Origin of the sequence: Hydrogenophaga pseudoflava NBRC 102511 (assembly GCF_001592285.1) — a bacterium.
GTDB classification, from domain to species: domain Bacteria; phylum Pseudomonadota; class Gammaproteobacteria; order Burkholderiales; family Burkholderiaceae_C; genus Hydrogenophaga; species Hydrogenophaga pseudoflava.
Window position 1 is genome coordinate 55,807 of record NZ_BCWQ01000005.1, and the last position, 54,020, is coordinate 109,826.

52 protein-coding genes and 1 other RNA gene (2 of these 53 only partly in view) are annotated in these 54,020 nt (G+C 68.9%); 28 read left to right on the plus strand and 25 right to left on the minus strand.

From position 1 onward, the window contains the following. The 3 genes in view from HPS01S_RS07860 to HPS01S_RS07870 are tightly spaced (at most 52 nt apart) and all read left to right on the plus strand, a layout consistent with a single transcriptional unit that may run on beyond the window. Window positions 1-12: the 3' portion of a GntR family transcriptional regulator gene (locus tag HPS01S_RS07860; RefSeq protein ID WP_066153577.1), read on the plus strand. The gene continues 690 nt to the left of window position 1, outside the view; only the last 12 of its 702 coding nucleotides appear in the window; the start codon falls outside the window, past its left edge; it ends in the stop codon at window positions 10-12. After that, entirely contained in the window at window positions 9-746 is a 738-nt protein-coding gene (locus HPS01S_RS07865) for an aspartate/glutamate racemase family protein (protein WP_066153580.1), read from the plus strand. Before HPS01S_RS07860 ends, HPS01S_RS07865 begins: the two co-directional genes overlap by 4 nt. A 52-nt stretch (window positions 747-798) precedes the next feature. Next, on the plus strand, window positions 799-2,499 hold the full coding sequence (locus HPS01S_RS07870; RefSeq protein WP_066153583.1) for an MBL fold metallo-hydrolase: 1,701 nt from the start codon (window positions 799-801) through the stop codon (window positions 2,497-2,499). Window positions 2,500-2,504: 5 nt separating this feature from the next. Here HPS01S_RS07870 and rnpB read toward each other — a convergent pair. Together rnpB and HPS01S_RS07880 are read right to left on the minus strand one after the other, a co-directional pair. Continuing rightward, window positions 2,505-2,860: RNase P RNA component class A (gene rnpB, locus HPS01S_RS07875), an RNA gene on the minus strand. A gap of 32 nt (window positions 2,861-2,892) precedes the next feature. Further along, window positions 2,893-4,269: an MATE family efflux transporter gene (locus tag HPS01S_RS07880; protein ID WP_066153586.1), complete on the minus strand. Its 1,377-nt coding sequence runs from the start codon at window positions 4,267-4,269 to the stop codon at window positions 2,893-2,895. A 120-nt stretch (window positions 4,270-4,389) separates the two neighbouring features. On the opposite strand from HPS01S_RS07880, the gene HPS01S_RS07885 reads away from it, so the two are divergent. Both HPS01S_RS07885 and HPS01S_RS07890 read left to right on the plus strand, forming a co-directional pair. Next, on the plus strand, window positions 4,390-6,213 hold the full coding sequence (locus HPS01S_RS07885; protein ID WP_066153589.1) for an NAD(P)/FAD-dependent oxidoreductase: 1,824 nt from the start codon (window positions 4,390-4,392) through the stop codon (window positions 6,211-6,213). A 101-nt stretch (window positions 6,214-6,314) separates the two neighbouring features. Further along, entirely contained in the window at window positions 6,315-6,950 is a 636-nt protein-coding gene (locus tag HPS01S_RS07890) for a glycine zipper 2TM domain-containing protein (RefSeq protein ID WP_066153592.1), read from the plus strand. A 63-nt stretch (window positions 6,951-7,013) separates the two neighbouring features. Here HPS01S_RS07890 and htpX read toward each other — a convergent pair whose 3' ends face one another. The 5 genes from htpX to HPS01S_RS07915 all read right to left on the minus strand — a co-directional run bounded on the left by htpX (window position 7,014) and on the right by HPS01S_RS07915 (window position 12,119). Next, window positions 7,014-7,883 (minus strand): protease HtpX, encoded by an 870-nt coding sequence (gene htpX / locus HPS01S_RS07895; protein WP_066153595.1) that lies wholly within the window; start codon window positions 7,881-7,883, stop codon window positions 7,014-7,016. 65 nt (window positions 7,884-7,948) lie between these two features. Further along, window positions 7,949-9,334, minus strand: coding sequence for a glutamine synthetase family protein (locus HPS01S_RS07900; protein ID WP_218016591.1), 1,386 nt, complete (start codon window positions 9,332-9,334; stop codon window positions 7,949-7,951). Then, the gene (locus tag HPS01S_RS07905; protein ID WP_066153599.1) at window positions 9,331-10,119 is read right to left on the minus strand and encodes a DUF3025 domain-containing protein; all 789 of its coding nucleotides are present in this window, start codon (window positions 10,117-10,119) and stop codon (window positions 9,331-9,333) included. The genes HPS01S_RS07900 and HPS01S_RS07905 overlap by 4 nt, the downstream gene beginning before the upstream one ends. Window positions 10,120-10,125: 6 nt before the next feature. Next, window positions 10,126-11,169, minus strand: a complete 1,044-nt coding sequence (pyrC, locus tag HPS01S_RS07910) for a dihydroorotase (RefSeq protein ID WP_066153602.1) — start codon at window positions 11,167-11,169, stop codon at window positions 10,126-10,128. A 26-nt stretch (window positions 11,170-11,195) separates the two neighbouring features. Then, window positions 11,196-12,119: a LysR substrate-binding domain-containing protein gene (locus tag HPS01S_RS07915; RefSeq protein ID WP_066153604.1), complete on the minus strand. Its 924-nt coding sequence runs from the start codon at window positions 12,117-12,119 to the stop codon at window positions 11,196-11,198. Window positions 12,120-12,238: 119 nt separating this feature from the next. On the opposite strand from HPS01S_RS07915, the gene scpC reads away from it, so the two are divergent. Next, window positions 12,239-13,786: a succinyl-CoA:acetate CoA-transferase ScpC gene (gene scpC, locus HPS01S_RS07920; RefSeq protein WP_066153607.1), complete on the plus strand. Its 1,548-nt coding sequence runs from the start codon at window positions 12,239-12,241 to the stop codon at window positions 13,784-13,786. Here scpC and HPS01S_RS07925 read toward each other — a convergent pair. Continuing rightward, window positions 13,783-15,636, minus strand: coding sequence for an ABCB family ABC transporter ATP-binding protein/permease (locus tag HPS01S_RS07925; protein WP_066153609.1), 1,854 nt, complete (start codon window positions 15,634-15,636; stop codon window positions 13,783-13,785). The genes scpC and HPS01S_RS07925 overlap by 4 nt on opposite strands. A 37-nt stretch (window positions 15,637-15,673) precedes the next feature. Between HPS01S_RS07925 and HPS01S_RS07930 the strand changes: the two genes are divergently transcribed. Then, the gene (locus tag HPS01S_RS07930) at window positions 15,674-16,108 is read left to right on the plus strand and encodes an acyl-CoA thioesterase (protein ID WP_066153612.1); all 435 of its coding nucleotides are present in this window, start codon (window positions 15,674-15,676) and stop codon (window positions 16,106-16,108) included. Between the two features lie 9 nt (window positions 16,109-16,117). On the opposite strand, the gene HPS01S_RS07935 is transcribed toward HPS01S_RS07930, so the two are convergent. Genes HPS01S_RS07935 through HPS01S_RS07950 form a run of 4 tightly spaced genes read right to left on the minus strand, consistent with a single transcriptional unit; the run spans window position 16,118 to window position 19,479 of the window. Beyond that, a complete protein-coding gene (locus HPS01S_RS07935; RefSeq protein WP_066154025.1) occupies window positions 16,118-16,855 on the minus strand; it encodes a type 1 glutamine amidotransferase in 738 nt (245 codons plus the stop codon). A 52-nt stretch (window positions 16,856-16,907) separates the two neighbouring features. Then, window positions 16,908-17,702, minus strand: a complete 795-nt coding sequence (locus HPS01S_RS07940) for a crotonase/enoyl-CoA hydratase family protein (RefSeq protein ID WP_066153615.1) — start codon at window positions 17,700-17,702, stop codon at window positions 16,908-16,910. Continuing rightward, window positions 17,699-18,082, minus strand: a complete 384-nt coding sequence (locus tag HPS01S_RS07945) for an AtuA-related protein (RefSeq protein WP_066153618.1) — start codon at window positions 18,080-18,082, stop codon at window positions 17,699-17,701. The genes HPS01S_RS07940 and HPS01S_RS07945 overlap by 4 nt, the downstream gene beginning before the upstream one ends. Continuing rightward, on the minus strand, window positions 18,079-19,479 hold the full coding sequence (locus HPS01S_RS07950) for an acyclic terpene utilization AtuA family protein (RefSeq protein ID WP_066153621.1): 1,401 nt from the start codon (window positions 19,477-19,479) through the stop codon (window positions 18,079-18,081). Before HPS01S_RS07950 ends, HPS01S_RS07945 begins: the two co-directional genes overlap by 4 nt. Before the next feature lie 207 nt (window positions 19,480-19,686). Here HPS01S_RS07950 and HPS01S_RS07955 point away from each other — a divergent pair, with 207 nt between their 5' ends. The 17 genes from HPS01S_RS07955 (at window position 19,687) to HPS01S_RS08035 (ending at window position 35,354) form a co-directional block, all read left to right on the plus strand. After that, the gene (locus tag HPS01S_RS07955) at window positions 19,687-20,562 is read left to right on the plus strand and encodes a branched-chain amino acid ABC transporter permease (RefSeq protein ID WP_066153624.1); all 876 of its coding nucleotides are present in this window, start codon (window positions 19,687-19,689) and stop codon (window positions 20,560-20,562) included. Between the two features lie 4 nt (window positions 20,563-20,566). Further along, on the plus strand, window positions 20,567-21,643 hold the full coding sequence (locus HPS01S_RS07960) for a branched-chain amino acid ABC transporter permease (RefSeq protein ID WP_066153627.1): 1,077 nt from the start codon (window positions 20,567-20,569) through the stop codon (window positions 21,641-21,643). Window positions 21,644-21,648: 5 nt separating this feature from the next. Next, window positions 21,649-22,479 carry an ABC transporter ATP-binding protein gene (locus HPS01S_RS07965; RefSeq protein ID WP_066153630.1) on the plus strand — a complete coding sequence of 277 codons (831 nt, stop codon included), beginning with the start codon at window positions 21,649-21,651 and terminating at the stop codon, window positions 22,477-22,479. Continuing rightward, window positions 22,476-23,264 carry an ABC transporter ATP-binding protein gene (locus HPS01S_RS07970; RefSeq protein ID WP_066153633.1) on the plus strand — a complete coding sequence of 263 codons (789 nt, stop codon included), beginning with the start codon at window positions 22,476-22,478 and terminating at the stop codon, window positions 23,262-23,264. The genes HPS01S_RS07965 and HPS01S_RS07970 overlap by 4 nt, the downstream gene beginning before the upstream one ends. A 4-nt stretch (window positions 23,265-23,268) precedes the next feature. Next, window positions 23,269-25,125 carry an AMP-dependent synthetase/ligase gene (locus tag HPS01S_RS07975; RefSeq protein WP_066153636.1) on the plus strand — a complete coding sequence of 619 codons (1,857 nt, stop codon included), beginning with the start codon at window positions 23,269-23,271 and terminating at the stop codon, window positions 25,123-25,125. 40 nt (window positions 25,126-25,165) lie between these two features. Next, window positions 25,166-26,329, plus strand: coding sequence for an ABC transporter substrate-binding protein (locus tag HPS01S_RS07980; RefSeq protein WP_066153639.1), 1,164 nt, complete (start codon window positions 25,166-25,168; stop codon window positions 26,327-26,329). 196 nt (window positions 26,330-26,525) lie between these two features. Continuing rightward, the gene (locus tag HPS01S_RS07985; protein WP_066153642.1) at window positions 26,526-26,744 is read left to right on the plus strand and encodes a hypothetical protein; all 219 of its coding nucleotides are present in this window, start codon (window positions 26,526-26,528) and stop codon (window positions 26,742-26,744) included. Between the two features lie 116 nt (window positions 26,745-26,860). Then, window positions 26,861-29,782 (plus strand): monovalent cation/H+ antiporter subunit A, encoded by a 2,922-nt coding sequence (locus HPS01S_RS07990; protein ID WP_066153645.1) that lies wholly within the window; start codon window positions 26,861-26,863, stop codon window positions 29,780-29,782. Continuing rightward, window positions 29,770-30,114 carry a Na+/H+ antiporter subunit C gene (locus HPS01S_RS07995; protein WP_066153648.1) on the plus strand — a complete coding sequence of 115 codons (345 nt, stop codon included), beginning with the start codon at window positions 29,770-29,772 and terminating at the stop codon, window positions 30,112-30,114. The genes HPS01S_RS07990 and HPS01S_RS07995 overlap by 13 nt, the downstream gene beginning before the upstream one ends. Window positions 30,115-30,176: 62 nt before the next feature. Further along, window positions 30,177-31,754 carry a monovalent cation/H+ antiporter subunit D gene (locus HPS01S_RS08000; protein ID WP_255284186.1) on the plus strand — a complete coding sequence of 526 codons (1,578 nt, stop codon included), beginning with the start codon at window positions 30,177-30,179 and terminating at the stop codon, window positions 31,752-31,754. Continuing rightward, the gene (locus HPS01S_RS08005) at window positions 31,751-32,239 is read left to right on the plus strand and encodes a Na+/H+ antiporter subunit E (protein ID WP_066153650.1); all 489 of its coding nucleotides are present in this window, start codon (window positions 31,751-31,753) and stop codon (window positions 32,237-32,239) included. Before HPS01S_RS08000 ends, HPS01S_RS08005 begins: the two co-directional genes overlap by 4 nt. Continuing rightward, a complete protein-coding gene (locus tag HPS01S_RS08010) occupies window positions 32,236-32,511 on the plus strand; it encodes a K+/H+ antiporter subunit F (protein ID WP_066153653.1) in 276 nt (91 codons plus the stop codon). Before HPS01S_RS08005 ends, HPS01S_RS08010 begins: the two co-directional genes overlap by 4 nt. A 2-nt stretch (window positions 32,512-32,513) precedes the next feature. Beyond that, window positions 32,514-32,849 (plus strand): monovalent cation/H(+) antiporter subunit G, encoded by a 336-nt coding sequence (mnhG, locus tag HPS01S_RS08015; protein WP_066153657.1) that lies wholly within the window; start codon window positions 32,514-32,516, stop codon window positions 32,847-32,849. 44 nt (window positions 32,850-32,893) lie between these two features. After that, entirely contained in the window at window positions 32,894-33,514 is a 621-nt protein-coding gene (locus HPS01S_RS08020; RefSeq protein ID WP_066153660.1) for a YdeI/OmpD-associated family protein, read from the plus strand. 41 nt (window positions 33,515-33,555) lie between these two features. Next, window positions 33,556-33,951 (plus strand): DUF2784 domain-containing protein, encoded by a 396-nt coding sequence (locus HPS01S_RS08025; protein ID WP_066153663.1) that lies wholly within the window; start codon window positions 33,556-33,558, stop codon window positions 33,949-33,951. Window positions 33,952-34,205: 254 nt separating this feature from the next. Further along, complete coding sequence (locus tag HPS01S_RS08030; RefSeq protein ID WP_255284182.1) at window positions 34,206-34,526, plus strand: hypothetical protein; 321 nt, start codon at window positions 34,206-34,208, stop codon at window positions 34,524-34,526. A gap of 180 nt (window positions 34,527-34,706) precedes the next feature. Beyond that, entirely contained in the window at window positions 34,707-35,354 is a 648-nt protein-coding gene (locus HPS01S_RS08035; protein WP_066153667.1) for a nitroreductase family protein, read from the plus strand. Window positions 35,355-35,443: 89 nt separating this feature from the next. Here the strand turns inward: HPS01S_RS08035 and HPS01S_RS08040 are convergent, their stop codons facing one another. Genes HPS01S_RS08040 through HPS01S_RS08080 form a run of 9 tightly spaced genes read right to left on the minus strand, consistent with a single transcriptional unit; the run spans window position 35,444 to window position 44,613 of the window. Continuing rightward, window positions 35,444-35,854: a hypothetical protein gene (locus HPS01S_RS08040; protein WP_066153670.1), complete on the minus strand. Its 411-nt coding sequence runs from the start codon at window positions 35,852-35,854 to the stop codon at window positions 35,444-35,446. Window positions 35,855-35,858: 4 nt separating this feature from the next. Beyond that, window positions 35,859-36,344: a thioesterase family protein gene (locus tag HPS01S_RS08045; RefSeq protein WP_066153673.1), complete on the minus strand. Its 486-nt coding sequence runs from the start codon at window positions 36,342-36,344 to the stop codon at window positions 35,859-35,861. After that, on the minus strand, window positions 36,341-37,507 hold the full coding sequence (locus tag HPS01S_RS08050) for an acyl-CoA dehydrogenase family protein (RefSeq protein ID WP_066153676.1): 1,167 nt from the start codon (window positions 37,505-37,507) through the stop codon (window positions 36,341-36,343). The genes HPS01S_RS08045 and HPS01S_RS08050 overlap by 4 nt, the downstream gene beginning before the upstream one ends. Further along, window positions 37,504-39,426: an ATP-binding protein gene (locus HPS01S_RS08055; RefSeq protein ID WP_066153679.1), complete on the minus strand. Its 1,923-nt coding sequence runs from the start codon at window positions 39,424-39,426 to the stop codon at window positions 37,504-37,506. The genes HPS01S_RS08050 and HPS01S_RS08055 overlap by 4 nt, the downstream gene beginning before the upstream one ends. Beyond that, window positions 39,423-40,220, minus strand: a complete 798-nt coding sequence (locus HPS01S_RS08060) for an enoyl-CoA hydratase/isomerase family protein (protein ID WP_066153682.1) — start codon at window positions 40,218-40,220, stop codon at window positions 39,423-39,425. The genes HPS01S_RS08055 and HPS01S_RS08060 overlap by 4 nt, the downstream gene beginning before the upstream one ends. Window positions 40,221-40,231: 11 nt before the next feature. Beyond that, complete coding sequence (locus tag HPS01S_RS08065; protein ID WP_066153687.1) at window positions 40,232-41,404, minus strand: acyl-CoA dehydrogenase family protein; 1,173 nt, start codon at window positions 41,402-41,404, stop codon at window positions 40,232-40,234. 34 nt (window positions 41,405-41,438) lie between these two features. After that, a complete protein-coding gene (locus HPS01S_RS08070) occupies window positions 41,439-43,058 on the minus strand; it encodes an acyl-CoA carboxylase subunit beta (RefSeq protein ID WP_066153690.1) in 1,620 nt (539 codons plus the stop codon). After that, window positions 43,055-43,945: an SDR family oxidoreductase gene (locus tag HPS01S_RS08075; protein WP_066153693.1), complete on the minus strand. Its 891-nt coding sequence runs from the start codon at window positions 43,943-43,945 to the stop codon at window positions 43,055-43,057. The genes HPS01S_RS08070 and HPS01S_RS08075 overlap by 4 nt, the downstream gene beginning before the upstream one ends. Continuing rightward, window positions 43,942-44,613 carry a TetR/AcrR family transcriptional regulator gene (locus tag HPS01S_RS08080; protein ID WP_066153695.1) on the minus strand — a complete coding sequence of 224 codons (672 nt, stop codon included), beginning with the start codon at window positions 44,611-44,613 and terminating at the stop codon, window positions 43,942-43,944. Before HPS01S_RS08080 ends, HPS01S_RS08075 begins: the two co-directional genes overlap by 4 nt. Before the next feature lie 187 nt (window positions 44,614-44,800). Here HPS01S_RS08080 and HPS01S_RS08085 point away from each other — a divergent pair, with 187 nt between their 5' ends. Beyond that, on the plus strand, window positions 44,801-46,387 hold the full coding sequence (locus HPS01S_RS08085) for a Na/Pi cotransporter family protein (RefSeq protein ID WP_066153699.1): 1,587 nt from the start codon (window positions 44,801-44,803) through the stop codon (window positions 46,385-46,387). Between the two features lie 115 nt (window positions 46,388-46,502). Next, on the plus strand, window positions 46,503-47,402 hold the full coding sequence (locus HPS01S_RS08090) for a Tim44 domain-containing protein (RefSeq protein WP_084397165.1): 900 nt from the start codon (window positions 46,503-46,505) through the stop codon (window positions 47,400-47,402). A gap of 66 nt (window positions 47,403-47,468) precedes the next feature. Here the strand turns inward: HPS01S_RS08090 and HPS01S_RS08095 are convergent, their stop codons facing one another. Beyond that, on the minus strand, window positions 47,469-49,010 hold the full coding sequence (locus HPS01S_RS08095) for a sigma 54-interacting transcriptional regulator (RefSeq protein WP_066153702.1): 1,542 nt from the start codon (window positions 49,008-49,010) through the stop codon (window positions 47,469-47,471). Between the two features lie 211 nt (window positions 49,011-49,221). Here HPS01S_RS08095 and HPS01S_RS08100 point away from each other — a divergent pair, with 211 nt between their 5' ends. Then, window positions 49,222-50,475, plus strand: a complete 1,254-nt coding sequence (locus tag HPS01S_RS08100; RefSeq protein ID WP_066154037.1) for a D-amino acid dehydrogenase — start codon at window positions 49,222-49,224, stop codon at window positions 50,473-50,475. 9 nt (window positions 50,476-50,484) lie between these two features. Here the strand turns inward: HPS01S_RS08100 and HPS01S_RS08105 are convergent, their stop codons facing one another. From HPS01S_RS08105 to HPS01S_RS08115, 3 genes are all read right to left on the minus strand, one after another. Beyond that, window positions 50,485-51,078: an HD domain-containing protein gene (locus tag HPS01S_RS08105; RefSeq protein WP_066153706.1), complete on the minus strand. Its 594-nt coding sequence runs from the start codon at window positions 51,076-51,078 to the stop codon at window positions 50,485-50,487. A 138-nt stretch (window positions 51,079-51,216) separates the two neighbouring features. Next, on the minus strand, window positions 51,217-52,494 hold the full coding sequence (locus HPS01S_RS08110; protein ID WP_066154040.1) for a glycerophosphodiester phosphodiesterase family protein: 1,278 nt from the start codon (window positions 52,492-52,494) through the stop codon (window positions 51,217-51,219). Between the two features lie 141 nt (window positions 52,495-52,635). Then, the gene (locus HPS01S_RS08115; protein WP_127804709.1) at window positions 52,636-53,565 is read right to left on the minus strand and encodes an alpha/beta hydrolase family protein; all 930 of its coding nucleotides are present in this window, start codon (window positions 53,563-53,565) and stop codon (window positions 52,636-52,638) included. Between the two features lie 177 nt (window positions 53,566-53,742). Between HPS01S_RS08115 and HPS01S_RS08120 the strand changes: the two genes are divergently transcribed. After that, window positions 53,743-54,020, plus strand: the 5' portion of a protein-coding gene (locus HPS01S_RS08120; protein WP_066153716.1) for a DUF6152 family protein. It continues 115 nt past the right edge of the window; only the first 278 of its 393 coding nucleotides appear in the window; the start codon lies at window positions 53,743-53,745; its stop codon lies off the right edge, out of view.

Here is a 54,020-nt window from a genome sequence, read left to right on the forward strand (position 1 = left end):
TTCGGCTCATGAAACGGCTGCTGGTCATCAATCCCAACACCTCGGAGCGCGTCAGCGCGCTGCTGCAGACCCACGTGCAGGCCGCCGCCGGTTCACACGTGGTGGTGCAGACGGTCACCGCCCGCTTCGGTGCGCCCTACATCGCCGACGAGGCCAGCTACGCCGTGGCCGCGCACGCGGCGCTCGACGCCTGGGCGGCGGCACTCGACCGCGAGCCGACCCAACCCGACGCCGTGCTGATCGGCTGCTTCGGCGACCCGGGCCTGATGGCGTTGCGCGAGTCCAGCCCGGCCCCGGTGACCGGCCTGGCCGAAGCGGCCTTCATCGAGGCCGCGCGCCACGGGCGCTACGCCATCGTCACCGGCGGCGAACGCTGGGCGCCGATGCTGCAACGGCTCGCGCAGGCATTGGGCCAGGCCCAGCAACTGGCCGGCATCCACACCGTGGCGCCCACCGGCGCGCAGCTCGCCGCCGACCCGGCCGGCGCCCACCGCCTGCTGGCCCAGGCCTGCCGGGACGCCGCTCACCAGCTGGGCGTCCAGGCCGTCATCCTGGGCGGCGCGGGCCTGGCCGGCATGGCCGCCGCGGTGCAGGCCCAGGTGCCCGTGCCGGTGATCGACAGCGTCATCGCCGGCACCCACTGGGCGCTGCGCACGCCGCCGCTGCCCCCCCTGCGTGCGACGCCCGGTTTCGACAACGCCTGGCAGGGACTTTCACCGGAGATGCACGCCCTGGGGCTGGCGTAAACCCCAAGCCCGCGCGACAGCGCCGGGCGGGCGGTCCACGCACAATGGATGCATGGTCCGCCCCACCCAACTGCTCCACCCCCAGCGCGCACCCGCCCCGGTGCGCCCCGCCGCCACCGTCCTGCTGTTGCGCGATGCGCCTCAGGGCATCGAAGTGCTGATGACACGCCGCTCGATGACCGCGAGCTTCGCGCCCGGCGCCTACGTCTTCCCCGGCGGCGGCATCGACGCCGCCGATGCCCAGGCACACGGCCATTCCACGCGCCGCGCCACGCAAAGCGACGGGCACCTGACGCAGGCCATCGCCGCCATCCGCGAGAGCTTCGAAGAGCTGGGCATCCTGCTCGCGCGACACGCCGATGGCTCGCACCTGGACACGGCACAGATCGCCGCGCTGGACCGAAAGGCCCCGTTCGCCGCACAGTGCGCCGCGCAGGGCCTGACGCTTTCGGGAGGCGAGGTCTTCGTGCTGGCGCACTGGGTCACCGACCGCGACCTGCCGCGCCGCTTCGATGTGCCCTTCCTCGTGGCGCGCATGCCCGAGGGGCAGGAACCGGTGGCCGACGAGTCCGAGCAGTTCGAACCGCTCTGGGTGCGCCCGGCCGACGCGCTGGCGCGCCATGCCGCGGGCCAGTTCTTCATCATCTTCCCGACCATCCGCACGCTGGAGCGCCTGCAGACCTATGCCTCGGTGGACGATGTGCTCAAGGCCTGCGCGGTCAACGACGAGCCGCTGTTCACCAGCTGTCCGCGCGCCGGCCTGATGAACGGCCACGAGTCGCGGCACATGGAGCACGAGATGCCCTATGGCGAGCTGGCGCTGGTCTGCCCGGACGGGCAGATCGTGCACGAGCTGGCCTGGCAGACCGAGCGTCCGGTGCCGCTGCTCAGGAACGTGCAGCGGCTCACCGCGCCCAACCCGGGTTTCATGACCGGGCCGGGCACCAACAGCTACATCGTCGGCGACCCGACCACCGGCCACATCGTGATCGACCCGGGCCCGGACGAACCGGCGCACATCGAACGGCTGTGGCGCGCGGCGGGCGGCGACATCCGGGCCATCGTCTGCACCCACTCGCACCCCGACCACTCGCCTGGCGCGCCCCGGCTGCAGGTGCTGTGCGCCAACGCCGGCCGGGCCAGGCCGCCCATCCTCGGCCTGCCCAGCGCGCCCACGTCGCGCGAAAACAGCCGCTTCACCCCCGAGCGCACCCTGGCCGACGGCGAGCGCCTGGTGCTGAGCGCCCCCGACGGCACAGCACACACCCTGCAGGTGGTGCACACCCCCGGCCATGCGGCCAACCACCTGTGCCTGCTGCTGGAGGAAGACGGCCTGCTGTTCAGCGGCGACCACATCCTCAACGGCAGCACCACCGTCATCGATCCGCCCGACGGCAACATGGGCACCTACCTCGATTCGCTGGACAAACTCGACCAGCTGTGCGAGCAGCACGGTGTCCACTTCATCCTGCCGGCGCACGGGTATGTGCTGGGCGACCACCCGCGCAGCGGTGACAACCCCGGCGCGCCTGAACACGGCGGCGCGCGCGCCGCCATCGCCCATCTGAAGGCGCACCGGCTGGCGCGCGAAGCCAAGGTGGCCCGCGCCATGCAGGCCATTCCCGACGGCAGCATCGACGACTGGGTGAAGATCGCCTACGACGACGTGCCCGAACGGCTGTGGCCGGTGGCCAAGCGCTCCATGCTGGCGCACGTCGAACACATCCAGAGCATGGGTGGGTTCAACGTCTGAATTAAGTGTGAAGCGCGCCGATAAGCCGGATTCTGTGCACCCGGGTTGCCCCGGATGTGACCGCCATTCCTCTGGGCCGGGGGTCGCCCACCCGGCTCGGTGCTACCTACCCGCCAGCTCCGCGGAACCACATCAACGCTGGCCTATTTGGTATTGCTGCGCGTAGAGATTGCCCGTTTCACCCCGGCTGGTCTGCCTTGCGGCACTCCCACCGGACTCGTCTCTGTTGCTCTGATCCTCACCTTAGGGTCTTGCGACTTGTCGGTGGAGAGGTGTTACCTCCTACGCTGTCCTGTGCAGTCCGGACGTTCCTCCAGCACACCCTTTCGGGTCTCGTGCCAGCGGCGGTCTGGCGCGCTCCACGGGCGGCATTATCCCGTAGTCCCCGCCCGGTCAGACCAGCTTGCGGATCTTGCGGTGCCGCCACACGCCCTGGTAGTACGCGCTCTGCAGCACCAGCATGGTCACATAGGCCACGGGGAACGCGATCCAGATGCCTTCCAGACCAAGGCGCGCGTCCAGCAGATAGGCCACCGGCAGCTGCACGCCCAGGATGCAGAACACCGAGATCGCCATCGGCACCAGCACATCGCCGCTGGCGCGCATCACGCCACCGATCACCGCCTGGAAGCCGAACACCAGGATGCTCCAGAGCATCAGGTGCAGCAAGTGCTGGGCCTGCGCATGCACGCTGTCCTGCGTGAGGAACAGGCCCAGCGCCCAGCCGGAGACGGCGTAACCCAGCAGCACCAGCCCGCCGGTGAGCGCGGCGTTCAGGCCCAGACCGGTCTTGAGGATCGGCGTCAGGCGCTCGATGCGCCCCGCGCCGATGGTCTGCGCCGCCAGGATGGACGCGGTGATGGCGATGGAGAGCGCCGGAAACTGCACGTAGTTCACGATCTGCGTCACCGCGCCGTAGGCGGCCGTGGCCTGCGAGCCGTGGCCGTTGACCAGCGCCAGGATCACCAGCTCCGACAGCGAGATCACCACCATCTGCAGGCCCGTGGGCAGGCCGATGCGCATGACCTTGCCCAGGATGGCCCGGTCCAGCTTCAGCGCGTGCAGCAGCTCGCGGTCGGGTGCCAGCACGTGGCCCTGGCGGTGCAGCCGCAGCCCCAGGAAGGCCAGCGCGGCCGCGGTCGAGACAAAGCCGGCCAGCGCCGCGCTGCGGATGCCCAGCGGCGGCAGGCCGATCCAGCCCTTGATCAGCAGCGGCGTGAGCGCCAGCCCGATGGTGGTGGACATCAGCAGCGCCAGCAGCGGCGAAACGGTGTCGCTGACACCGCGCAGCAGCTGGGTGAGCAGGATGAACACCAGCAGCAGCGGCATGAACAGCATCATCATGCGGGCGTAGGACACCGCGTCGTCCAGCACGTCGGCCGGTGTGCCCAGCGCCACCATGGCCTCGCGCGCGAACACCGTGCCCGCCACCGCGGCCATCAGGCCGATCACCGCGCCCAGGGTGATCGCGGTACCGGCGATGGCCTTTACCTTGTGCGGCTCACGCGCGCCCCAGGCCTGGCCGATCAGCACCGACGCACCGGCGCCCAGGCCGATGATCAGCGAGATGAAGAAGAACACGATCGGGAACATGCCCGAGACGGCCGCCAGCGCGTGGGTGCCCAGCATCTGGCCGATGTATATGCCGTTGAGCGTGCCCGAGAGGCCCTGCAGGATGTTCGACAGCACCATGGGCACGAGGAACAGCAGGTAGATGCGCCACAGGGGTTTGGTGCGCGGCGGATGGGAGGGGTCGAAAGTCTGGGACATGGTTTATTTTATCCGGGTAAATCATTTTATCCGGGTAAATTTGGTGACAGCGGTTCTTTTTTGGGCGCCCAGCGACAATAGCGATCTTCGCTGCTTGATGAACACAAGCCCCACGAGACCATGATCCGCATCGCCGAACTCAAACTGCCCCTGGCCGAAGTGCCCGCCGAGCACCGCCGCGCCGCCGACGCCCCCACCGAAACCGACGAAGACCGCGTACCGCCGCCGCACCCGGTGGCCGCCCTCACCCGCCTGGCCGCCCAGGCGCTGCAGGTGGCGCCCGAGGCCATTGCCACGCTGTCGGTGTTCAAGCGCAGCTTCGACGCGCGCAAGGCCGACCTGCTGGCGGTCTACATCGTGGACGTGGCGCTGGCCGACCCGTCGCTGGAACCGCAGCTGCTGGCCCGGCACGAGAAGAACCCGCACATCCTGCCCACGCCCGACATGACCTGGCACCCGCCCGGCCATGCGCCGGCCGGCTGGCCCGCCGACGAGGCCGACCGCCCGGTGGTGATCGGCCTGGGCCCCTGCGGCCTGTTCACCGCGCTGGCGCTGGCGCAGATGGGTTTCAAACCCATCGTGCTGGAGCGCGGCAAGCCGGTGCGCGAGCGCACCAAAGACACCTGGGGCCTGTGGCGCAAGAAGGTGCTGAACCCGCAGAGCAACGTGCAGTATGGCGAAGGCGGTGCCGGCCTGTTCTCCGACGGCAAGCTCTACAGCCAGATCAAGGACCCGCGCTTCCTGGGCCGCAAGGTGATGCAGGAGTTCGTCGACGCCGGCGCGCCGACCGAGATTCTCTACCAGGCGCACCCGCACATCGGCACCTTCAAGCTGGTCAAGGTGGTCGAGGCCATGCGCGAGAAGATCGTGGCGCTGGGCGGCGAAATCCGCTTCCAGCACCAGGTCACGGGCGTGGCGCTGGCGCCGGCCGGCGACGGCCAGCAGCGGCTCACCGCCCTGCGCGTGCAGCGGCTCGACACCGGCGACGCCATCGAAATGCCCGCACGCCACGCCGTCTTCGCGCTCGGCCACAGTTCGCGCGACACCTTTGCCATGCTGCACGACGCGGGCGTCTACCTTGAAGCCAAGCCCTTCTCGGTGGGCTTCCGCATCGAACACCCGCAGAGCGTGATCGACCGCGCGCGCTGGGGCCGCCACGCCGGCCACCCGCTGCTGGGTGCGGCCGACTACAAGCTGGTGCACCACGCCAAGAACGGCCGGGCGGTCTACAGCTTCTGCATGTGCCCGGGTGGCACCGTGGTGGCGGCCACGTCCGAACCCGGCCGCGTCGTCACCAACGGCATGAGCCAGTACTCGCGCAACGAGCGCAACGCCAACGCCGGCATGGTGGTGGGCATCGACCTGGCCGACTACCCGACCCGCTTCCCGCAGGACGCGCCGCTGTGGACCGCCGCCTTCGGCGAGACCGACGGCCCGCGCTATGCGAAAGAGGCCGAGGCGCTCGCCGCCAAAGGCCAGACCCACCCGCTGGCCGGCATCGTGCTGCAGCGCCAGCTGGAGGCCCGGGCCTACGATCTGGGCGGCCAGAGCTACGAGGCGCCGGGCCAGAAGGTCGGCGACTTCCTGGCCGGAACACCGTCCACCGCTTTTGGCGAGGTGCTGCCGTCGTACAAGCCGGGCGTGAAGCTGGGCGACCTGGCGCCCGCCCTGCCCGGCTTTGCGATTGAGGCCATGCGCGAGGCGCTGCCGGTGTTCGGTCGCAAGATCAAGGGCTACGACATGCCCGACGCCATGCTCACCGGCGTCGAGACCCGCACCAGCTCGCCGCTGCGCATCACCCGCGGCGAGGACCTCCAGAGCCTGAACACACGCGGCCTCTACCCGGCCGGCGAGGGCGCGGGTTACGCGGGCGGCATCCTGTCGGCCGGGGTGGACGGTATCAAGGTAGCCGAGGCGGTGAGCAAGGCCGTTCTCGGCCTCTGAACACCGCTGGTTACAACTGGCTCGCCAGCTTTACACCGGGTGCGGGGCGGCTTGACACAGGCCCCGCACAGTGGAGGCTCCTTCAACACACGGAGACCTCCATGAACTCCTCCCCCCGTTCCCTCCTGATCCCCGTCCTGACCGGCGTGATGGCCCTCGCCGGCGCCAGCGCCGCACAGGCGCAGGACGAACGAGGCCGCGTGCTCAGCAGCACCCCGGTGATCCAGCAGGTCGCCGTGCCGCAGCAGGTCTGCCAGAACGTGACCGTGCGCGAACCGGCCCGCACCTCCGGTGCCGGCGCCATCATGGGTGCCATCGCCGGCGGTGCGATGGGCAATGCGATCGGTGACGGCAACGGCCGCGCCGCCGCCACCGCCATCGGCCTGTTCGGTGGTGCCATCCTGGGCAACAAGATCGAAGGCAAGGGCCAGTCGCACACCCGCACGGTGCAGGAATGCAGCACGCAGAACGTGATGGAAAACCAGGTCGTGGCCTACAACGTGGTCTACGAGTACGCGGGCCGCCGCTACACCACCCAGATGCCACAGGACCCGGGCCGCTGGGTGCCGGTCAGCGTGATGCCGGTCGGTGCCGCGCCGGCCTACGGCCCGAGCTACCGCCCGCAGGCGTCGAACGCGCCGGAGGTGGTGCGCATCGGGGGCCAGCGCCCCTATCGCCACGACAACCGCCACTGGCGCGACCGCGAAGACGAACAGTGGGACCGTTACTACCGCTGAACAACCCCGCCAGAAACAAAAAACGCGACCCTCGGGTCGCGTTTTTTGTTGGTCGGAGAAAGCTCAGAGCTTCTGCAGGGCTGCGATGCGCTCTTCCATCGGCGGGTGGGTCGAGAACAGCTTGCCCAGGTTGCCGGTGATGCCCATGGCCTGCATGGTCTTGGGCAGCTCGCCCGGCGTCAGGCCGCCCAGTCGGGCCAGGGCGTTGATCATGGGCTGCTTGCGGCCCATCAGCTGGGCGGCGCCGGCGTCGGCGCGGAACTCGCGCTGGCGCGAGAACCAGGCCACGATGATGGCGGCGACGAAGCCCAGCACGATGTCCAGCACGATGGTGGTGACCATGTAGCCGATGCCCGGGCCGCTGTCGCGGTCGTCGCCGCGGCGCAGGAAGCTGTCCACCGCGTAACCGATCACGCGGCTGAGGAACACGACGAAGGTGTTCATCACGCCCTGGATCAGGGTCATGGTGACCATGTCGCCATTGGCGACGTGGGCCACCTCGTGGCCGATCACGGCCTCGACCTCTTCACGCGTCATGCTCTGCAGCAGGCCGGTGGACACCGCCACCAGGGCCGAGTTCTTGAAGGCGCCGGTGGCGAAGGCGTTGGGGGCACCGTCGTAGATGGCGACCTCGGGCATGCCGATGCCCGCCTTCTCGGCGAATTTCTGCACGGTCTGCACGATCCAGGCCTCGTCCGCCGTCTGCGGCTGGTTGATCACGCGCGCGCCAGTGCTCATCTTGGCCATGGTCTTGCTCATGAGCAGCGAGATGGTCGCGCCGCCGAAACCCATGATCAGCGAGAAGCCCGCCAGTGCGGTCATGTTCAGGCCGTTGGCCGTGAGGTAGCGGTCCACGCCCAGGATGCGCGAGGTGACCATCAGCACCGCCATCACGGCGAAGTTGGTCAGAACGAACAGGAAGATGCGTTTCATGAAGGCTCCGTGGCAAAGAGGGACGGATGATAGTGGGGGTGGGTCGACCCCGTTTCAAGATGTGTTCAGACCTGGGGCAGCAGGTAGCGCCGTTCCCATGCGCTGATCTCTCGCAGGTAGTGGTCGTGCTCCAGCGTCTTGACCGCCAGGTAGCCGCGCACGAAACGCTCGCCCATCAGCCGGCTGGCGGTCTGGCTCCGCGACATCTGATCCAGCGCGCCGTCAAAGGTTCGCGGAAGGCTGCGCGCCTGGTCGTAGCCGTTGCCGCTCACCGGTTCGGCCGGTGCGATCCGCCCTTCGATTCCGGCCAGACCGGCTGCCAGCGTCGCCGCAATCGCCAGATACGGGTTGGCGTCGGCGCCGGCCAGGCGGTTCTCCACCCGGCGCGCGGCCGGGCCGCTGACCGGCACGCGCAGGCCGGCGGTGCGGTTGTCGTGGCCCCACTGCACATTGGTCGGCGCCTGGCTGCCGGCCACGTAGCGGCGGTAGCTGTTGACGGTGGGCGCGTAGACCAGCATCAGGTCGGGCGTATAGGCCTGCAGGCCGCCGATGAAATGCAAGAACGCCTCGCTGGCCGAGCCGTCGGCCTGGCTGAACACATTGCGGCCCTGCGCGTCCACCACGCTCTGGTGCAGGTGCATGGAACTGCCGGCCTGGCCGGCGATGGGCTTGGCCATGAACACCGCGTTCAGCCCGTGCTGAAGCGCGATCTCGCGCGCCGCGGTCTTGAACAAAAAGGCCTGGTCGGCCACCGCCACCGGGTCGCCGTGCAGCAGGTTGATCTCGTACTGGTTCTCGCCCACCTCGTGCAGCCAGGTGTCGGCGCGGATGCCCAGGCCGTCGATGGCGGCGTGGAAGGCGTCCCAGAACGGCGCCAGCTCGTTGAGCGCGTTCAGGCTGAAGGCCGACTGGCCGACCTCGGGCCGGCCACCCTTGCCGGTGGGTGAGGCCAGCGGCTGGGCCGGGTCGGTCATGGCGGCGGTCAGGTAGAACTCGATCTCGGGCGCCACCACCGGGGTCAGGCCGGCGGCGGCGTAGCGGGCCACCACGTTCTTCAGCACCGAGCGCGGCGCGAACTCGCACAGCGAGCCATCCAGCTCCAGGCAATCGTGCACCGCCAGGTAGCGCGGCGCGCTGGCCCAGGGCGAACGCTTGAGCGTGGCCAGGTCCGGCACCAGGCGCACGTCCGGGTCGCTATCGGGGAACACGGGGTCGTAGCTGTACTCGCCCGTGACGCACTGCATCGGGATGGCCTGGCAGATGCGCAGCTCGGTGCCGCCGGCAAAGCTCGCGGCGGGCATGAGCTTGCCACGCGGGTAGCCGGTGACATCGGCAAACAGGCACTCGACGTCGCGCACGCCGGTCTCGCGGAAGTGCGCGGCCAGGGTGGCGCGGTCGGCGCCCTGCGCGAGGTTCAGGTGGGACCAGGAGGGCGAGGCGGAAGAAGTCATGTCGTCGGGGCGAAAGCGGTTCGGGGCGGCCGGAACACGGAGGCGTCGTCGTAGAACGCCGGGTCCTGGTTCGCCGGCCACCAGCCCGGCACCCCCAGCACGGGCAGCGGGGTGAAGGGTTTGGTCGCCAGCTCGGCAGCGGTCAGGCGCGCCGCCAGCCAGCGGTCCCAGGCAGCCACATCGTCCCCCAGTTCGGGGGGCACGGGCACCCGGTAGACATGCCCGGTGATGGACTTGTAAGGGGAGACCAGTTTCTCGGTCAGCGCGTGGCCGAACAGTACCAGCCGGGTCTGCCCCCACAGGGACCGCAGGTCCACGAAGAGCCGGGTCCACTCGCGCGCGATCAGGGCGTCCCAGATCGCATCGGGCGCCTGCAGCAGCACGGCGTTTTCGTCGAACAGGGTGATCGCATCGCGCACCGGCCCACGCACCTGGCCCACGCCCGCCTGCGCGATCTGTGCCGCCTGCAGCCGGTTGAGCAGGCGCTTGGTGGCGGGAAAGCAGGCCCACACCAGGCCGTTGAAGAAGTCGTGCAGACCTTCGCGCGTCGGCACGGCGCCCTGCTCGAAGATGAACTGCTCGTAGGCCACGCCCTCGGGCAGCTCTGCTTGCCGCACGAAACGCGGGCCGGCGGTACCGATGTGGCGGTTCAGCGCCTGCGGCAGCGGAACGCCCTGCTCACAGGCTGCACGCACCGCCGCCCCGTCGGCCGCGAAGGGCGCGTTCCAGGGCTGTGACCAGTCGGGCGCAGGCCAGCCGGCGACGGCGTTGCCGACGGCGCACATGCCCGGTCAGCCCACCAGCTTCCAGGGCAGCGCCTCGCCCGAGCGCAGCGGCTTGAGCTCGGCCTCGCCGAAGGCGAAGCTCTCGGGCGGGGTCCAGCTCTGCTTGCGCAGGGTGATGGTGCCGGTGTTGCGCGGCAGGCCGTAGAAGGCCGGGCCGTTGAAGCTGGCGAAGGCTTCGAGCTTGTCCAGGGCACCCGCAGCTTCAAACGCCTCGGCGTACATCTCGATGGCGGCGTGGGCGGTGTAGCAGCCGGCGCAGCCGGTGGCGTGTTCCTTCAGGTGGGCCGGGTGCGGCGCGCTGTCGGTGCCCAGGAAGAACTTGGCACTGCCGCCCGTGGCCGCGGCCACCAGGGCCTGGCGGTGCGTCTCGCGCTTGAGCACCGGCAGGCAGTAGTAATGCGGGCGGATGCCGCCGGTGAAGATGGCGTTGCGGTTGTAGAGCAGGTGGTGGGCGGTGATGGTGGCGCCGAGGTGGGCGTCGGCCTCGGCCACGTACTGCGCGGCTTCCTTGGTGGTGATGTGCTCCATCACGATCTTCAGGCCCGGGAAGTCCTTGCGCAGCGGTTCGAGCTGCTGTTCGATGAACACCGCCTCGCGGTCGAACAGATCGATGTCGGGGCTGGTCACTTCGCCGTGCACCAGCAGCAGCACGCCCGCCTTCTGCATGGCTTCCAGCGTCTTGTAGGTCTTTCGGATGTCGGTCACACCCGCGTCGCTGTTGGTGGTGGCGCCGGCCGGGTAGAGCTTGCAGGCGACCACGCCGGCGTCTTTGGCACGGGCGATCTCGTCGGCCGGCAGGTTGTCGGTGAGGTACAGCGTCATCAGCGGCTCGAAGACCACGCCCGCCGGCACGGCGGCGCGGATGCGGTCGGCATAGGCCACGGCCTGCGCCGCGGTGGTCACCGGCGGCTTGAGGTTGGGCATGATGATCGCGCGGCCGAACTGGGCGGCGGTGTGCGGGACGACGGTGTTCAGGGCGGCGCCGTCGCGTACGTGCAGGTGCCAGTCGTCGGGGCGGGTGATCGTGAGGGAGGTGGTGGGGGCGTTCATGCCCCGATTTTCCCACCCCGCGCGGCTCACTTGCTGTGGGTCGCCAGGTGCCGCTCGAGATCGTTCCAGAACGCGTCCACCGAGCCCTTGGCCTTGCGGGTGCCGGGGCGCTCGCGGTAGATGCGGATGTCCAGCGTGGTGTCCAGCCCCTCGCCCGCACTCACCAGCCGCTTGGCGCGCAGTTCGCGCCGCACCGCGCTGGCCGGCAGGAAGGCAATGCCATGGCCTTCGAGCGCCATGGCCTTGAGGCCTTCGGACATGTCGGTTTCGTAGATGCGGTCCAGGTGCACCGGCACCGGGCTGCTCTTGAGCACCTGCTCCACCGCGCGGCCCATGTAGGCCCCCGGCGCATAGGCCAGGTAGGGCAAGGGGTGCGCCGTGGTGCCCGGCAGGCGGAACATGGGCTCGCCCTGCTCGTTGGGCTTGACGTAGGGCGAGAGCGTCTCGCGGCCCAGCGGCAGCATCTCGTAGCGCGCGGCGTCCAGCTGTATCGGCTGCGAGGTGTGGTGGTAGGCGATCAGCAGGTCGCAGCTGCTCTCCACCAGGCGCATCACCGCGTCGTGCACATTCATCGCAATCAGCCGGCTTTTGATCGGCCCGCAGCTCTCGCGCAGGCCCGAGAGCCAGGACGGGAAAAACGTGAAGGCCAGCGTGTGCGGCACGGCGAACTCGATCACGTCCTGCGCCGCCGCGGTGTGGGCTCGCAGCATGGCGCGCGTGCTCTGCAGGGCCTGCAGCATCTCCAGCGACTGGTCGTACAGGGTCTGACCGGCGGGGGTCAGGCGCGTCGGGTAGGACGAGCGGTCCACCAGATCGGTGCCGGCCCAGGCTTCGAGCGACTGGATGCGGCGCGAGAACGCAGGTTGCGTGACGTGGCGCAGCTGCGCGGAACGGCTGAAGCTGCGCGTCTCGGCCAGGCTCACGAAATCTTCCAGCCACTTGGTTTCCATGGCGGCGGATTATGCGCGCCGTGCATGGGCGCACATCCCCCTGTTTTTCCGGGTTTTGGAGCCTGCCCGGTTCCGTTACGATATCCACAACCTAGGGTTAACCCTAATATTGCATACCCATGACCCAGAACCCGCCCGCCATCCACCCATCCCGCATCGCCCACGCCGGCCTGCGCCAGAAAATCATGTCGGCCGACGCAGCCGCCGCCCTTATCCACCACGGCGACCACGTGGGCATGAGCGGCTTCACCGGCGCGGGCTATCCCAAACTGGTGCCGCAGGCCCTGGCGCGCCACATCCAGCAGCAGCACGACGCCGGGCACGAATTCCGCATCGGCCTGTGGACCGGCGCATCCACCGCGCCCGAGCTCGACGGCGCGCTGGCCAAGGTGGGCGGCATGGACATGCGCCTGCCCTACCAGTCCGACCCGACCTGCCGCGCCCGCATCAACGCTGGCGACATGGCCTACACCGACATCCACCTCTCGCACGTGGCGCAGTACGTGTGGTTCGGCTTCCTCGGCAAACTGAACGTGGCGGTGATCGAGGTCGCCGGAATCCTGGAAGACGGCCGCCTGATCCCGGCCACCTCGGTGGGCAACAACAAGACCTGGCTGGACCAGGCCGACAAGGTGATCCTGGAAGTCAACCATGGCCACCCGCTGGCGCTGGAGGGCATGCACGACATCTACTACGGCACCGAGCGCCCGCCGCACCGCAAGCCGATCCCGATGACGCACGCGGGCGACCGCATCGGCACGCCCTACCTGCACTGCGACCCGGCCAAGGTGATCGCGGTGGTCGAAACGAACCTGCCCGACCGCGACACCCGCTTCGCCGCCCCCGACGAGGCCTCGCGCCGCATCGCCGGCCACCTGATGGACTTCTTCCAGAACGAGGTGAAGCACGGCCGCCTGCCCGAAGACCTGCTGCCGCTGCAGTCGGGCGTGGGCAACATCGCCAACGCGGTGCTGGAAAGCCTGAACGACGGCCCCTTCACCGGTCTGCAGGGCTACACCGAGGTGCTGCAGGACGGCATGCTCGCCCTGCTCAAGAGCGGCAAGATGCGCATGGCCTCGTCCACCGCCATTTCGCTCTCGGCCGAGGTGATGAAGGAGTTCACCGAGAACCTGGACTTCTACCGCGAGCGCATCGTGCTGCGGCCGCAGGAAATCAGCAACCACCCCGAGGTGATCCGCCGCCTGGGCCTGATCGCCATGAACGGCATGATCGAGGCCGACCTGTATGGCAACGTGAACTCCACCCATGTGATGGGCACGCGCATCATGAACGGCATCGGCGGCTCGGGCGACTTCGCGCGCAACGCCTACATCTCGATCTTCATGACACCGTCCACCGCCAAGGGCGGCAGCATCAGCTGCATCGTGCCCATGGTCAGCCACGTGGACCACACCGAACACGACGTGCAGATCGTCGTCACCGAACAGGGTCTGGCCGACCTGCGCGGCCTGTCACCGCGCCAGCGCTCGCGCCTGATCATCGAGCGCTGCGCCCACCCGGACTTCCGGCCTGCGCTGCTGGACTACGTGGAGCGCAGCGAGGCCAACGCGAAGGCCGGCCATGCGGGCATGCACACGCCGCACCTGCTGGAAGAAGCGCTGAGCTGGCACGCCCGGTACGAGCGCACCGGCAGCATGAAGCCTTAGTCGGAACCGGACTGCTGCAAGGCCCACATGTCGGCGTAGACGCCGCCGCGGGCCACCAATTCGGCATGTGTGCCGCGCTCGACGATCTCGCCGTTCACCAGCACCAGGATCTCGTGCGCGTCGACCACCGTCGACAGCCGGTGCGCGATCACCAGCGAGGTCTTGTTGCGTGCCGCGCTCTTGAGCTCGGCCTGGATGGCCCGCTCGTTGGCCGAGTCCAGCGCGGAGGTGGCCTCGTCGAAGATCACGATGGGCGGGTTCTTGAGCAGGGTGCGTGCGATCGCCACGCGCTGCTTCTCGCCACCCGAGAGCTTGAGCCCACGCTCGCCGACGGTGGTGGCGTAGCCCTTGGGCAGCTTCTCGATGAAGGCGTGGATGTGCGCGGCCTTGGCCGCTTCCACCGCCGCGTCGTGGCCCGCGTCCGGCCGGCCGTAGAGGATGTTGTATTCGATGCTGTCGTTGAACAGCACCGTGTCCTGCGGCACGATGCCGATGGCCTGGCGCACGCTGGACTGCGTGACCTCGCGGATGTCCTGGCCGTTGATGGTGATGCGGCCACCGCCGTGGGGACCGCCGGGCTCGTGGTTCGTGACGTCGTAGAAGCGGTAGAGCAGGCGTGCCAGCGTGCTCTTGCCTGAACCCGAGGGCCCAACCACTGCCACCGTCCTGCCGGCCGGAATCTCGAAGCTGATGCCGTGCAGGATCTCGCGCGCCGGCTCGTAGGAAAAGCGCACGTTCTCGAACTTCACCGCCGGTGGCCCGTCCAGCACCAGCGGCTGAGCGCCCGGCGCATCGGCAATCTCGCGCTCCTTCTCCAGCAGCACGAACATCTTGTCCAGGTCGGTCAGGCTCTGCTTGATCTCACGGTAGAGCACGCCCAGGAAACCCAGCGGGATGTAGAGCTGGATCATGAAGGCGTTGACCATCACCAGGTCGCCCAGCGTCATGTGACCGTCGGCCACGCCCTGGGTGGCGCGCCAGAGCATCAGCACCAGGGCCACCGCGATGATCAGCTGCTGGCCGGTGTTCAGCAGCGACAGCGTGGTCTGGCTCTTGATGCGCGCCTTGCGCAGCTTCTCCAGCGACTCGTCGTAGCGCCGCGCTTCGAAGGCCTCGTTGTTGAAGTACTTGACCGTCTCGTAGTTGAGCAGCGAGTCGATGGCCTTGGTCTGGCTGGTGGACTCCAGCTCGTTCATCTCGCGGCGGAACTTGGTGCGCCACTCGGTCACCGTGACGGTGAAGACCACGTACAGCACCAGCGCCACCAGCGTGATCCAGACATAGCCCATGTCGAACTTCGTGCCCAGCAGGGTGAGCACGAAGACCACCTCGATCAAGGTGGGGAAGATGCTGTAGAGCGAGTAGGAGATCAGCGACTGCACCCCGCGCGTGCCGCGTTCGATGTCGCGCGTCATGCCCCCGGTCTGGCGCTCCAGGTGGAAGCGCAGGCTCAGCGCGTGCAGGTGGCCGAAGACCTGCAGTGCGATGGAACGCGTGGCACCTTCGGTGGCCTTGGCGAACACCAGTTCGCGCAGCTCGGTGAACACGCTGGTGGACAGGCGCAGCAGGCCGTAGGCCACGATCAGCCCCAGCGGCACCACCAGCAGCGCCATGGCACTGCCGGGTTTGATGGTCATCGCGTCCACCAGCTCCTTGAGCAGCAGGGGCACCCCGACGTTGGCGCCCTTGGCGGCCACCATGAAGGCCAGCGCGGCGATCACGCGCCACTTGTACTGCCAGAGGTAGGGGAACAGGCGGCGCAGCGTCGCCCAGTCGGAACGGGCGGGCGCGGGACCGCTGTCGGCGGTGGGCACAGGATAGGCGGCCCGGGAGACGGACGAAGGGCGCATGCGGGACAATCGTGGGAGTTTTCAAGAGATTGTGCCCATGTCCACCGAATCAAGCCCCCGCCCCCACACCGATCTCCCCGAAGGCCGCGAGCTGGTGCTCAAGGTCATCCCCATGCCGGCCGACACCAACGGCAACGGCGACATCTTCGGTGGCTGGGTCATGGCCCAGGTCGACCTGGCCGGCGCGGTGCTGCCGGCGCGCTACGTCAAGGGGCGCATGGCGACCGTGGCGGTCAACCAGTTCATCTTCAAGCAGCCGGTGCGGGTGGGCGACATCCTGAGCTTCTATTCGCACGTCACCCGCGTGGGCAACACCTCGATCACGGTGCAGGTGGAGGTGTTCGCCGAACGCTTTTCCGCCCAGGGCCAGTACGTCAAGGTGACCGAGGCCAGCCTGACCTACGTCGCCATCGACCACGAGGGCCGCCCGCGCCCGATCCCGCGCGAGGGCCTGCCGGCCGGCATGGCCTGAGCCAGCCGTTCAGCGCGGCCAGCGCGCGCGCCAGCGGCCGTAGATGCGATCCGCCAGCGCCTGGCTGGTGGCCAGGTGGTCGCGGGTGCCTGAGCGCATGGCTGCGGGAGTCTGCACCGTGGCCGGGTGCGCCGCGCAGGCCGGGGCGTAACCGGAGCCCGGCACCGCGATCCAGTCTTCCACCTTGCGTTCCGTGATCTCGATGTGAAACTGCATCGCCAGGTGCTGGCGCAGCACGAAGGCCTGGTGCGGACAGGCCGCCGAGCCGGCGATGAGCTGTGCGCCCGGCGGCAGTTCGGTGAAGCTGTCGTAGTGCCACTGGTAGACCGTCGCGTCCGGCGCGTCGCCCAGCCAGTCGCGCGCCGCCGCGCTGCCGTCGTGGCGGATGGGCAGCCAGCCGATTTCTGGCGTGTCGAGCGTCTGCACCTGGCCGCCGAAGGCGCGCGCGATGAGCTGCCCGCCCAGGCAGTGGCCGATGACCGGGATGCCCAGCGCGTCGGCCTCGCGGATCAGCGCCTCGGCCTGGCGCAGGCTGGGGCGGTCGTCGTTGGCGCTCCAGGCGCCGCCGAGCACGGCCAGTCCTTTCAGCCCCCGCACCGTCGCTGGATAAACCTCACCCGCCTCGGTGCACAGCACGCGCCAGCGCACACCCTGTGCGTTGAGCCAGTCACCCAGGTGGCCCGGGCCGTCTTCGTGCAGGTGCTGGAGCACCAGCACCTCGGTGTCGTGGGAAGTCGGATCGTTCATGGCCGGGATGATCGCCAGCCGGCCGGCCCGGCGGAGGGCCAATCCGCGCCGTTCAGAAGGTGCCGTGGCGGCCTTCGCCGGCCGCGAAGCGCGCCGCACCCTCCAGCGCATCGGGGATGCGCGCCCGGCCGCGCTGCCACTCCTGCTGCAGCGCCTCGCCCAGCGGCAGGTCCCACTGCGCATGGGCGCTCTCGCGGTCGGCGCGCATCGTGGCCTGCGGGAAGGCGGCGAGCTGCCGCGCCAGCGCGATGGCGGCTTCGCGCGCCTGCCCGGTCGGCACCACGCGGTTGGCCAGCCCCATCTGCAGCGCCTCGGCCGCCTCGACCTTGCGGCCGGTGAGTATCAGGTCCATCGCGTGGCCCATGCCGATCAGGCGCGGCAGGCGCACCGTGCCGCCGTCGATCAGCGGCACGCCGAAGCGGCGGCAGTAGACACCGAAGTAGGCATCGTCTTCCATCACCCGCATGTCGCACCACAGCGCCAGTTCCATGCCGCCCGCCACCGCCGCGCCGCTGACCGCCGCGATCACCGGCTTGGACAGGCGCAGACGCGATGGCCCCATGGGGCCGATGACGCGGGTGTCGTCGCTGTCGAAATCAAGTCCCGCCAGGCCATCGGTCTGCCCGGACGCTGCCAGCCGTGCCCCATGCTGCAGGTCCCAGCCGGCGCAGAAGTGGCCATGCGCGCCATGGAACACCGCGACCTTGGCGGCCGGGTCGTCCTCGAAGGCGAGGAAGGCGGCGTGCAGCGCCTGTGCGGTGTCGCCATCGACCGCGTTGCGCACCTCGGGGCGGTTCAAGGTGACGACGTAGATGTCGTCGATGACTTCGGTGGTGACGGCGGTCATGCCTGCTCTCCCCACCAGCCCACACGCGGCTCATTCAATGCCGCCTGAAGCTCGTCTTCTGACACCTCGATCTCCATCCGCAACAGCGCCCCCGCCATCGACTTGCCCAGGTTGTCCAGCCGCAGGTTGCGGGCGCCGCCACCCTGCAGCGCGCCCTTGAGCACCAGCTTGAGCGCGAGGATGTTGGGCAGCGGCCAGCGGTCCAGCTCGCCCGGCAGCCAGGGCGCGAAGTGCTGCCGCACGCGCTCGGCCGTGACCTCGCGTTCGAGGATGCGGTAGCCCGCCTCGTTCCAGGCGAACAGCCCGAAGTCGACCCAGTCGGCCTTGTCGCCGCTGCGCGCATGGGCGATGCGGACCAGGGGTATGCGAACTCCGTTCATGCGGCACCTCCCAGCATCTCGACCCGCACATTGGGCTCCACCTCCGCCCGAGGGATCAGCGTCGGCCAGATGCCCAGCAGCTCGCTGGTGTTGTGCAGCCCGGTGAAGCCGCAGGTGTAGGCCGGGCCGCTGAGGCCGATCCAGGGGAACAGGCGGCCGAAGCCGTCGGCGGCGGCCTTCACGTTCGTGCGCAGCACCAGCCGCGTCCAGACCTCGTTCATCTGGTTCAGCTGCTCCGGCGGCGGCAGCGGCGCCAGCGGGCCGTGCGCCGAGTTCAGGCCCGGGTATTCCACGTACAGCTCCTCGTGCGACACGCGCCGCTCGGCCAGCTGGGTGCGAATGGTGTCGATGGCGGCCTGCGCCTTGTCCCAGGCGTCGGGCCAGGAAAAGCCCCAGGTGACCTCGGCCCTGAAGCCGTCGCTGAACCCGGCGACCACCTTGAGCTGGTCGCCCGGTGCTGTGCCGCGCGCCCCGGTCAGCCGCACGCGGTCGTGGCCCTCGTCGTGCAGGTGGATGCCGCCCATGTCCAGCACCACGTCGGGCGAGCGGTAGGCGTGCGGGTCGTGCACCTCGTACAGCAGCTGCTGGCGCACGGTGTCGAAGTTGACGCGCCCGCCCGTGCCCGGCGCCTTGGTGATGAGGGCCGTGCCGTCGTCCCACACCTCGGCAATGGGAAAACCGATGTGCGCCAGATCGGGGATGGCCTTCCAGGCCTCCTGGCTGCCGAAGTTGCCGCCGCTGCCCTGGCCCGAACATTCGAGCAGGTGGCCCACGGTGAGGCCCTGCGCCAGCCGGTCGAGACCGGCGGCGTCGGTGGCCTTCAGGTCCCAGCCCAGGTGGTGGGCGATGGGGCCGAGGAACAGCGCGGCGTCGGCCACGCGGCCGGTGATCACGATGTCCGCGCCCCGGTCCAGCGCCTGCACGATGGGCGCCGCGCCCAGGTAGGCGTTGCCGAACACCAGCCGCTCGCGCACCGCCGACACCGGCTCGCCGCTGAACAGGTGGGCCAGCGCCGCGTCGGGCACCGACGCGTCGAGCAGGCGCGGCAGCACGTCGTCCCCGGTCACCACCGCGATGCGCGGCGCCATGCCCTTGGCCGCCAGCGCGGCCTGCACCGCCTGCGCAGCCCCCAGGGGGTTGAGGCCACCCGCGTTGCAGACGAAGCGCACGCCGCGCGCCCGCATCAGCGGCCACAGCCGCAGCAGCATGGGCACGACATCGCGCGCGTAGCCCAGCGACGGGTCGCGCTGCCGGTCTTTCTGCAGGATGGCCAGGGTGAGTTCGGCCAGGTGGTCGCTGGCGATGAACTGCACATCGCCACGTTCGATGCTGGCGACCACGGGCTCCCAGTGGTCGCCATAAAAGCCGAGACCGGCGCCGATGCGGATGGACTTCATGCGGCCAGCATACGGGCACTCCCTATTTTTGCAAAGCGATTGCTTGCTGAAAATAAGGCGCAGAAAAACTGCCGCCTGCGCGACTCGGGCTCGGGTCTACCCTGACGCCGGTTTCAGGCAAGGCCGATATAAAACCCGCACCACAGCTGGACCCTGCGCCACAGCATTTGCAGCGCCCTGTGTCCACAACAACAAAGGAGACAGTGCGTGCAACTGCTGCAACTGCTGATCGGCGGTGTGGCCCAGGGATGCATCTACGGACTCATTGCCCTGGGCTTCGTGCTGATCTACAAGGCCACCGAGACGGTGAGCTTCGCGCAGGGGGACCTGATGATGGTCGGCGCCTTCGGTGGCCTGCTCACCATGACCCTGCTGGGGTTTCCCTTCTGGGTCTCGGTGCTGGCGGCCGTCATCGGCATGGGCCTGTTCGGCGTGCTGCTCGAACGCATGGTGATCCGCCCCATCCTGGGCCAGCCGGCGTTCTCCATCGTGATGCTCACCATCGGCGTGGGCTACGTGCTGCGCGGCGTGATCACCATGATCCCCAACATCGGCACCGACACGCACTCGCTGGCCGTGCCCTACGCGGGCGAGGTGCTGAACATGGGCGGCCTGGTGCTGGCGGCCGAGCAGCTGGTGATCATCGGCGTGACCGCGGTGCTCTGCGGCGGCCTGTTCGCCATGTTCAAGTACAGCAAGCTGGGCATCGCCATGCAGGCCTCGTCGCAGAACCAGCTGGCGGCCTACTACATGGGCATCCCGGTCAAGCGGCTCAATGGCCTGGTCTGGGGCCTGGCGGCCGGTGTGGCGGCCATCGCCGGCCTGCTGCTGGCGCCGATCACTTTCGTGCACGCCAACATGGGCTTCATCGGCCTCAAGGCCTTTCCGGCCGCGGTGGTGGGCGGCTTTGGCAGCCTGCCCGGCGCCATCGTCGGCGGCCTGGTGATCGGCATCGTGGAGGCGCTCTCGGGCTTCTACCTGCCCGAAGGTTTCAAGGACATCGCGCCCTACATCGTGGTGCTGCTGATGCTGGTGCTCAAGCCGAACGGCCTGTTCGGCGAGAAGCTGCGCAAAAAGGTCTGAACCGATGCGTTTCATTTTCAAGACCGACTACGACCAGGACATCCGGCTGGCCAAACACGGCGGCCATGTGTTCTGGTACAGCCTGCTGGGCCTGTTCCTCGCGGTGGCGCCCTGGGCCCTGCCCGAGTACTGGCTGGCGCAACTCACCTTCGTGCTGATCTACGCCATCGTCGGTCTGGGCCTGATGCTGCTGGCCGGTTTCACCGGCCTGTTCTCGCTCGGCCACGCGGCCTTCCTCGGCGTCGGCGCCTACACCGAGGCGGTGCTCACCAACGCGGGCTGGCCCTTCCCTGTCTCCATCGCCTGTGCCGGCCTGCTCTCGGCCGCGGTGGGCATGGTGGTGGGCCTGCCGGCGCTGCGCGTCAAGGGCATCTACCTGGGCATGGCCACGCTGGCCTTCGGTTTCATCGTCGAAGAAGGCTTGGCGCGCTGGGAGCACGTGACCGGCGGCAACGCCGGCCTGGTGGTCAACCCGCCGGCCATCGGCGGCTGGACCATCGACTCCACCGAAGGCTTCTACTTCCTCTGCCTGGTGCTCTGCGTGGGCGCCACGCTGGCCATCGTCAACCTGCTGCGCGCGCCCACCGGCCGCGCCTTCGTGGCCATCCGCGACTCCGAGATCTCGGCGCAGAGCATGGGCATCCACCTGGCGCGCTACAAGACGCTGAGCTTCGCCTTGTCGGCCGCGCTGGCCGGCATCGGCGGCGCGCTGTACGCGCACAAGATCCAGTTCCTCTCGCCCGACCAGTTCTCCATCATCCAGTCCATCGACCTGCTGCTGATGGTGGTGATTGGCGGGCTGGGCTCGATCCACGGCGCCTTCCTGGGCGCGATGTTCCTGATCGTGATGCCGCAGCTGATCGCCCTCGCCAAGGACTTCCTGCCCGAGGCCATCGGCCAGTCCACCGGCCTGCAGGGCACGGTCTACGGCGCGGTGCTGATCGCCTTCGTGCTGTTCGAGCCCATGGGGCTGTATGGCCGCTGGCTCAAGGTCCGCACCTGGTTCCAGCTGTTCCCGTTCTACCGCAAGGGCATGTTCAAGCGGCAGAAGTCGTTCCAGAAATCGGACCGTCTGAAATGAGCGCCATGAACGACGACATCCTCCTCTCGGCCCGGGACCTCAGCGTGCGCTTCGGCGGCGTGCTGGCGGTCAACAAGGTGAGCTTCGACGTCAGGAAGGGCGAGGTGTTCACCCTCATCGGCCCCAACGGCGCGGGCAAGACCACGGTGTTCAACCTGATCAGCCGCATCTACACGCCCACCAGCGGCGAGATCCACTTCGCCAGCCACCAGGGGCCGCTGAAGCTGACCGACCTGCCGCCGCACAAGGTGGCCGGCCTGGGCATCGCACGCACCTTCCAGAACATCGAGTTGTTCGAGCACGCCACGGTGCTGCAGAACCTGCTGATCGGCCGCCACACGCACCGGCAGACCGGGCTGTGGAGCGAGCTGCTCTTCACCGGCAAGACCCGCGCCGCCGAGATCGCCGCGCGCGAGAAGGTGGAGCAGGTGATCGACTTCCTCGACCTGCAGCACCACCGCGAGTCGATGGTGGCCGGCCTGCCGTATGGCGTGCGCAAGGTGGTGGAGCTGGCGCGCGCGCTGTGCACCGAACCGCGCCTGCTGCTGCTGGACGAACCGTCGTCGGGCCTGAACGTGGAGGAAACCGAGGACATGGCGTTCTGGATCAGCGACATCAAGAACGAGCTGGGCGTGACGGTGCTGATGGTCGAACACGACATGACCCTCGTGTCCAAGGTGTCCGACCGCGTGCTGGCCATGAGCATGGGCGCCGAGCTGGCCACCGGCACGCCGGCCGAGGTGCAGAGCCACCCCGGCGTGATCGAGGCCTACCTCGGCACGGTGGACGACGTGTCCAGCCTGCGCCGCGAGAACCATGTGAGGGTGGCGGCATGACGGCCCCGGTCACCGACAACGCGGTGCTCAAGCTCCTCAACGTCGAGAGCGCCTACGGCCCCATCAAGGCCATCCGCGGCGTGAGCCTGCAGGTGCGGCGCGGCGAGATCGCCACCGTGCTGGGCAGCAACGGCGCCGGCAAGACCACCATCCTCAAGACCATCAGCGGCATCATCGACCCGCGCAAGGGCAGCATCGAATTCAAGGGCAACGACATCACCGCGCAGGACCCGGCGCTGATCGTGCAGCAGGGGCTGATGCACGTGCCCGAAGGCCGCGAGGTGTTTCCGCTGCTCTCGGTGCGCGACAACCTGCTCATGGGCGCCTACACCCGCAGCGACCGCGACGGCGTGGCGCGGGACATGGAGCTGGTCTTCAACTACTTCCCGATCCTGCGCGAGCGTGCTGCGCAGGACGCCGGACTGCTCTCGGGCGGCCAGCAGCAGATGCTGGCGATCAGCCGCGCGCTGATGGCCAACCCCGACCTGATCCTGCTCGACGAGCCCAGCCTCGGTCTCTCGCCCAAGCTGACCAAGGAAATCTTCGAGATCGTGGTGCGCATCAACCGCGAGCGCGGCACCACCATCCTGCTGGTGGAGCAGAACGCCAACATGGCGCTCAACGCGTCCGATTACGGCTATGTGCTGGAGAACGGACGCATCGTGATGGAAGACACCTGCGCCCGCCTGCGCGAGAAGGACGACATCAAGGAGTTCTACCTCGGCATGAAGGAAGCCGGCGTGCGCGCCGACCGCCGCTGGAAAAAGAAGAAGAACTGGAGGTGAGCGCATGAGTTACTTGTGGGATCTCTCCGCCATCCGCCCGCAGACCGAGGTGGTCATGCCCGGCGACACCATTCCCGCGATCTTCTGGAACGCGGTGCAACAACGCGGCCCCGACATCTGGTTGCGGCAGAAAGAATTCGGCATCTGGCGCAGCTGGACCTGGACCCAGGTGGGCCAGGCGGTGCGCGAGATCGGCCACGGCCTGCTGGCCATCGGCTTCGATGCGCGCGAAACTGCGTCCATCCTCTCCAACACCAATGTGGAGTGGGTGCTGTGCGACATCGCCGTGCTCAGCGCCAACGGCGTGTCGAATGGCATCTACCCGACCGACGCGGCCGAACAGGTGCAGTTCCTCAGCGAAGACTCGGGCACCACCGTGCTGTTCGTGGAAGACGATGAGCAGCTGGACAAGGCGCTGGAGGTGCGCGAACACCTGCCGCGCCTGAAGAAGATCGTGGTGTTCGACATGGACGGCCTGCGCGACTTCCACGACCCCATGGTCACCAGCCTGGACGCACTGCGCGAGCTTGGCCGCCAGCACTTGGCCCAGCACCCGAAGGCGCTGGAGCAGCGCGTGGCCGCCGTGAAGCCCGACGACCTGGCCATCCTGGTCTACACCTCGGGCACCACCGGCAAGCCCAAGGGCGCCATGCACGCGCACCAGGGGCTGGTCTACACCGTGCGCGGCTACAACACGCTGATCGCGCGCGACCAGCACGACGAGTGCATGTGCTTCCTGCCGCTGTGCCACATCGCCGAGCGCATGGGCGGCGAGTATTTCTCTCTCTACACCGGCGCCAGGCTCAACTTCGTCGAGAACCCCGAGACCGTGCCCGAGAACGTGCGCGAGATCGCGCCCACCGTGTTCACCGCGGTGCCGCGCGTGTGGGAGAAGTTCTATTCGGGCGTGATGATCGCGCTCAAGGAAGCCAGCAAGCTGCAGCAGGCGGCCTACGCCTGGGCCATCGGCGTGGGCCAGCGCGTGGCCGACCATGTGCTCAAGGGTGAGGCCGTGCCCGGCAGCCTGCAGTGGCAGTTCCGCGCCGCACGCCTGCTGGTGCTGGACAACGTGCGCAAGCTGATCGGCATCCACCGCGCGCGCTTCCTGGTCACCGGCGCGGCGCCGATCTCGCCCGAGCTGGTGCGCTGGTACCTCGCCCTGGGCGTGCCCATGCTGGAGGTCTGGGGCATGACCGAGACCTGCGGCGCCTCCACCGGCATCCCGGCCGAGCGCATCAAGCCCGGCAGCATCGGCCCGGCCGCGCAGTACAACGAGGTCAAGCTCGACCCGCAGACCGGCGAGATCCTGGTGCGCGGGCCGAACGTGTTCATGGGCTACCTGAACCTGCCCGAGAAGACGGCCGAAACCATCGACAAAGACGGCTGGCTGCACACGGGCGATGTGGGCGTGGTGGATGAGGAAGGGTTTTTCCGCATCACCGACCGCATGAAGGACATCATCATCACCGCAGGGGGCAAGAACATCACCCCCAGCGAGCTGGAGAACGAACTCAAGTTCTCGCCCTACATCACCGACGCGGTGGTGATCGGCGACAAGCGGGCCTACCTCACCGTGATCATCATGATCGACCAGGAGAACGTGGAGAAGTTTGCACAGGACAACGACGTGCCCTTCTCCAACTACGCCAGCCTGACACGCTCCCCCGAGGTGCAGCAGCTGATCCAGGACGTGATCGACGCCACCAACAAGAAGTTCGCCCGCGTCGAGCAGATCAAGAAATTCTGGCTGCTCGACACCCAGCTGACCGCCGAGGACGAAGAACTCACGCCCACCATGAAGCTCAAACGCAAGCTGGTGCAGCAGAAATACGCCGAACAGATCGAGGCCATGTACCGCTGATCCGGCCGCCCCGTTTTTTCCACCCAGGAGACAAGCCCCCATGAAAGCCCGACTCACTCTGACCGCCGCCGCGCTGGCACTCACGGCCGGCGCCACCTTCGCACAGTCGCAAGGCGTGAGCAAGGACGAAATCGTCCTCGGCTCCATCCAGGACCTCTCCGGCCCGCTCGCCGGCTTCGGCAAGCAGGCCCGCCTGGGCATGATGCTGCGCGTGGACGAGATCAACGAGCAGGGCGGCATCAACGGCCGCAAGCTCAAGCTGCTGGTGGAAGACAGCAAGTACGACCCCAAGACCGCCGTTCTGGCGGCGCAGAAGCTGGTCAACCAGGACAAGATCTTCATGATGGTCGGCCACATCGGCACGGCGCAGAACATGGCCGCCATGCCGGTGCAGTTCCAGAAGAACGTGATCAACTTCTTCCCCATCACCGCCGCGCGCGAGATGTACGAGCCCTTCCACAAGCTCAAGTACTCCTTCGCGGCCACCTACTTCGACCAGATGAAAAACTCGCTGCCGCTGGTGGTGAAGGAAAAAGGTGCCAAGAAGGTCTGCACCGTCTACCAGGACGACGAGTTCGGTCTGGAAGTGGTGCGCGGTGCCAAGGAAGGCCTGAAGTCCATCGGCATGGAAATGGCCGAAGAGGCCAGCTTCAAGCGCGGTGCCACCGAATTCGGCTCGCAGATGCAGAAGCTGGCCGCCGCGCAGTGCGACTTCGTCGTGCTCGGCACCATCATCCGCGAGACCGTGGGCACCATCGCCACCGCCCGCAAGCTCGGCTTCAACCCCACCTTCATGGGCAGCAGCGCGCTCTACACCGACCTGATCCACAAGCTCGGTGGCCCGGCCATGAACGGCCTGTACGCCACCATGACGGTGCAGAACCCCTACCTGGACGACGCCTCGCAGCCGGTGCGCTTCTGGGCCAACAAGTACAAGACCAAGTTCAACGAAGACCCCACCGTGTTCTCGGTCTACGGCTACAACATCATCGACACCTTCGCCAAGGTCGCGGGCAAGGCCGGGCCAGGCCTGAGCACCGACAGCTTCATCAAGGTGATGGACACGATGACGATCCCCACCGACATCTTCGGCAGCGCGCCCGCCAGCTTCGGCCCGCAGAAGCGCCTGGGCAGCAACGCATCGCGCCTGTCGCAGATCGTCGACGGCAAGTGGAAGGTGATCTCGGACTACCCGAAGAACTGATCCCCGCTCAGAGCTGCGCGCCGCCTGTCTGAACAGGCCATGCGCGCAAGCCGCCTCGCCCCGTGCGATGGCGGCTTTTTTTGCGCCCGCGGCCCTGGCCTACGAGGAGCATAGGACCTATCCTACGGACACGGAACACCGGCCCGGGTCCAATGGCGCCACCGGGCCGACCGTCCTCATTTCAGGAGCCAGCACCATGGGAATCGCACGCATCGCCGCATTGATCGTCATCGTCGCCGGGATCGCCGCCCTGGTGTACGGCGGCTTCTCGTACACGACGGAAAGCACCGCCGCCAAACTGGGACCGCTGGAACTCAAGGTCCGGGAAGAAAACCGGGTCAACATCCCCGTGTGGGCCGGCGTGGCCGCCATCGTGGCGGGCGGCCTGGTGCTGCTGGTCAGCGCGCGCAAGTGACGCCGCCCGCACCGATGCGGGACGGCTGGTGACCGGTCCCGGGGTGCCCGGTTCTCTCGCGGGGCCACAGCCGGCCAGGGCGCGTCTGGGGATGAGCCGCCAGTAGACTCGCAACCATGTCGTTGCTCTTGCTGCTGTCCCTGCCATTCATCGGAAGCCTGGTCGCTGCGCTGCTGCCCACCAGCGCGCGCAACATCGTGTCGCTCTGGGCCGCGGCCGTCGCTCTGGTGACTGGCGCGAAGGTGGCCTGGCTGTATCCGGCGGTGAGCGCAGGCGCCGTCGTGACCGAGCGCCTGGCCTGGCTGCCCAGCCTGGGCATCGATGTCGTCATCCGCCTGGACGGTTTCGCGTGGATGTTCGCGATGCTGGTCAGCGGCATGGGCCTGCTGGTCATCGTCTACGCGCGCTACTACCTGTCGAGCGACGACCCGGCCGCACGTTTCTATTCGCTGCTGCTGGGGTTCATGGGCGCCATGCTCGGCGTCGTGGTCTCGGGCAATCTGGTGCAGCTGGTCGTGTTCTGGGAACTCACCAGTGTGTTCTCGTTCCTGCTGATCGGCTACTGGACCCACCGCAAGGACGCCCGCCGCGGCGCGCGCATGGCCTTCACCGTCACCGCCACGGGTGGTCTGGCCTTGCTGGCCGGCGTGCTGGTACTGGGGCACATCGTGGGCAGCCACGAGCTTGAAGCGGTGCTGCGCTCGGGCGATCTGGTGCGCGCCCACCCGCTCTATCCGCTGGCGCTGTGTCTGGTGCTGCTGGGCGCGCTGACCAAGAGCGCGCAGTTCCCGTTCCATTTTTGGCTGCCGCATGCGATGGCCGCGCCCACGCCGGTCTCGGCCTACCTGCACTCGGCCACCATGGTCAAGGCCGGCGTGTTCCTGCTGGCGCGCCTGTGGCCCGTGCTCTCCGGCACCGACGAGTGGTTCTGGATCGTGGGCGGTGCGGGCCTGGTCACGCTGCTGCTGGGCAGCTACGTGGCCATGTTCCAGAACGACCTGAAGGGCCTGCTCGCCTACTCGACGATCAGCCACCTGGGGCTGATCACGCTGCTGCTGGGCCTGAACAGCCCGCTGGCCGCGGTGGCCGCGGTTTTCCACATGATGAACCACGCCACCTTCAAGGCCTCGCTGTTCATGTCGGTGGGCATCATCGACCACGAAAGCGGCACGCGCGACATGCGCCGCCTCCAGGGCCTGTCGCGCAGCCTGCCCGTCACCGGCACCCTGGCCATCGTGGCCTGCGCGGCCATGGCCGGTGTGCCGCTGCTCAACGGCTTCCTGTCCAAGGAAATGTTCTTTGCAGAAACCGTGTTCGTGAGCGCCAGCCCGCTCATCGAGAACGGCCTGCCGGCGCTGGCCACACTGGCCGGCGTGTTCGCGGTGGTGTATTCGCTGCGCTTTGCCCACGGCGTGTTCTTCGGCCCCCCGCCACGGGGCCTGCCGCGCAATCCGCACGAACCGGCGCACTGGATGCGCGTGCCGGTGGAGCTGCTCGTGCTGGCCTGCGTCGTCGTCGGCACACTGCCGGCCTGGTCCATCGGGCCGGTGCTCGCGCTGGCGGCGCAACCGGTGGTCGGCGGCACCCTGCCCGAGTACAGCCTTGCGGTCTGGCATGGATTCAACACCCCGCTGGTGATGAGCCTGGTGGCCACCGTGGGTGGTCTGCTGGTGTACCTGCGGTTTGCCAGCCGCCTCAGGCAGCGCCGCCAGCGCGGCGCACCGCTGCTGCAGCGGCTGGACGGCAAGCGCCTGTTCGAGAACGGGCTGGCCCGCGCCTCGGGCGCGGCCAGGCGCCTGACCCGCTGGCTCGGCACCCGCCGACTCCAGCCGCAGCTGTTCGCGATGCTGCTGATCGCAGGCCTGGCCGGCCTGGGCTCGGCGCTGATCGTGCCCCTGACCTGGGGCGACCGCGCGCGCGTGCCGGCCACGCCCGAATTCGTGCTGCTCTGGCTGATCGCCGGCGCCTGCGCCATCGGGGCCGCCAACCAGGCCAAGTTCCACCGGCTGGCCGCGCTGACCATGCTCAGCGTCGTCGGCCTGGCGATGTGCATCACGTTTGCGTGGTTCTCCGCGCCCGACCTCGCGCTGACGCAGCTCTCCGTCGAGGTCGTCACGCTGGTCCTGTTCCTGCTGGGCCTGCGCTGGCTGCCCAAGCGGCGGGAGCTGGACGACCCGCGCACGGTCCTGCACACCCGGTGGCGCCGGCGCCGCGACATGCTGCTCGCGGTGCTGATCGGTGTCGGCCTGTCGGCGCTGTCGTATGCGCTGCTGACGCGCCAGGCGCCCCAGTCGATTTCACCGTTCTTCATCGAGAAGGCGCTGCCCGAAGGCGGGGGAACGAACGTGGTCAACGTGATGCTGGTCGACTTCCGAGCCTTCGACACGCTGGGCGAAATCACCGTGCTCGGCATCGTCGGCCTGACGGTCTATGCGCTGCTGCGCCGCTTCCGGCCGGCGCGCGAAACGGTGGACCCGACCGAGCAGCAACAGGTGCACGTCGATGCCGCCGGCGCCGACCTGATCGATCGCGACGGCGATGGCGACGACCACCTGCCGCCCTACCTGGAGGTGCCGGCGGTGCTGGTGCGGCTGCTGCTGCCGGTGGCCGGGCTGCTCGCCTTCCACCTGTTCATGCGCGGGCACAACGAACCCGGCGGCGGGTTCGTCGCCGGACTGGTGGTGGCGATTGCCTTCATCGCGCAGTACATGGTCAGCGGCACGCGCTGGGTCGAGGCGCGGATGCACCTGCTGCCCACGCGCTGGATCGCCACCGGCCTGCTGGTCGCACTGGTCACCGGGCTGGGTTCCCTGGCACTGGAACACCCCTTCCTGACCACCCACACCGCGCACGTGACCTGGCCTCTGGTCGGCGAGGTGCACCTGCCCACGGCGGCCCTGTTCGACCTCGGTGTGTTCGCGGTCGTCGTGGGCTCGACCCTGCTGCTGCTGACCGCCATCGCCCACCAGTCGCTGCGCGCGCGCCGCCGGCAAGGTGTGGCCGTCGACGATAGAAAGGACACCGGATGGAAACCGTGATCTCGATCGCCATCGGCGTGATGGCCAGTGCGGGCGTGTGGCTGATCCTTCGGCCCCGGACCTTCCAGGTGCTGATCGGCCTGACGCTGCTGTCCTATGCGGTCAACCTGTTCATCTTCAGTGTCGGCAGCCTGGCCATCGACCGCGAGCCCATCGTCAAGCCGGGCGTGGTGGCCGACCTGGTCAACTACAGCGACCCGCTGCCGCAGTCGCTGGTGCTGACGGCCATCGTCATCGGCTTTGCGACGACGGCGCTGTTCCTCGTCGTGCTGCTGGCGCTGCGCGGCCTGTCCGGCGGCGACCATGTGGACGGCCAGGAGGAGCGCCTGTGACGGAAGGTTTGAACCACCTGCTGGTCGCGCCCATCCTGCTGCCGCTGGCCACCGCCGCGCTGATGTTGCTGCTGGGCGAGGGCCGGCGCGGGCTGAAGGCCGTGACCAACGTGCTGTCCACCGCCCTGGGGCTGGTGATCGCCGTCGCCTTGCTGCTGGACGTGGCCGGACGCGATGCACCGGCGGCCTTCGGCATCTACCTGCCCGGCAACTGGTCTGTGCCGTTCGGCATCGTGCTGGTCGCGGACCGGCTGTCGGCTCTGATGGTGGTGCTGACGGGTTGCGTGGGCCTGGCCTCGCTGCTGTATGCGCTGGCGCGCTGGCAACACGCGGGGGTGTACTTCCATGTGCTGTTCCAGCTGCAGCTGATGGGGCTGTACGGCGCCTTCCTCACGGCCGACCTCTTCAACCTCTTCGTCTTCTTCGAGGTGCTGCTGGCCGCCAGCTATGGCCTGCTGCTGCACGGCGGCGGGGGCGAACGCGTGCGCGCCGGCCTGCACTACATCACCATCAACCTGGTCGCCTCGCTGCTGTTCCTGATCGGCGTGGCGGTGCTCTACGGCGTCACCGGCACGCTGAACATGGCCGACATCGCGCAGAAGCTGCCGGCGGTACCGGCGAGCGACCGCGGTCTGCTGCACGCCGGGGCCGCCATCCTGGCGATCGCCTTCCTGGCCAAGGCCGGTCTGTGGCCGCTGAACTTCTGGCTGCCACCGGCCTATGCCGCGGCCAGCGCACCGGCCGCGGCGGTGTTCGCCATCCTGACCAAGGTGGGCGTGTACGCCGTGCTGCGTCTGTGGACGCTGTGTTTTCCGGCAGACGCCGGCGCTTCGGCCGGCTTCGGCGGCGGGGTGCTGGTCTGGGGCGGAATCGCCACGCTGGTGTTCGGGGCCGTGGGCATGCTGGCCTCGCAGCAGCTGGCGCGGCTGGCGGGCTACTCGGTCATCGCCTCTTCGGGCACGCTGGTGGCCACCATCGGTTTCGATGCGCCGGCGCTCAGCGGCGGCGCGCTGTTCTACCTGGCCAGCTCCACGCTGGCGGGCTGCGCGCTGTTCCTGCTGGTGGAACTGCTGGATCGTGCGCGCGAGGTCGAAGCAGGCCCGCAGCAGGTCGACGACGGCAACTACGCCCTGCCCGCCTTTTTCGACGCCGAGCCGCCGCCTGGCACCAACCTCGACGACGATGAAGAGGCTCTCATCGGCCGCGCCATCCCGGCGGCACTGGCTTTTCTGGGCCTCACCTTCACGGTCTGGGCGATGGTGACGGCCGGGCTGCCGCCGCTGTCCGGATTCGTGGCCAAGCTGACCATGCTCACCGCGCTGCTCGACCTGCGCACGCCTGCGGCCTGGACGCTGTTCGTGCTGCTGATCCTCTCGGGGCTGTTCGCCGCCATGTCGCTGATGCGGGTGGGCATGCGCCACTTCTGGACCACGCAGGACCGACCGCCGCCGCGCCTGCGCGTGATCGAGACCCTGCCGATTGCGGGCCTGCTGGCCGCCTCGCTGGCCATGGTGCTGCAGGCCGAAACCGCGCTCACCTACACCCGGGCCGCGGCCGAGGGGCTGCACGCCCCCGACCTCTACATCAACGCGGTGATGGGTGCCCAGCCGGTCCCCCGCGCGGCGGGAGGTGCGCCATGAAGCACCTGCTCCCATCGCCCTGGCTCTCGCTGGGCCTGTTCGGCGGCTGGCTGCTGCTGACCCGCAGCTTCAGCCTGGGCCAGGTGCTGCTGGGCCTCGTGGTCGCCGTGGTGATGCCGCTGCTGATGGCGCCCCTGCGCCCTCGCCCCGGGCCCCTGCGGCGCTGGGGCGTGCTGCTGCGCCTGATCCTGCGCGTCGGCCGCGACGTGCTGCGTTCGGCGGTGCAGGTGGCGTTCGGTGTGTGGCGGGGGCAGCGCCGCCCGCCGCGCGGCGCGTTTGTGGCCGTGCCGCTGGACCTGCACGACGTGCACGGCCTCGCGGCCCTGGCCATGATCACCGCCGTCATCCCGGGCACCGTGTGGTCGGAACTCGCGCCCGACCGCAGCGCGCTGCTGATCCATGTGTTCGATCTTGACGACGAGGCGACCTTCATTGCGCACTTCAAGTCCGACTACGAACAGCCGCTGAAGGAGATTTTCGAATGAGTCCACTGCTGTCGATCGCAATCACCACCACCCTGGTTCTCTACGCCGCCGCCATGGCCGTCGGCGTGATGCGGCTGTTCCGCGGGCCCCACGCGCAGGACCGCGTGCTCGCAATGGACTTCGTCTACGTGGTGGGCATGCTGGTCCTGCTGGTGCTGGCCATCCGCTACGACAGCGAGATGTACTTCGAAGGCGCCCTGGTGATGGTGCTGTTCGGCTTCGTCGGGTCGGTCGCCATGGCCAAGTTCCTGCTGCGCGGGGAGGTGATCTGACCATGCCCCCCCTGGCCGACATCCTGGTGGCAGTCCTGCTGGTGTCCAGCGGCGTGCTGGTCCTTGTGGCCGCGCTCGGCCTGTGGAGACTGCCCGACTTTTTCCTGCGCATGCACGCACCGGCACTGGCGTCCACGCTCGGCGCCTGGATCGTCACCCTGGCCTCCATCGTGCACTTCAGCACCCGCGGGGCGGGGCTGAGCCTGCACGTCTGGCTGATCATCATCGTGCTGTCGATCTCGGCCCCGGTCACGACCATCGTGCTGGCACGCGCCGCACTGTTCCGCCGGCGCCAGGCCGGCGACCCGCTGCCAGCGCCGCTCCAGCGGCGCCGTTGACCACGCGACCACACACCGCCCGGCAGGCCACGAAAGACGCACCCATGATCACGGACATCGAGGACTTCTTTGCCAAGGGCTGCGGCCGCTGCGAGCGTTTCGCCACCCCCGCCTGCTCCGCCAACCAGTGGCACGACGGCCTGGTTGCGCTGCGCGCCCTTTGCCGCTCGGCCGGCTTGGTGGAAACCGTGAAATGGGGCCACCCCTGCTACATGCACGCCGGGCGCAACATCGCGCTCATCGGTGCGCTGCAGGGCGACTTCCGGCTCAACTTCTTCAACGCCGCGCTGATGAAAGACCCCGAAGGTCTGCTGGAGCGGCAAGGCCCCAACACGCAGCACCCCGACTCGATCCGGTTCACCGCCACCGAGCAGGTCGAAGAACGGGCCAGCGCCATCCACGCCTACCTGCTCGAAGCCATGGCCTATGCCGACGCCGGCATCCGCCCACCGAAAGTGGTGCAGGCGCTGGAACTGCCCGACGAGCTGGTCGACGCGATGGACGCCGACCCCGAACTGGCCGAGGCCTTCCACCGCCTCACCCCGGGCCGCCAGCGCAGCTACGCGATCCTTCTGAGCTCGGCAAAAACGGCGGCCACGCGCGTGTCGCGGATCGAGAAGGCGCGCCCACACATCCTGGCGGGCAAGGGCGCGAACGAGCGCTGACGAATCTTTCTCATCCTGCTTCGGGCGCAGCACCGACGGCCATGACCCCCGCCACCGCAGCCCATCTCGCCGACGCCCTGATGGCGCTGCATGCGGGCGTGGTGCTGTTCGTCGTCGGGCTGCTTCCACTGGTGCTCATCGGCGGCGCGCGGGGCTGGCGCTGGGTGCACCACCGAGGCCTGCGTGTCACGCATCTGGGGCTGATCCTGTTCATCGCTGCCCAGACCTGGCTCGGCCAGCTCTGCCCGCTGACCGTGTGGGAGCAGGACCTGCGGCACCTGGCCGGGCAAGGCGGCTACCCGGAAGGTTTCATCGAACACTGGCTCGCGCGCCTGCTGTATTGGGACGCACCCTGGTGGGTGTTCGAGGCGGCCTACACGGCGTATGCCCTGCTGGTGGCGGTGGCCTGGTGGTGGGTGCGGCCACGCTCAGGCTGACGCACGGCCTGCGCCCGGAATGCCCGAACAGGCCAATGACCCGACAGCGCTGCCCGTGGCTGGCGGCGCTCCCGACCGGCACCGCGGGTGGATGAAACACCAGCTTTGACAATGGCGCCGACTCAGGCATGCTCGACATCGTTTGACGCGGCTCAAGAAACGCCGGCGCCGCCGGGTGGATGCACGCAGCATGCGGACCGCCATCACGAGGTCCGACGGATTGGGAACGACAGCCGAGAAGGAAGGTGCAAGGCATGAAGCGCAAGACCCCCCTGACGGAACGCGAGACCGCCGCGATGAAGGCCGTGCCGGAAACCGCGGATGCGGTGGAGGAACAGATCGTCAAGCGGCCCGACGGTTATTACAGGACCGCCCCGGATGGCAAGCAGGAGATTGGCCCCTTCAGCAGCTACGAGGACGCGTTGGCCGACCTGCAGGCTGCCGACCTCGAAGCGCCCGAGCCTGGCGAGAGCCTGCGCGAGGCTGAGAGTGAACTTGGCATTTCGGACTGGATCGACCCCGAGACCGGTGAACCGGCCGAAGGCCTCTCGCCCCCGCACCTGGACGGCGACTGAACGTCGTGCGCGCGAGCAGCGTGAGGGAGGGCAGGGGTGGACAAAAGCACACGATGAAACCTCCTGGGTGGTACCCGCGCCGGTCTTCTCTGGCACCTGGATGTTTGCCATCCGCATGGTCGTGGGCAAGGGCGGGCAGGCGCCTGTGCCTGGATGCCTGATTTCTGCAGAGAGGAAACCATGAACACCTTGACAAAACTCGCCCTGGGTGTGCTGGGGCAACTGCACGGCCAGCCCGCCAGCGGCGCGGTGCTTGGAGAAATGGCGCTGCCCCCGGCACGGACCACGGGCGGCCTGCCGGTGATGCAGGCCCTGCAACAGCGCCAGTCCCAACGCGACTTCCGCCCTGACGCGCTGGAGCCGCCAACCCTGTCGGACCTGCTGTGGGCCGCCGCCGGCATCAACCGTGCCGAGCACGGCGGCCGCACCTCGCCCTCGGCCATGAACGCACAGGAGGTGGACCTGTACGTGGCACTGCCGCAAGGCCTGTACCGCTACGAGCCGCAACGCCACGTGCTGCTGCTCATCAAGGCCGAAGACGTGCGCCGTGTGACGGGTTACCAGGACTTCGTCGACAACGCGCCGCTGGACCTGGTCTACGTGGCGGACCACGGCCGCATGAAGATGGTGCCCGCCGCGCAGCGTGAGGCCTACGCCTCGGTGGCGGCGGGTGCCATGGCGCAGAACGTGTACCTGTTTTGTGCCTCGCATGGGCTGGGCACGGTGGTGCGGGCCTGGTTTGACCGCCATGCGCTGACGAAAGCGATGGGGTTGACGAACGATCAGCAGATTCTGCTGACGCAGACGGTGGGCTACGCGAAGCGCTGATCTTCATTGGCGTGGCACCCGGATGATCGCTGCGGAGCAGAAACCGGGACGTGACGGCACGGCCGCGACTTCACACAGCCCAACGGGGTTCATCCCCCACCCAGCCGCCGCGCCTCCACCTCAAACGGGTTGTCCCAGTAGGCATCCCGCCCGCGCAGCCACTGCCACGCCCCAGCCAGCAGATACGCCGGCAGAAACAGCGGCCCCCAGCGTTCGCACTGCCGCACATGCACCCGCTCGTGCGCGCGCAGGCGCTGCAGTTCCTGCGCATGGGTGCCGAGCACGACGTGGCCGAAGGTGATCGCTGTGAAGGGCCAGCGGCGCCGGGGTGGTGCGCGGCGCGCGGCGATTTCGATCACGCCATCCACGATGCGCAGGCGTGCGCCAAAAGGGAGCAGCAGCAGGCCGAGCGCGAGGCCGATCAGCGTGTTGGGCGATGCCCAGAGCCACCGCGCCCAGCGCCCGAGGCGACCGGCCGGCCGGGGCCTGCGGCGGGGCATGGCCTCAGGACACGATGTATGCGCCCGAGCCGCAGGACAGCAGCTTGCCGTCCGCGCCGCGGAACTCCATGCGCGTGGACGCCACGCGCGAACCCAGGCGCAGCACCTCGGCGCTGAGTTCGAAGTGCTCGCCGATGCCGGGGCGCAGGTAGTCGATGCGCAGGTCGATGGTGCCGAGCTTGCCGAAGCGGTGCAGGCGCTGATCGGGCGTTTCGTCCATGTGGCGCGCGCCGATGGCGGCCATGCAGGCCAGGCCGCCCATGGCGTCGAGCCCGGCGCTGATGACGCCGCCGTGCACGCGGTTGTGGCTGTAGTGGCCGATCAGTTCGTGGCGCATGTCGATGCGCGCGGTCACGCGCTCGGGCAGCAGGCTGGTGATCTTCAGCCCCAGCACCTGGTTGAACACGATCTTCTCTTCGAAGATGGCCTTGAGCCCGGCGATGAACTCGGGCTCGAACTCGGTGGGCAGTGGTGGTGGGGATTTGCTCATAGTCCGGATTGTCGCGCGGCGAGTTCTTTCATGATTTCTTCGGCGCCGCCGCCGATCATCATGACCTTGACCTCGCGGTAGATGCGTTCGCTGACGGTGCCGCGCATGTAGCCCATGCCGCCGAGGATCTGCACCGCGGCGTCGGCGCAGAACTGCATGGCCTGCGTGGCGTGGTTCTTGAGCAGGCAGACATGGCTGACCCAGTCCGGTCCCTGGTCGCCCGCGTCGGCGCGCGCGGTGACGGCGTCCACCCAGGCCCGGGTGGATTCGATGCGCGTGCGCATGTCCATGAGCTTGTGGCGGATGACCTGGCGTTCGATGAGCGCGGCGCCAAAGGTCTGACGCTGGCGCGCCCAGTCCAGCGCCTCGTCGTAGCAGGCCTGTGCAAAGCCCAGCGCCATCGCGCTCATGGCCAGGCGCTCGCCGTTGAAGTTGCCCATGATCATGCGAAAGCCCGCGCCCTCTTCGCCCAGGCGGTATCGCACCGGCACGCGCACACCATCGAAGCGCAGGTGCGCGGTGTCAGAGCAGTGCCAGCCCATCTTCTGCAGCGCGCTGCGCGAGACGCCAGGCCGGTCCATGGGCACCACCACCATGCTGATGCCGCTGGCGCCCTTGTTGCCAGCATCGGTGCGAACGGCGAGCGCGAGCCAGTCGCAGCGCAGGCCGGAGGTGATGAAGACCTTCTCGCCGTCGATCACGTACTCGTCGCCCTCGCGCCGCGCGGTGGTGCGCAGCGCGGCCACGTCGGATCCACCGCCAGGTTCGGTGATGCCCAGCGCCGCGATCTGCTCGCCGCGCAGCACGGGCGGCACCACCTCGGCCTGCAGCTCGGGCGCGCCATGCGCCAGCACCGGCGGCAGGCCGATGTTCAGCGAGAACAGGCTGGCCATGAGGCCACCGCTGCTGCCGTGGCGGGCCAGGGTCTGCGACAGCGCGTTGCGCGCGCGCCAGGGCGCGGGCGTGCCGCCCAGATGCTCGGGGTAGCCCAGGCCGAGCAGGCCGAGGTCGGCGGCTTCGCGGTACAGCGCGCGCGGAATCTCGCCAGCGGCCTCCCAGGCGTCGAGGTTCGGGCGCACCCGCTCCAGTGCAAACCGGCGCACGGTATCGACCAGCGCCTCCAGGTCGGCGGCGTCGAAGTCGCTCGAAGTGTCGGTGCTCATGCGCCCTCTTCCGAAAAGACCAGCAGCACCTGTGCCGGTACCAGCTGCTGCCCCGCCACCACGGTCACGCCGGACACGGTTGCGTCGCGCGGTGCGGCGATCTGGTGTTCGATCTTCATGCTCTCGATGGTCAGCAGCACCTGCCCGCGCGCCACGCGCTGGCCGGGCTGCACCATGAGCGACACCAGCTTGCCGTTGAAGGGCGCGCGCAGTTCGCGCGCCGCGGGGCCCTGGCCACCGCTCAGCGCGGCGGACAGGCTCAGGTCCTGCAGGTGCAGGTCGTGGGCACCCCAGCGCACATGGCAATGGCCGTCGGCGTGGCGCACCACCGCGGTGGGCTGCGCGACGCCATCGAGCGCCACGGTGACCTTGCCGATGTGTGCGCTGTACCCGCGCTCGCCAGCATGCACCTGCAACGCCCCGCGGCCGAGTTCGCGCACACCCAGGTCCAGCGTGGTCTCTCCGAGCTTCACGCGCAGCGGCCGCACAAACGGGCTGGGCAGATCGGCGCCCGTGCGGCCCAGCCAGGTCGCCGCCAGCGCGGCGGCCACACAGGCCCCGTGCGGCGGCTGGATCGCCTCGCGCAGCCTGTCGCCCTGCTCCGCGAGGAAGGGGATGGTGGCCTCGCCCGCACCAAACACCGGATGGCGCAGGCAGGCCGCCAGGAAGGCGCGGTTGCTGGGCAGGCCGAGCAGCACCGTGTCGTCGAGCGCCTGCGCGAGTTGGGCGATGGCCCCGCCGCGGGTCGGCGCGTGGGCGATCAGCTTGCCCAGCATGGCGTCGTAGTGCGGCGTGACCACCGAGCCGTCTTCGAGCGCGTGGTCGAAGCGCAGGCCGTCGCTCAGCGGTGATTCGGCGAAACGCTGCACCGTGCCGGCGTGCGGGGTGAAGTGTTCGTCTTCGGCGCAGAGGCGGACTTCAATGGCATGACCCTGGAGCTGCACCTTGTCCTGTGTCAACGGCAGCGGCTCGCCACGCGCCACACGGAGTTGCCATTCGACCAGGTCCAACCCGGTGAGCATTTCGGTGACGGGGTGCTCGACCTGCAGCCGGGTGTTCATCTCCATCAGGAAGAACTGGTCGCCGTCGAGCAAAAACTCCACCGTCCCCGCGCCCACATAGCCCGCGCCCTGCACCAGCGCCACCGCGCAGCGGCCCAGCTCGGCGCGCAGCTCGGGCGAGACCGCCGGGCTGGGCGACTCCTCGATGATCTTCTGGTGGCGGCGCTGCACCGAACAGTCGCGCTCGCCCAGGTGGATGCAGTGGCCGTGGGCGTCGGCGAACACCTGCACCTCGACGTGGCGCGGGTTGAGCAGCGCACGTTCGATCAGCAGGTCGCCATTGCCGAAACCGGCCAGGGCTTCGGACCGCGCGCTCTGCAGCGCGGCGGGCAGTTGCTCGGCGCTGTGCACGAGGCGCATGCCGCGCCCGCCGCCACCGGCCACGGCCTTGACCATGACCGGGTAGCCGATGCGCTGCGCCTCGGCCGCGAAGGTCTCGTCGCGCTGGTCGTCGCCGAAGCAGCCCGGCAGCACCGGCACACCCTGTGCCAGCGCCACCGCCTTGGCGGCGGACTTGCTGCCCAGCGCGCGGATGGCGGCGGGCAGCGGTCCGACCCAGGTGAGGCCGGCGTCGATGACGGCCTGCGCGAAGTCGGCGTTTTCGCTGAGGAAGCCGTAGCCGGGGTGCACCGCGTCGGCGCCGCTGGCGCGCGCGGCGCCGATGAGTTTGTCGATGTGCAAATAGCTGTCGGCCGAGGCGGTGCCGCCCAGCGCCACGGCCGTGTCGGCTTCGCGCACGTGCAAGGCGCCGCGATCGGCGTCGGAAAACACCGCCACGGTCGCGACGCCCATGCGGCGCGCGGTGCGGAGGATGCGGCGCGCGATCTCGCCGCGGTTGGCGATCAGCAGGCGCCTCATGCGCCCCCCTCCACCCACGGTGCGGGCTGCTTGCGCACAAAGGCCTTGAGGCCGGCAGCCGCCTCCGGCCCGCGCAGGGCCGTCGCGAAAGCGATGGCGGCTTCGTCGCGCAGGTCGGGCAGCGGTCCGTGCAGGCGGCGCAGCAGCTGCTTGGTCTCGGCCAGGGCACCGGGTGCGGCCAGGCGGTGGCGCGCCAGCGTGTCGGTCAGCGCCGCTTCCATCTCGCCGTCGGCCACCACGTCGTTGACCAGGCCCAGGTCGCACGCTTCGCTGGCACTGAAGTGCCGGCCCGAGAGCAGGCAGTCGCGTGCGGCGCGGTCGCCCAGGCGCCGCCAGACAAAGGGCGCGATCTGCGCCGGTGGCAGGCCCAGCGTGACCTCGGGCGTGGCGAACACCGAGCGCTGCGTCGCCAGCACCACATCGCCACAGCAGGCCAGGCCGAAGCCGCCGCCCATGGCCGGCCCGTCCACCGCCACCACCAGCAGCTGCGGCAGTTCGGTCAGCGCGTGCAGCACGTCGCCGAACGCGCGGTTGGCGTCGATCAACGGGTCGTGTGCGCCCTCGGCGAGTGGCTGGCCGATGGCGCTGGCGAAGTGGCCCAGGCTGCCGCCCGCGCAGAAGGCGCCACTCCCGCCGGTGAGCACCACCGTGCGCAGGCTGTCGTCGGCCTTGGCCCGCAGGCAGGCCTCGAACAGGGCGACCACCATGCCGTCGGACAGCGCGTTGCGCGTGGCCTGGTCATCGAGCGTCCAGCGCTCGGTGTCGCCCTGCCGCACCACCAGAAAGTTGCTCATGTCACGCCCTTTCAGTGCGCCGGGCGTTTGGCGATGCCCATCATCTTGGTGAGGATGCCGAGCATCACCTCGTCGGCCCCGCCGCCGATGGAGGCCAGGCGCCCGTCGCGGTACATGCGCGAGACCTTGTTGTCCCACGTGAAGCCCATGCCGCCCCAGAACTGCAGGCAGGTGTCGGGCACCTGGCGGTTCAGGCGCCCGGCCTTGAGCTTGGCCATGGTGGCCCACTCGGTCACGTCCTCGCCGGCCACGTAGTGCTCGCAGGCCTGGTAGGTCAGCGCGCGCAGGCTCTCGACCTCGGTCTTGAGCTCGGCCAGCTTGAACTGCACCCACTGCTGGTCGGCCAGCGAGGCGCCAAACAGCTGGCGCTCCTGCGCGTACTCCACCGTCCACTGGATGCAGTTGCTCAGGCTTTGCAGCGTGCTGGCCGCGCACCACAGGCGCTCCTCCTGGAACTGCTGCATCTGGTAGATGAAGCCCGCGCCCTCGGCGCCGATGCGGTAGCGCTGCGGCACGCGCACCTCGTCGAAGAACAGCAGGCCGGTGTCGCTGCTGTTCATGCCGATTTTTTTGATCTTCTGGCCGACCTCGAAGCCTTTGACGGTCTTGCCGTTCTCGCGCAGCGGCACCATGACCAGGCTCTTGTTCTTGTGCGCGGGGCCGTCGCTGGTGTTGACCAGCATGCACATCCAGTCGGCCTGCAGGCTGTTGGTGATCCACATCTTCTGGCCGCTGATGACGTAGTCGTCGCCGTCCTTGCGGGCCACGGTCTTGATGGCCGACACGTCACTGCCCGCGCCGGGCTCGCTCACGCCGATGCAGCCGACCATGTCGCCCGCGATGGCGGGCGCGAGGAACTGCGCCTTGAGTTCTTCGCTGCCGAAACGCGCCAGGGCCGGTGTGCACATGTCGGTCTGCACGCCGATGGCCATGGGCACGCCGCCGCAGTGGATGTGGCCCAGCGTCTCGGCCATGGCCACGCTGTAGGAGTAGTCCAGCCCCATGCCGCCGTAGGCCTCGGGTTTGGTCAGGCCCAGCAGGCCGAGCTGGCCCATCTGTTTGAAGACCTCGTGCGCCGGGAAGATCTCGGCCGCTTCCCACTCGTCCACGTGCGGGTTGATGTGCTCGTCGATGAAGCGCTTGAGGGTCTTCTGGATCTCGCGGTGTTCGTGGGTGAACTGCATGGGGTGTCTCCTGTCGTTGTCTTGAAAGCGGCGCTCACATGCGCGCGACGCCGAACGGCATGGGCCTCGGCTGGCGCAGCGCCGCCTCGGCCACGGTGTCCAGGCAGAAGCGGAGCACGGCGCGGGTGTCGCGCGGGTCGATCACGCCGTCGTCCAGCACCAGGCCGCTCGTGTAGAACGCGTCGGCCTGCGACTCGAACTTCTGCACGATGGCCTCGTACTTCGCCTTCATCTGCGCCTGCACCTCGGGCGTGTCGGTGGGGATGCCTTTGCGCGCCATGCCGGCCTCGGCCACGATCTGCATGGTCCTGGCGGCCTGCTCGCCGCCCATGACCGCGGTGCGCGCGTTGGGCCAGCTGAACAGGAAGCGCGGCGCGTAACCGCGGCCGCACATGCCGTAGTTGCCCGCACCGAAACTGGCGCCGCACTGGATGGTGATCTGCGGCACCGTCGCATTCGTCACCGCCTGGATCATCTTGCTGCCGTGCTTGATCATCCCGGCCTGCTCGCTGTCCTTGCCGACCATGTAGCCGGTGGTGTTCTGCAGGTAGACGATGGGGTGGCCGAGCTGGCACATCCACTGGATGAAGTGCGTGGCCTTGTTCGCGCCGGCCACGTCGATGGGACCGTTGTTGCTGATGATGCCGACCGCGTGGCCGCCGATGTGCGCCTGGGCGCAGACCGTGGCGGCGCCGTAGAGCGCCTTGAACTCAAGGATGTCGGAGCCATCGGTGATGCGGGCCATGACCTCGCGCATGTCCACCGGTTCGCGGTGGTGCGCGGGCATCAGGGACAGCAGGTCCTCGGCGTCTAAACGGGGTTCGGGCGCCGTCGGTCGCTGAGGCATCTGCCAGCCGGTGCGCGCCACGATGTCGCGCGCCAGGCCCAGGGCCTCGCGGTCGTCTTCGGCCAGGTGCTCGCCCAGTCCCGACACCGTGGTGTGCATCTCGGCACCGCCCAACTCCTCTTCGGTGGCGATCTCGCCGGTGGCGGCCTTGAGCAGCGGCGGCCCGGCGAGAAAGGCGCGCGAGCGGCCGCGCACCATGATCACGATGTCCGAGAGGCCCGGCATGTAGGCGCCACCGGCGGTGCCCGACCCGTGCTGCACCGTGATGACCGGCAGGCCCGCCGCCGAGAGGCGCGCGAGGTTGCGGAACAGACCGCCGCCGAGCACGAAGCCCTCGACCTGGTACTTCATCAGGTTCGCGCCCGCGCTCTCGACCAGGTGCACGAAAGGCAGCCGGTTCTCCAGCGCCATCTCCTGCACCCGCAGGATCTTCTCCAGCCCGCGCGCCTGGATCGCACCGGCCTCGATGCCCGAGTCGCTGGCCACCACCATGCAGCGCACGCCGCCAATGAAGCCGATGCCAGCCAGCATGCCGCCGCCGGGCACGGACTTCTCCGGGTCCTTCGTGTCCTGCAGGAAACCGGCCAGCGAACACAGCGGCAGGTACGGCGCGCCCGGGTCCAGCAGCAGGCCCACGCGCTCGCGCGGCAGCAGCTGCCCGCGCTTGTGGAACACCGGCGCCGACAGGGCCGAAGCGGCCGCGGCGCGGTCTTCCAGCGCCCGCAGCTGGGCGATGCGCGCCAGCAGGGCGTCGCGGCGCTGCGCGGCCTGTTCGCTGTGCGGGTTGAAATTCGACGCAAAGCTCATGACTGGAACACCTTGGGCGTGACCGCGCGGTGGAAACCGTCGAAAGGTTTCACCGCGTCGCGCTGCTGCACCTCGGCCGGTGCGGCGACCTGCCCCCAGCCCATGCGCACCTGGGGCCGTGCGCCGTCTACACGCAACACCGTGCCGCTGATGAAGCTGGCCGCGGGCGAGAGCAGGAAGACGATGGCGGCCGAGGTCTCGGCCTCGTTGCCGAAGCGCCCCAGCGGCACGGTCTGGCGCATCTCACGCAGCATCGGCCCGGCCTCGGGCGGGTAGTGGTCCATGCCGCTGGAGGCGATGTAGCCCGGCGCGACCGCGTTCACGCGCACGCCGCTTTTCGCCCACTCCATCGCCGCGGTCTCGGTGAAGCTCACCATGCCCATGCGGGCGGCGCCGCTGTGGCCCATGCCGGGCATCGAACCCCACATGTCCGCGACGATGTTCACGATGGCGCCGCCCTGCGCCTGCATGCTCTGCAGGTAGCACTCGCGCGCCACCAGGAAGCCACCGGTCAGGTTGGTGTCGATCACCGCCTGCCAGCCCTTGGCGCTGATCTTCTCCAGCGGGGTGATGTACTGGCCGCCGGCGTTGTTGACCAGGGCGTCGATGCGGCCATGCGCCTGCACCGCGTCGGCCACCATGGCCTGCACGCCCGCCTCGTTGCGGATGTCGCAGACGTGGAAGCTGGCGCGCCCGCCGTCGTCGGCGATCTCGATGGCCGTGGCCTGCAGCTTCTCGGGGTTGCGGCCCACCAGCACCACCATGGCACCCAGCCGGGCCAGCTCGTGCGCGGTGCAGCGGCCGATGCCCGATCCGCCTCCGGTGACCATCACCACTCGCCCGGCGAACAGGCCGTCGCGAAACACGGAACCATACCGTTTGCTCATGCGCGCTCCTTCAGGAACAGGTGCAGCGCCGCCTCGGTCAGATCGTCGAGCGAAGACCGGCGCCCCGGCTCGAACCACTGCACCGCCCAGTTGAGCGCGCCGAAGATCATCAGCCGCGCCAGGCTCGGGTCGCCCTGCAGCTCGCCGCTGTCGTGCAGTGCCTGCAGCACCGGCACCCAGACGGCCTCGTACTCTCGCCGCAGCTCGTTGACCGCCTGGCGCTGCACCTCGGACAGCGAGCGCCACTCGTAGAGCATCACCGGGATGAAGTCGCTCTCTGCGCCCAGCAGCACCTCCAGGTGGTTGCGCACCAGCACGCGCAGGCACTCGCGCGCGCTCAGCGTCTGGCCCGCGGCGGCGGCCGCGTCGTGCATGGCACCGGCCTGGCGCCCGGTGGCGCGCTGCATGCCTTCAAGCATCACGGCCGCCAGCAGCGCCTCCTTGTTTTCAAAGTGGTAGAAGGGCGAGCCCGAGCGCATGCCCGCGGCGGCGGCGATGTCGCGCGTGCTCGTGGCGGCAAAGCCCTGCTGGCGGAACAGGCGGGCCGCGGCGCGCAGCAGGTCCTGGCGGCGGTTGCCGTCGTCGCGCTCGTCGGCGGTCTTGCGGGGGCGCCCGCGGGCGCGCCGGGGCGCCAGGTCTGGGCTGAGGTCGGGAGTGTCCGGTGTCATGGGGAGGCACCTTAGCAGCGGCCTTTATTTTTAGCAAGCAATTGCTTTGTATAAATAAACTTCGCTGTCACCGGCCCGACATCCGCCCCCGCCAGCGCCCACAATCCCCGGAACCTCACCACCCGATGCGCCGTTCATTCATGAGCCCACCCCACGCCACCCGACGCTCCCACCGTTTGCTCGCACCATGAACCTCTGGTCTTCCCTCGGTCCGCTGGTCGGAGGTCTGGGCCTGTTTCTGCTGGGCATGGGCATGATGACCGATGGCCTCAAGCTGGTCGCCGGACCGGCCCTGCACAACATCCTGAGCCAGTCCACGCGCACCCGCTGGCATGCGCTGGGCACCGGCGTGCTGGTGACGGCCCTGGTGCAATCGTCCACCGCGGTGGGCGTGGCCGCCATCGGCTTTGTCAACGCGGGTCTGCTGGGGCTGGCGCCCGCGGTGTGGGTGGTGTTCGGTGCCAACGTGGGCTCCACCATGACCGGCTGGATCGTGGCCCTGGTGGGTCTGAAGTTCAAGGTCGAGGTGCTCGCGTTGCCGCTGGTGGGCCTGGGCGCTGTGATGCGCCTGAGCGGCGAGCACCAGCGCCGCGGCGCCATGGGCACGGCACTGGCCGGCTTCGGGCTGCTGTTCCTGGGCATCGGCCTGCTGCAGCAGGCGTTCGTGGGCCTGGCCGGGCAGATCAGCCTGCCGCAGGGCACGGACGCGCTCTCCGTGCTGGCCCAGCTGGGCATCGGCCTGATGATGACGGTGCTGATGCAGTCGTCCAGCGCAGCCATGACCATCACCCTGACCGCGGCCCAGAGCGGACTGATCGGACCCCAGGGCGCGGCCGCGGTGGTGATCGGCGCCAACATTGGCAGCGCGGTGACCACCGCCCTGGCCGGCATCGGCGCCACCCCCAACGCGCGCCGCACGGCCGCCGCCCACGTGTTGTTCAACCTGCTCACCGGCGCGGTGGCACTGCTGCTCCTGCCCTGGCTCGTCGACGCGCTGTCGGCGGCACGCGAAGCGCTGTCGCTGCCACCCGACCCGGCCACCAAGCTGGCGCTGTTCCACACCACATTCAATCTGCTGGGCGTGCTGCTCATGTGGCCGCTGGCCGACCGCCTCACGCACTGGCTGCTGCAGCGCTTTCGCGCCCGGGAGGAGGACGAGGCGCAGCCCCGCTTCCTGGACGACAACGTGCTGGCCGTGCCCACGCTGGCACTGGACGCGCTGGAGCAGGAGATCGCGCGCCTGGGCAAGCTGTGCGTGCACCAGGCGGGCGCCGTGCTGAAGGTGGCCACGCCCGAGGCGCTGGCCAGCGGCCAGACGGTGCTTTCGCAGCTCGACGCCGCCGTGGAGCGCTTTGTGGAGCGCATGGGCCGCAGCGCACTCACACCAGCCTCCACCGAACGCCTGGCGGAGCTGCTGCGCATCCTGCGCTACTACGAAACCTGCGCCGAACAGTTGCGGGTCTCCGCACCGCTGGTGCCACCCGGCGCCGCGGACCCCCGGCTGCCCGATGCGCACCAGCGCTTCGTGTCCACGGCCACCTTCCTGCTGGCCGAACACGGCCGGGTGGTCCCGGGCCCCCGCCCTGCACTCGACCTCCTGCCCATGGAGGCCGCCTACCAGCACCTCAAGGCCACGGTGCTGGCCGCAGCGGCGGCGGGGCATGTGCCGCTGGCGGACATGGAGGCGTCACTGGAACGGTACAGCGCGATGCGCCGCGCGCTGCAACAGGCGGTCAAGGCCCACACACGGCAGCAGCCCCTCCACCGGGCCTGAGCCATCGCATACATTCCTTCTTTTTAAGAAGGTATCTATCTGTTTATATGCTTTTTCGGGATTGAATTGTCGCTACCCTAGTCGTTCTTCAATTTCCTTCAGCAGGAGACTTCTCATGAAAAAACTGCTTTCCCTGCTCGCCGTCGTGCTGACGCTGGGCCTGGGCACCGCCCACATGGACGCAGAGGCCAAGCGCATCGGCGGCGGCAAGTCGCTGGGCATGCAGCGCCAGGCCACCCCGCCCGCCAAGGCGCCCGATGCCTCGCCGAACGCGGCACCTGCCGCACCTGCCGCAGGTGCCGCGGCCGGTGCCGCCGCCGCTCCCAAGCGCAGCTGGATGGGCCCGGTGGCCGGTCTGGCCGCCGGCCTGGGCCTGGCCGCGCTGGCCTCGCACCTGGGCTTCGGTGAAGAACTCGCCAACATGCTGATGATCGGCCTGATGGTGATGGCCGCTCTGGCGGTGATCGGCTTCATCATGCGCAAGCGGGCCGCGGCGTCGCAAGGCGGCATGGCCTACGCCGGTGCCGCAGCCGGTGCGGGCGGTTCGAACAACGCCTTCCGCATGCCCGCCAGCCCGGTGCAGACCGGTGGCGCTGCCGCCGGTGGCTCGATGATCGGTGCCAACCTGCAAGGCGCGCAGCCGCGCATCCCGGCCGACTTCGACGTCGCCGCCTTCGAGCGCAACGCCAAGGTCAACTACATCCGCCTGCAGGCGGCCAATGACACCGGCAACCTGGACGACATCCGCCAGTTCACCTCGCCGGAGATGTTTGCCGAGCTGCAGATGGACATCCGCGACCGCAACGGCGCCACCCAGCACACCGACGTGCTGAGCCTCAACGCCCAGGTGCTGGAAGTGGCCGAAGAAGACGCCCTGTACGTGGTGAGCGTGCGCTTCACCGGCGAGCTGCGCGAAGACGGCGTGACCAGCCCGGTCGACGAAATCTGGCACCTGACCAAGCCGCGCCAGGGCAACGGTGGCTGGATCCTCGCAGGCATCCAGCAAGGCGCCTGACCGATTGTTGTTCCACGAGAACTCCTCGCTTGCCCCGGCCCACCGCCGGGGCTTTTTTTCGCCCTTTCAAGGGGCCTTGAGACCATAACGCCGCAGCCGCGCGGCGATGGCCGAGTGCGAGGTGCCCAGGCGCTCGGCCAGCTTGCGCGTGCTCGGGTGGTCGGGCAGCAGGCGCTGCAGCAGCTCGCGCTCGAAGCCGGCCACCGCTGCTTCCAGCGTCGTCACCTCTTCCTGCGCGGCGGCCGTCGACACCGCGCTCACGTCGGCCCCCGCCAGTTCCAGCGCCGCCACGTCGATCACCGCCGCGTCGCTCAGCGTGACGGCGCGGAACACCACGTTCTGCAGCTGCCGCACATTGCCGTGCCAGGGGTTGGCCAGCAGCGCCTCGCCGGCTGCGCGACTCAGCCGCGCCTTGGGCCGGCCGATCTGCGCGCAGGCGCGTTCGAGGAACACCTGCGCCAGCGGCAGGATGTCCTCGGTGCGCTCGCGCAGCGGCGGCAGGTTCAGCTGCAGCACATCGAGGCGGAACAGCAGGTCCTGACGGAACGCGCCGCTGGCCACCATGTCTTCCAGCGCCCGGTGGGTCGCACTGATGATGCGCACATTGACCTTGAGGTCGCGCTCGCCACCGACGCGGCGGAAGCTGCCGTCGTTCAGGAATCGCAACAGCTTGGCCTGCAGATAGGGCGACATCTCGCCGACTTCATCAAGGAACAGGGTGCCGCCGTCGGTCAGCTCCAGCAGACCCGGCCGGCCGCCGCGCAGCGCGCCGGTGAAGGCACCGCTGGCGTAGCCGAACAGCTCGCTCTCGGCCAGGCTCTCGGGCAGGGCCGCGCAGTTGAGCGCGAAGAAGGGCTGGTCGCGCCGCGGACTGCCGGCGTGGCAGGCCTGGGCCACCAGCTCCTTGCCGGTGCCGGTCTCGCCGCGGATCAGCAGCGGCGCATCCACCTGCGCCATGCGCATGGCGCGCTGCTTGAGCGAGCGGATCGCCGCCGACTGGCCGAGGATGGCCTCGAAGCCGCCGGCGCCGTGGTTCTGCAGCGCGCTGATGCGCTCGCCCAGGCGCTGCGGCGCGTGCAGCGTGAGCACCGCGCCGGCCACGCTGCCGCCCGCGTCGTGCAACGCGACGGTCTCCATCAGGAAGCGCTGCCCGCCCACCTGCACCTCGCTCACCGGCAAGCGCGCGCCCTGCGCCACCAGCGCGTCCACCAGCGCGGCATCGCCCGTGAGTTCGCGCAGTGAGCGGCCGGCCAGCTCGGCCTCGGGCATGCCGCACACCGCCACCGCCGCCGCGTTCGCCAGCACCACCACACCCCGCCCGTCGACCGCGAGCACCGGGTCGGTGAGCGAGGCCATGAGCGCGTCCAGGTAGAGCCGCCGCCGCGCGCCCGGCAGCATCTCCAGCTCGGCCACCGAGAGCACACCCGCCACCCGCAGCAGCGGCTCGCGCAGCGCGGCCAGGTCGTCGGCGCCGAGCGTGGGCGCTTCTATATAGATGTGCGGCGGCTCGACCTCGACCGCCGAGACGTTGAGCGCGCGGCTGGCGAGCGCGGCGAGGATTTCCTGGGCAATGCCGACCCGGTCGGTGAAGTGGACGTCGATGCGCATGGTGTGTATCGGTTTCGATCCATTGTATTTATTTCAATCCACCTGCACCCCTCTTCCGTAACGATTTCAATCCAACTCGATAAGACTCCAGTTACTTTTCTTTTCAGATCAAGCACTTGCGATCACGCGCCCGGTGGCACGGCGCTTGCAAAACGCATTGCATCGGGCCACCAGCGGCGCCATCGCGCCGCGGGCCTCATCGGAGAACAACATGCGGGTACTGGTTCTGGGCAGCGGTGTCATCGGCACCACCATCGCGTACTACCTGGCGCGCGACGGCCACGAGGTCGAGGTGATCGAGCGCCAGCCCGGCCCGGCGCTGGAAACCAGCTACGCCAACGCGGGCGAGGTCTCGCCCGGCTACTCCGCACCCTGGGCCGGTCCGGGCGTGCCGGTGAAGGCGATCAAGTGGCTGCTGATGCACCACAGCCCGCTGGTGATCAAGCCCATGCTCGACCCGGCCATGTGGCGCTGGGGCCTGCAGATGCTGCGCAACTGCACCGAGGCGCGCTACCAGGTCAACAAGGGCCGCATGGTGCGGCTGGCCGAATACAGCCGCGACTGCCTGAAGGAATTGCGCGCCGACATCGGCATCGAATACGACCACCGCGAACAGGGCACGCTGCAGCTGTTCCGCACCCAGAAGCAGCTCGACGGCACCGGCAAGGACATCGAGATCCTGAAGGAATACGGTGTGCCCTACCAGGTGCTCGACCGCGCCGGCTATCTGAAGTACGAACCGGCACTGGCCGATGTGCAGGAGAAGTTCGTCGGCGCGCTGCGCCTGCCCGGCGACGAGACCGGCGACTGCTTCAAGTTCACCAACACGCTGGCCGAGAAGGCCAAGGCGCTGGGCGTGAAATTCCGCTTTGGCGTGAGCATCGACGCGCTGGAGCGCAACGGCCACCAGATCACCGGCGTGCGCACCAGCGAAGGCCTCAAGACCGCCGACCGCTACGTGCTGGCGCTGGGCAGCTACTCGACCTCCATGCTCGCGCCGCTGGGCATCGACATCCCGGTCTACCCGGTCAAGGGCTTCTCGATCACCGTGCCCATCACCAACGCGGCCAAGGCGCCCGAGTCGACCATCATGGACGAGACCCACAAGGTCGCCGTCACGCGACTGGGCGACCGCATCCGGGTCGGCGGCACGGCGCAGCTCTCGGGCTTTGATCTGGAGCTCAACGAGAGCCGGCGCAAGACGCTGGAGTTCGTGGTCACCGACCTGTTCCCCAAGGGTGGCGACGTGGCCAAGGCCGAGTTCTGGACCGGCCTGCGCCCCATGACGCCGGACGGCACGCCCATCGTCGGCGCATGCAGGTACGACAACCTGCTGCTGTCCACCGGCCACGGCACGCTGGGCTGGACCATGGCCACCGGCACCGGCCGCGTCATGGCCGACCTGATCGCCGGCCGCACGCCGGAGATCAGCATGGAAGGCCTGACCGTCGCGCGCTACGCCTGACCGCCGGCCTCAGGCGGTGGTCTTCCCGCCCGGCAGGGCGGCCTTGTAGACCGAACTCTTCGGCACCGCCATCAGCCGGCGCAGCATGGGCTCGAAGTGGCTCAGCGGCAGCGCCTCCATCGCCGGGTCGAAGGCCGGGTTGTCGTAGCGCTCGACGAACTCGGCCGCGCGCTGGTAGTGCGGGTGGTCCCTGAACATGTCGCGCATGTTGCGGTCCAGCCCGATGTGGTGGAAGAAGTTGTAGCCTTGGAAGATGCCGTGGTGCTGCACCATCCACAGGTTCTCCTCGCTCACGAAAGGCTTGAGGATCGCAGCGGCGATGTCGGGGTGGTTGAACGAGCCCAGCGTGTCGCCGATGTCGTGCAGCAGCGCACACACCACATATTCCTCGTCGCGCCCGTCCCGCTGCGCCAGCGTCGCGGTCTGCAGGCTGTGTGTCAGCCGGTCGACCGGGAAGCCGCCATGGTCGCCATCGAGCAGCCGCAGGTGGTCGAGCACCCGGTCGGGCAGCGTCCTGGCCATCGCCATGGCCTCGGGAAGGATGCAGGCCCAGTCTTCGCGGGTGCTTTCTTCCATGCGTTTGAAGGTGGCGCGGTTCGGCATGTGGGTCTCCAGGCGTTGCGGTCGACAGATCGGGCAGCGGCCATGCTGTCCGATCGCCGCCCGGCTGACAAGGGTGGGCCCGTCGCCTGGCCGACACCCCTGCGGTGACCACCGCCCTCCGTGTCGCCCGGCGCGCGCTCAGCGCAGGTTCATGCAGTTGGCATAGAAGGTGGTGGTGGCCGGCCAGTCGGAGAACACGCCGACCACCCCCACCTCCTTGGCCAGCACGTGCAGCGCCTGCAGCATGTCGCCCTCGGTCTTCACCGCGCTGTCGAAGGTCTGGTGGTACCAGCCGTTGTTGCCGTCGGCCAGGATGCCCGAGCGCTCCAGCGTCCAGGTGATCAGGCCCAGACCCGCGGCCCTGGCGTCCTTCGCGGCCTGCGAGGGGACGATCTTGCCGCCCTCGACCGCCAGCAGCGCGAAGGTGGATGGCGCCCAGAAGTGGATGCCCTGTGACTTGTAGCCCGCCAGGGTCTTGAGGTCGGGCAGGTCCGTGACCGAATTGGCGTCGTCCAGGTACACCGCCTGTTTGCCAAACGAGGCCTCGTTGTTCACCCAGTACAGCACGTCGCCGATGTCGAAGGACTGCGGGAACACGTCGCGCGGCGGCACCTTGGCGGCCTTGTACTCGTCGATCATCTTCTGCGCATAGGCCTGCTGCGTGAAGCCGTCGAACGGCATCGCCACGCTCGGGCTCTTGAGCTCGGGCGTCATCTTCACGCCCAGTTGCTTGAACAGCTCGATCGACTCGGCGTGGGTCATCAGCGTGCCGCTGCTCGGCCCCGAGTAGAGGTCGGTGCGCCAGTTGGCCGTGCCGCCCAGGTACTGCTCGGGCGTGCGCGCCGCCGGGTTGAAGGCGTCCATCTTGCCGCGCAGGGTCTTGAACTCGGCGAGCGTGATGTCGCTGGTGCGGCACTCGGCCTTGGCCGGTGTCACCAACTTGCCGTCGGCGTCGAGCACGGCGGGCACGAAGGGCTGGGTGCACTTGGCGGCCAGCGGCGTGACCAGGATGTTGGTGGTCGTGTGCAGGTCGTTCTGCGCATGGCGGCAGACCAGCGCCTTGTCCTTGGTGAAGGTGACGTCGCATTCCACGATGCCGGCGCCCATGCGCGCGGCCGCCGTGTACGACTCCCGCGTGTGCTCGGGGAACTGCATGGCGGCGCCGCGGTGGCCAATGGAAAAGTCGCGCGGCGTGAAGTCGCCGCGCTTGGCGCAGCGCTGCAGATCGCGCTTGAGCGGACCGTCGGCCATGTCGTCGACCAGGAAGAACGGGCGCGGGCCGAGCTGCACATGCGAAGGCCGCTCGGCGCTGCCATGAGAGGCGTGGCGATGGGCCGCGGCGGGCGACTGGGCCAGCGCCATCGAGGCGGTCAGGCCCAGCAGGGCCAGACCCAGGAGACGGGACAGGAACGACATGGGGATTCCCTCCGGTGGGATGAACGGATGATCGGTGGTGCTGCGGTGCGCCATCAACAGGCGCCCGACCGGCGGATCATCGGGAGGGGGTGTGACGGGGGTGTGACGGGCCACCCCTCTTTCCAGGCGAGGATCGCGCGGCTACCGAAGTCCCATGTCCTTCAGAAATCTGTCGACAGCGGCGGACCACAGGTCACGGCCGACGAAGATGAGCTCATGTCCGTCCGCATTGGGCACAGGCGGCGTCGCAACGAAGACCGCGCCCGGGCTTCCTTCTGCAAACGCCGCGTGCCATTGCTTTGGAACGTCGGCGCCCCAGAACCTGTCGTTTTCCGCATAGAGCCACAAGCCTGGAACGCGCGTTGTCTTGCCATACCGCGAGAACGCGTCACGCACCAACTCCGGGGCGCAGCTTTTACCGGGCGACTGGTCAGGATTGCCCGCAACCCCGCCCGCAAAGTTGATGTAGGCCACGACGCCTTCCGGATCTGTCGCAGCGAGCGCCGCGGTCGCGAGGCCTCCGACCGAGTTACCCGCCAGTACGATCTTTGACCGCACCGCCCACGGCTGCTCCCTCGCCCAGGTGACAGCCGCCTGAGTGGCCGCTGCAGCGACCGTTGCGACACGCGCAGGGTCTGGCGCACCGAGGCATGCCCCGCCAGGCCCCCATCGGTGCCCCGGCACCTCGCGGTCACTGCCGCCCGTCTTGCCGTAGCCCGGTCGCGCAGGCGCCACCACCGCGAAGCCCTGCTCTGTCCAGTAGTTCAGGAACTGGCGCGGAACGACCTCGGTCATGGCGCTCCGCTCTTGCTGAGTTCCGGATCTGCCGTGGGCATACACAAGCACCGGGAACGGCCCATCCCCCGCCGGCTTGAAAACCTCGGTGTGCAGCTCCAGGGTAGAGCCGAAGGTTCCGGCGCCCTTCATCGGCACCTTTGCAATTTGGGCGTCGGGTGGCGCGGCGGTTCCGGCCTGGGCCCAGGCTGGCGCCACACCGACGACAAGGGCCAGGGTGATGGCAGCGGCATCCGCACGGAGCCGTCGTGGAAGCAAGCGTCGCAATACAGGCATGGGGATCTCTGTTGATGTCCTGACACCGATGCATATCGGCCGAACGCCGGAAAACCAAAGCCACGCCCATGAGACAACAGCCCAACCCGACCAGGGTCAAACATTGCGCCCTCTCACAGACGGTCGCACACTGCCGACTTCCGATGGTGCCCTTTCCCCTTCCCTGCGAGGCCCTTCATGACCCCGACTCCCGCACCGTTCTTCTCACGTGCCTTGCTGCAGCTGGCCGCCGCAGCCTTGGGGCTGTTGCTGGCCCTGCCCGCCGCCGCCCACCACGGCTGGGTCTGGGCCGAGGATGTGAATTCCGAACTCACCGGCACCATCGTCGCGGCCAGGCTCGGCAACCCGCACGGCGAGCTGACGCTGGCGGTGGACGGCGCGAACTGGATCGTCGAGGTCGGCCAGCCCTGGCGCAACGAGCGCGCCGGACTCAAGGACGCGATGCTGGTCAAGGG

What these genes read in the sequence shown, in the direction of transcription:
- HPS01S_RS07865 (WP_066153580.1), top strand. Translation starts at nt 9, where the DNA reads ATGAAACGGCTGCTGGTCATCAATCCCAACACCTCGGAGCGCGTCAGC.
- HPS01S_RS07870 (WP_066153583.1), top strand. Translation starts at nt 799, where the DNA reads ATGGTCCGCCCCACCCAACTGCTCCACCCCCAGCGCGCACCCGCCCCG.
- HPS01S_RS07880 (WP_066153586.1), bottom strand. Translation starts at nt 4,269, where the DNA reads ATGTCCCAGACTTTCGACCCCTCCCATCCGCCGCGCACCAAACCCCTG.
- HPS01S_RS07885 (WP_066153589.1), top strand. Translation starts at nt 4,390, where the DNA reads ATGATCCGCATCGCCGAACTCAAACTGCCCCTGGCCGAAGTGCCCGCC.
- HPS01S_RS07890 (WP_066153592.1), top strand. Translation starts at nt 6,315, where the DNA reads ATGAACTCCTCCCCCCGTTCCCTCCTGATCCCCGTCCTGACCGGCGTG.
- htpX (WP_066153595.1), bottom strand. Translation starts at nt 7,883, where the DNA reads ATGAAACGCATCTTCCTGTTCGTTCTGACCAACTTCGCCGTGATGGCG.
- HPS01S_RS07900 (WP_218016591.1), bottom strand. Translation starts at nt 9,334, where the DNA reads ATGACTTCTTCCGCCTCGCCCTCCTGGTCCCACCTGAACCTCGCGCAG.
- HPS01S_RS07905 (WP_066153599.1), bottom strand. Translation starts at nt 10,119, where the DNA reads ATGTGCGCCGTCGGCAACGCCGTCGCCGGCTGGCCTGCGCCCGACTGG.
- pyrC (WP_066153602.1), bottom strand. Translation starts at nt 11,169, where the DNA reads ATGAACGCCCCCACCACCTCCCTCACGATCACCCGCCCCGACGACTGG.
- HPS01S_RS07915 (WP_066153604.1), bottom strand. Translation starts at nt 12,119, where the DNA reads ATGGAAACCAAGTGGCTGGAAGATTTCGTGAGCCTGGCCGAGACGCGC.
- scpC (WP_066153607.1), top strand. Translation starts at nt 12,239, where the DNA reads ATGACCCAGAACCCGCCCGCCATCCACCCATCCCGCATCGCCCACGCC.
- HPS01S_RS07925 (WP_066153609.1), bottom strand. Translation starts at nt 15,636, where the DNA reads ATGCGCCCTTCGTCCGTCTCCCGGGCCGCCTATCCTGTGCCCACCGCC.
- HPS01S_RS07930 (WP_066153612.1), top strand. Translation starts at nt 15,674, where the DNA reads ATGTCCACCGAATCAAGCCCCCGCCCCCACACCGATCTCCCCGAAGGC.
- HPS01S_RS07935 (WP_066154025.1), bottom strand. Translation starts at nt 16,855, where the DNA reads ATGAACGATCCGACTTCCCACGACACCGAGGTGCTGGTGCTCCAGCAC.
- HPS01S_RS07940 (WP_066153615.1), bottom strand. Translation starts at nt 17,702, where the DNA reads ATGACCGCCGTCACCACCGAAGTCATCGACGACATCTACGTCGTCACC.
- HPS01S_RS07945 (WP_066153618.1), bottom strand. Translation starts at nt 18,082, where the DNA reads ATGAACGGAGTTCGCATACCCCTGGTCCGCATCGCCCATGCGCGCAGC.
- HPS01S_RS07950 (WP_066153621.1), bottom strand. Translation starts at nt 19,479, where the DNA reads ATGAAGTCCATCCGCATCGGCGCCGGTCTCGGCTTTTATGGCGACCAC.
- HPS01S_RS07960 (WP_066153627.1), top strand. Translation starts at nt 20,567, where the DNA reads ATGCGTTTCATTTTCAAGACCGACTACGACCAGGACATCCGGCTGGCC.
- HPS01S_RS07965 (WP_066153630.1), top strand. Translation starts at nt 21,649, where the DNA reads ATGAACGACGACATCCTCCTCTCGGCCCGGGACCTCAGCGTGCGCTTC.
- HPS01S_RS07970 (WP_066153633.1), top strand. Translation starts at nt 22,476, where the DNA reads ATGACGGCCCCGGTCACCGACAACGCGGTGCTCAAGCTCCTCAACGTC.
- HPS01S_RS07975 (WP_066153636.1), top strand. Translation starts at nt 23,269, where the DNA reads ATGAGTTACTTGTGGGATCTCTCCGCCATCCGCCCGCAGACCGAGGTG.
- HPS01S_RS07980 (WP_066153639.1), top strand. Translation starts at nt 25,166, where the DNA reads ATGAAAGCCCGACTCACTCTGACCGCCGCCGCGCTGGCACTCACGGCC.
- HPS01S_RS07985 (WP_066153642.1), top strand. Translation starts at nt 26,526, where the DNA reads ATGGGAATCGCACGCATCGCCGCATTGATCGTCATCGTCGCCGGGATC.
- HPS01S_RS07990 (WP_066153645.1), top strand. Translation starts at nt 26,861, where the DNA reads ATGTCGTTGCTCTTGCTGCTGTCCCTGCCATTCATCGGAAGCCTGGTC.
- HPS01S_RS07995 (WP_066153648.1), top strand. Translation starts at nt 29,770, where the DNA reads ATGGAAACCGTGATCTCGATCGCCATCGGCGTGATGGCCAGTGCGGGC.
- HPS01S_RS08000 (WP_255284186.1), top strand. Translation starts at nt 30,177, where the DNA reads ATGTTGCTGCTGGGCGAGGGCCGGCGCGGGCTGAAGGCCGTGACCAAC.
- HPS01S_RS08005 (WP_066153650.1), top strand. Translation starts at nt 31,751, where the DNA reads ATGAAGCACCTGCTCCCATCGCCCTGGCTCTCGCTGGGCCTGTTCGGC.
- HPS01S_RS08010 (WP_066153653.1), top strand. Translation starts at nt 32,236, where the DNA reads ATGAGTCCACTGCTGTCGATCGCAATCACCACCACCCTGGTTCTCTAC.
- mnhG (WP_066153657.1), top strand. Translation starts at nt 32,514, where the DNA reads ATGCCCCCCCTGGCCGACATCCTGGTGGCAGTCCTGCTGGTGTCCAGC.
- HPS01S_RS08020 (WP_066153660.1), top strand. Translation starts at nt 32,894, where the DNA reads ATGATCACGGACATCGAGGACTTCTTTGCCAAGGGCTGCGGCCGCTGC.
- HPS01S_RS08025 (WP_066153663.1), top strand. Translation starts at nt 33,556, where the DNA reads ATGACCCCCGCCACCGCAGCCCATCTCGCCGACGCCCTGATGGCGCTG.
- HPS01S_RS08030 (WP_255284182.1), top strand. Translation starts at nt 34,206, where the DNA reads ATGAAGCGCAAGACCCCCCTGACGGAACGCGAGACCGCCGCGATGAAG.
- HPS01S_RS08035 (WP_066153667.1), top strand. Translation starts at nt 34,707, where the DNA reads ATGAACACCTTGACAAAACTCGCCCTGGGTGTGCTGGGGCAACTGCAC.
- HPS01S_RS08040 (WP_066153670.1), bottom strand. Translation starts at nt 35,854, where the DNA reads ATGCCCCGCCGCAGGCCCCGGCCGGCCGGTCGCCTCGGGCGCTGGGCG.
- HPS01S_RS08045 (WP_066153673.1), bottom strand. Translation starts at nt 36,344, where the DNA reads ATGAGCAAATCCCCACCACCACTGCCCACCGAGTTCGAGCCCGAGTTC.
- HPS01S_RS08050 (WP_066153676.1), bottom strand. Translation starts at nt 37,507, where the DNA reads ATGAGCACCGACACTTCGAGCGACTTCGACGCCGCCGACCTGGAGGCG.
- HPS01S_RS08055 (WP_066153679.1), bottom strand. Translation starts at nt 39,426, where the DNA reads ATGAGGCGCCTGCTGATCGCCAACCGCGGCGAGATCGCGCGCCGCATC.
- HPS01S_RS08060 (WP_066153682.1), bottom strand. Translation starts at nt 40,220, where the DNA reads ATGAGCAACTTTCTGGTGGTGCGGCAGGGCGACACCGAGCGCTGGACG.
- HPS01S_RS08065 (WP_066153687.1), bottom strand. Translation starts at nt 41,404, where the DNA reads ATGCAGTTCACCCACGAACACCGCGAGATCCAGAAGACCCTCAAGCGC.
- HPS01S_RS08070 (WP_066153690.1), bottom strand. Translation starts at nt 43,058, where the DNA reads ATGAGCTTTGCGTCGAATTTCAACCCGCACAGCGAACAGGCCGCGCAG.
- HPS01S_RS08075 (WP_066153693.1), bottom strand. Translation starts at nt 43,945, where the DNA reads ATGAGCAAACGGTATGGTTCCGTGTTTCGCGACGGCCTGTTCGCCGGG.
- HPS01S_RS08080 (WP_066153695.1), bottom strand. Translation starts at nt 44,613, where the DNA reads ATGACACCGGACACTCCCGACCTCAGCCCAGACCTGGCGCCCCGGCGC.
- HPS01S_RS08085 (WP_066153699.1), top strand. Translation starts at nt 44,801, where the DNA reads ATGAACCTCTGGTCTTCCCTCGGTCCGCTGGTCGGAGGTCTGGGCCTG.
- HPS01S_RS08090 (WP_084397165.1), top strand. Translation starts at nt 46,503, where the DNA reads ATGAAAAAACTGCTTTCCCTGCTCGCCGTCGTGCTGACGCTGGGCCTG.
- HPS01S_RS08095 (WP_066153702.1), bottom strand. Translation starts at nt 49,010, where the DNA reads ATGCGCATCGACGTCCACTTCACCGACCGGGTCGGCATTGCCCAGGAA.
- HPS01S_RS08100 (WP_066154037.1), top strand. Translation starts at nt 49,222, where the DNA reads ATGCGGGTACTGGTTCTGGGCAGCGGTGTCATCGGCACCACCATCGCG.
- HPS01S_RS08105 (WP_066153706.1), bottom strand. Translation starts at nt 51,078, where the DNA reads ATGCCGAACCGCGCCACCTTCAAACGCATGGAAGAAAGCACCCGCGAA.
- HPS01S_RS08110 (WP_066154040.1), bottom strand. Translation starts at nt 52,494, where the DNA reads ATGTCGTTCCTGTCCCGTCTCCTGGGTCTGGCCCTGCTGGGCCTGACC.
- HPS01S_RS08115 (WP_127804709.1), bottom strand. Translation starts at nt 53,565, where the DNA reads ATGCCTGTATTGCGACGCTTGCTTCCACGACGGCTCCGTGCGGATGCC.